Genomic DNA, 55,407 nt, shown 5'->3' with positions numbered 1-55,407 from the left:
CTGCGGATTTCCAATGAATAAAATTCCATGCTGTGTCCTTTCGCCGGAGTAATTTACGAATGATTTTTATGTAGTGGTGACTCGAACATCGCACAAGCCCCTTTCCCTTCCGGCCAACGATTGGGGGACTGCCGTCCGGATGGATGCCTTCCCCTCAGCCGGCTATGCAGGGATCCTTACAGGGGACACTTTCGTTCGGATAAACACGCAGCGGTACTAAGGCCGCAAAATACGCGGCCTAAGGACCGGCGAGTTTATACGCCCCTTACAGGAAAACCTGCATAGCCGGCTGAAGGGAAGGCATCCATCCGGACAGCAGTCCCCCAATCGTTGGCCGGAAGGGACAGGGGCTTGTGCGATGTTTGAGTTGGCAAAAAAAGAATACCTATATAAGCATTCCCTGAAAGAGGTTATTTATTACGGTAAAAATTAAAAATAAACTATAGTATTAAAATAATGGTATTGTTTATTATAATATACAAAACGGCAGGTTACAATAGGTTTAACAACACACTGAAGATCGCAGGGAGGCTGGCCTTTGTGACCATTGATAATAAGAAAATCGGAAAAAGAATCAGAGAAGCAAGGGTTAAAAGGCATCTTACGCAGGAAGAGCTTGCGGAAGGGGCCGGCGTAACCGTCTCTTATGTGGCAAATGCGGAATCCGGAAATTCCTGTCCGTCCCTGGATAAACTGTTTGAGATAGCGGATGCTTTATCTATATGGATAGGAGAGCTTTTGTGTGACAATGTCAGGGAATCGGACTGGGTATTCCGTAAAGAGATCATGGAAACCATAAAAGACTGCAGTGAAGGGGAAAGAACAGCCCTTCTGTATCATCTGAAGTTTTTCAAGCGGATTCTGCGTGAGGATGAAGAACTGAAGGAAACCATCAGACAGTGGGATCGGAAAAAGGGGAAGCAGCCGAATGAATGAGAAGCCCGGAATGGATAATGTATCTGTGTCAAGTGATAAAAAGAAGATGGGAAAACGGATAAAGGCCGCAAGGAACCGGGCTGGGCTTTCCCAGGAGGCTCTCGGGGCCGCGGTGGGGAAAAGTTCGGTTTACATGAGCAATGTGGAAACCGGAAAGGCGAATGCCAGCCTGGAAACTGTGGTAAGTATTGCGAATGCGCTCCGGGTATCCGTGGATGAATTCCTGTATGATGAGGTGGAACGGACGGAACCGGCGCTTCCCCGGGAATTTATGGAAGAACTGAAGGATTGCGAGCCCTATGAAATCCGGGCAATTTCCGAATACCTGAAAGAAACGAAAAAGATTCTGCGGGAATGCAGAGAGCAGAAACAAAATCAGGAACCGATTATCCCGATAGATGGAAAATAATTGTTTTACAGAGAAAATACGCCCCCGACATCCCTGAATGGGATTTTCCGGAGGCGTATTTTTAAACTATTGTACCTGCAGGCTAAACTTTACGGAGCGTCCACCGGCGGGAACGCCATCGGAAGAAGAAGGTGATTCCGCGGAAGAGCTCATCCATCATGAACGCGATCCAGCAGCCTGTCAGGCCTAAGCCCAGACGGATTCCCAGAATATAGGAAAAGAGGATGCTCATTGTCCAGCAGGAAATGATGGATACCACCATGGAAAAAATCACATCTCCGGCGCCCCTCAGGGAATTATCCTCGATATGGTTAAAGGCACGGCCGATTTCTACAAAAATATCAATCAGAAGGATGGGCCGGGCCAGTGTGAGAATTTCCGGGTTTTCGGTGAAAAGCCCCAGAAGAGGGCTGCCGAAAAGGCAGATCAGGGTGGAACCCGCCGCATTCAGAAGCACTGCGATCCGCAGGTTCTGCAGGTTCAGCCGATAGGCCTTATCGTACTCTCCGGCGCCTGTCATCCAGCCGATGATAAGGGAGGTGGCCATCCCCAGGGACATACCGATGACATACACATAGAAAAAGATGGTGGAGAGGTATATTTTTGTGGATATGGCTGTCGTTCCCAAAACAGCCAGGATGGAAGTGGATACCACCTGGGAGGTGGAATAGGAGAGCGAGCTGATCCCGCCCGGAAGGCCGATATGCAGGATATTGCCGATACATTTCAGCGTTTTCAGGCTTTTTTTACGGAAATTCAGCTCCAGTGAACTTTTCAGCAGACAGATAACAATCAGGATAAATGCCGCCGCGTGGCTGATCACGTTGGTGACTGCGATCCCATGCACACCATGCAGAGGTGTTTCAAAGGGACGGAAAATAACAATAATGTTCAGCACCGCGTTCAGAAAGTTCATGAATAAAGATACCCATACCGCTATTTTAGGCAGGCCATAGCTGCGGAAGACAGCGGAAATTGCGGATATCAGAGCCTGAAAGAAGGAAAAAGAAATACAGATCCGGAAATATACCGCGGCATCCTCAAGCACCTGTCCGCTAAGCTGCATCATTTCCATAAATCTGTGGGCGAACAGGGAAAGGATGCCGCCGGCCACAAGACTGAGCGCCAGGCTGCAGAAAATAGAAGTAAACGCGGCATCGGAGGCCGCTTCCTTCTGTCTGGCGCCGAGACGGTGGCTGATGAAAATACTGGCTCCCGTACTGATTACGGTATAAAAGGTGAAGATCATTCCCATCAGCTGGTTGGCGGCCCCTACAGAGGCCACCGCTTCATCGGAATAATGACTTAACACCAGTGTATTCACCGTACCCATGGAATTGGTAAGCAGCATTTCCACCAGAAAGGGGAGGAAAACCGATACCAGCGTAAGGGTACCCTGGGGTGTTTCGATATGACTTAAGGTTTTGTCATAGAACTTAAATTTTTTCAGTTCCCGGGTGCGAATGTTCATAAGATGTCAATTCCTCGATTTCCGTATATTCAGTCAGGGATTTCCAGGCTCAGCTGCGCTTCGGGAAGTCCTTCTGAAGAAACCTTCACCGTGACGGTCCCGCTGCCTGTGCGCTGTATGTAGGCAATAAGCCGTCCTTCCAGCATGCTCCGGGAACAGGAGGTATACGGGGTATTGTCACCCAAATTCCCATTTTCCAATCCCTTAAGAACGCCTGGGCCGGAAACCTGTACGGTAACAGGGAAGGCGGCATCCATAATCCGTCGTCCGCAGGAATCCTCCGCAAGGATTTCCACCTGATGAGTAAAAAGGGTTCCGGCTTTCTCAACACTGTTCCTGCCGACAGGGGCCTTCCACTCGCAAAGCTGCAGCACATCAACAGCTCCCGTTGTCTGCAGGGAAGAAGAAATACATCCCTTATCCTGCGGGGAGATCAATTCTCCGGCGGCTGCACGGAGTTCACCCGGTTCAAAGTCCACGATCCAGTCCATACAGCCCTCTTCGGACAGGCCTTTTTTCTTTCCCAAAGACCGGCCATTCAGGAAAAGCTCCGCCTCAGGCTGGTTGGTGAACAGCCGCACCAGGACGGTTTCTCCCACTTCATAGTTCCAGGTTTCCGTCACAGGAAGCCATTCATCGTGACTGTCTTCATATTTAACAGTGGCCAGATGGAGCACCGGTTTGTCCGCCCAGTAGGACTGCCGCTGATAGAAGCGTGCCTTCGGGAATCCTGCCAGGGTCAGAAGGCCTGCAGAAGAACCATGAATGGGCCATCCATGGGCTTCTCCCAGATAATCGATACCCGTCCACAGGAACTGTCCGCTGATATAATCGTTATCTCTTACCGCTTTCCAGGCTTTATAGCTGTGACTGTTTTCACTTCCCAGAAAAGGCAGTTCCGGAAACCGTTTATGATCCTCTTCATACAAATGTTCTTTGTAGTTATAGCCCACCACATCCAGCGCATCGAAATAATGCAGCCGGGATGAGAGCTCCGGAAATGCCGCCGCAAGGGTCACCGGCCTTGTGGAATCATATCGCTTTACAATAGAGGAAAGCTCTTTTGCAACAGGCGCAAGCCGTTCCATATTCGGCTTATCCGGATTATACATCCGTTCGGAAGCCGGTTTGTTCGCATCGTTGTTTCCTGTCATTTCACCGAATAAAGGATGGCAGTAGGGATCATTGGGATAATCGATTTCATTTCCGATACTCCACATGATAACCGACGGATGATTCCGATCCCGCAGGACCATGGCTGCGAGATCCTTCTCGTGCCATTCCGGGAAATCCTCAAAATATCCCTGATGCCTGGGCGGATATACATTGTGGCCCGTAGACCATTTATTTTTCGGATTTTCCCACTCATCAAATGCTTCATCCATAACCAGAAAGCCCATTTCGTCGCAAAGCTCATAAAGTTCCGGCATGTGCGGGTTATGGCTGGTACGGATCGCATTGCAGCCCATTTCCTTCAGTGCCGCCAGGCGTCTTTCCCAGACCTCCCGGGTCATGGCGGCTCCCAGGCAGCCTCCGTCATGGTGTACGCAGACCCCTTTTATTTTTCTGTTTTCCCCATTCAGGAAAAAACCTTTGTCCGCATCGAAACGGAAGGTGCGGATTCCTGTTTTTTCTGAGAAAACCTTATATTCCTTACCGCCATTTACTGAAAAGCAGGTGGATAACACATAAAGCTCCGGATTTTCGGGGGACCACAGCTTCGGCCTGTTCACACATCCATTCAGGGAAATGGTTTTGCATTCTCCCGGTGCGAATTGTGCGTCGGCCTTAACCTCAAGCACCTGTTTCCCGTTCCCGTCACACAGACGGCTTACCAGCGAAACCTCCGCTTTTTTATCGCTTTCATTCAGCAGTTCATGGGAAATTTCCACCTGGGCCGTTTTTCCGTCATCCCCGTAAAGCGTGAAAAAAAAGATGCCGTGGAGAGAAGGATGCACAGGCTCCTCCACCAGCACCGTCACCTTTCTTGTGATGCCGGAACCCGTAAACCAACGGGAATCTGCGATATCCGTATGAGTCACCTTCACGCTGATCTCATTATCCATTTCCCCGAAAAATACCTTTTCACTGATGTCATAATCAAAAGGAACATATCCGTTCGGACGTTTTCCCAGATAATAACTGTTGCACCATACCTGACTGTTTTTATAAACCCCGTCAAACAGCAGCCGTATCTTTTTCCCCCGATATTCCTCGGGCAGCGAAAATCTTACCCGGTACCAGCCGATTCCGCCCGACAGATATCCCGTACCGCTGGAATTGCTTTCTGAAAAAGGCAGCCCCACCGACCAGTCATGGGGCAGCGCAACCTCTTCCCAGCCGCTGTCATCAAAGCCTTTATACCAGGCCTCTTCCTTTTCCCCCAGATGAAATTTCCAATGTTCACATAAATCAATTTTTACAGAATCCATATAATCCATATGCCAATCCCTCCTTGTTTTGCGGAGCAAAATGCGAGTCCTCTGACGAGCAGAGGGATTTCCCTCCTTGTTTTGCGGAGCAAAATGTAATTTCTTTAGAAATTTGTCCTCTGACGAGCAGAGGGATTTCCCTCCTTGTTTTGCTCCAACTCTTCCCCAGTATAATAAATCTGCAGAAGAAAACAATGGAAAAGAGAGTCCTGCTTTTATCTTTTAGCGACTTTTTCTTACCGGTCAGTTTCCTGGCTGGCTGGTACAGCGTTGCATCAATATCACAGTAATGAGCACTCGCTATTCCCGCCAGCACCGCGTTGTCGACAGTCAACGATGCAACCGCATCGCCTCCCTCCTCCGCCTTATGCTGACAAGAATATCAAGCACTCATAACGCAACGCTGTACCAGGATTTTGTTGCCATTCACAGCCCCCTGACGCCCCATCCGCTGCCCCTGGGTTTCCCCGTCCTGCTTTGCCCGGTTGTCCTCCCTGTGCCGCGCCGGCCTGCAAGGATTCCTGTAAGGGGCGTTATAAGCACGCCGGTCCTTAGGCTGCGTTCTTTGCAGCCTTAGAGTGTGTTTGAAAATTCATTCCCGCCATCTGTACGCCCCACTTTGAGGTATATTTGGTTCCAATTCGGTCAACGTAGCCCGCTACGCCTCCCTCATTGGAACCAAATCTCCCACAAAGTGTGACGCACATCTGACGGAAAGCAATTTTCAAACACACTCTAGTACCGTTGCGTGCTTATCCGAACGGAAGTGTCCCCTGTAAGGAACCTTGCAGGCCGGCGCGGCACAGGGAGGACAACCGGGCTAAAGCAGGACGGGGAAACCCAGGGGCAGCGATGGGGCGTCAGGGGGCTGTGAATGGCAACAAAATCCGTCCTACCCGCCATACCGTCTCCTGTATTCCGCCGGTGAACAACCGGATGCCCTCCGGAATACCTTGCAGAAATAATTTCCGCAGGAAAAACCGCAGGCCCTGGCAATGGCTTCCACAGATAATGAGGTATTTAAAAGAAGGGAAAGAGCATGGGTCAGCCGCAGATCCGTGAGATAGCTTAAGGGTGCCTGCCCGGTTTCCCGGGTAAACAGGCGGGTGAAATAAGCGGACGAAAGTCCCCTCAGCCCTGCCAGCTCTTCAATGGAAAAATGCTCGGAAAAATGTTCCTTCATATAAAGAATACTGTCCTCCACACAGGCGGAGAGGCCCGGCATAGACGGAGATTCCAGAGTGCGCAGCAGAGAAGAGAGGAAACGGTACACCAGTTCCCCTCCCTCATACCGCCGCAGCTGCCGTCCCTTCCCCATATCTTCATGCAGGTTCAGCCACATCTGTACAGGAACGCTGTCCGACGGAAGGGAAAGAAGGTACCCGAAGCTGTCCCTGATTTTCCGGAAAAAAGGCAGGGCGGCAGGACCCTGGAAATGGACATAGAAATACTCCCAGCAATTATCCAGTTCCTCTTCCGGCAGATAATATCTGCTTTTTTCGGGTATCAGCGAGAAGAAAGCGGTGCCGGGCAGCAGAGGGCTGGATATGCCGTCCCTTTCAAAAATACCTCTTCCCTGAAAGGTATACTGAAAAAGATAGCCGTCGTAGTCCCTGTCATTATTGTCGAAATCATAGGGCTCCGCCTGTCTTTTTTCAATCCCGAAATCCAGAAGAAGCAGGGGCTCGTCCGGCAGCTGGCCGGGATTGAGAAAGCCGAATGTTCCGTAATTTTGTATGGTCAAAAAATTACCCTCCTGTATCGTTTTTTTATTCTTGTATCACAGATATGGGAATATTATAATCAAGTTAAACGGGAAATACAATAATTTCCGGCAGAAAACAGGAAGTGTCAAAAAAATACTATTATGGAGGCTCTTACATGGATAAAAACAAATTTGCCCAAACACCGCCCATGGGCTGGAACAGCTATGATTATTATGATACCTCGGTAAATGAGGAACAGGTGAAGGCCAATGCGGATTATATGGCCGCCCATTTGAAGCAGTATGGCTGGGAATATGTGGTGGTGGATATCCAGTGGTATGCGTACGGTGCGGGAAGCATGCGGGATAAGCACCAGTATATTCCTTTCAGCAAATTGGAAATGGACGAATACGGAAGACTGCTCCCCTGTCCTGAGCGTTTTCCCTCGGCAGCGGGCGGAGCGGGCTTCCGGCCTCTGGCGGATTACATACACAGCCTGGGGCTGAAATTCGGCATTCATATTATGAGGGGGATTCCCCGGGCGGCGGCGCAGCAGCATCTTCCGGTGCTGGGAAGCAGCCAGACGGCGGATGAGATTGCTAATCCGTCCTCTATCTGCGGCTGGAATCCGGACATGTACGGCCTGCGCAGGGAGGAAGAAGGCAGTCAGGCTTACTATGATTCCCTTTTTGCCCTTTATGCACAGTGGGGGGTGGATTATGTCAAATGCGATGATATATGCAACACTAACCTGTATAAAGAAAATCCGTATTCCGCGGCCCACGAAATTGAAATGCTTCATAAGGCCATTGAAAAAAGCGGCAGGCCCGTTGTGCTGAGCCTTTCCCCGGGACCGGCCCTCATCGAAAAGGCCTGGCATTATGAAAAATATGCCAATATGTGGCGGATAACCGATGATTTCTGGGATAAATGGGAGCTGCTCCTGAATATGTTTGAACGCTGTGAACTGTGGCAGAACCATGTGAAGGAAGGCTGTTTCCCGGATTGTGATATGCTTCCTCTCGGATTCCTGGGAAAAGGCTTCGGAGAAGAGAGGCAGACAAACTTTACAAAAGATGAACAGGTTACCATGATGACGCTTTGGTGCATCTTCCGTTCCCCTCTGATGCTGGGCGCTGAGATGACAAAGCTGGATGACTGGACGCTTTCTCTTCTTACCAATCAAAGGGTGCTGGATCTTCTGAAGGAAGGCCATCACGGCGTACAGGTGGAACGGGATAAAACACATGCGGTATGGGCCGGCAGGGAAGAAAAGGAAGGCAGGGTATATGCGGCCCTGTTCAACTTCTGCGAGGAAGAAACGGAGGTTTCGGTATCTCTGGAGGATCTGTATGCATCGGTATCCGCTGCCAACGAAGAAGGAGCAAAACTGACTGCAGAAGAACTCTGGACAGGCGAAACTGCGGAATGTAAGGATGGAAAAGTAACCGGAAGCGTGAAGGCCCACGGCGCGAAGCTGTACCTTCTGAAAAAAAGATAAGGAAAGGGGTTTCTTATGAGTTTTAAAATTGCAATTATTGGGGCGGGAAGTCTGGTTTTTGCCAGGACATTATTTACGGACATCATGTCCGTTCCGGAGTTTCACGACATTGAGGTAGCCTTTACGGATATTAATCCGGATAACCTGGAGAAGGTGACGCACTTGTGCCAGCGTGATCTGGACAGCAACGGCATACCCATTGCCATTCAGGCAACCACGGACAGGAGAGAAGCTTTCCGCAATGCCAGATACATCATTAACTGTGTGCGTATAGGAGGACTTCCTGCATTTGAAATGGATGTGGATATCCCCTTAAAATACGGGGTGGATCAGTGCGTGGGGGATACCCTGTGCACCGGCGGCATCATGTACGGACAGCGTGTCATTGCCGAAATGCTGAATTTCTGTAAGGATATCAGAGAAGTGGCTGAGCCGGGAGCCATCATGCTGAACTATTCCAATCCCAATGCCATGGCTACCTGGGCCTGCAATAAGTACGGCAGGGTAAAAACCATCGGCCTGTGCCATGGGGAAATCCACGGGGAGACACAGATTGGCGAGGTGCTGGGAATCCCCAGGGAAGAGCTGGATATCACCTGTGCGGGAATCAACCACCAGACCTGGTATGTGAGCGTGAAGCATAAGGGCGTAGAATTAAAGGATAAGCTGCTCGCCGGTTTTGAGGCTCATGAGAAATTCAGGGAAGAAGAAAAGGTCAGAATCGATATCCTGAAGCGTTTCGGCTATTATTCCACCGAATCCAACGGCCACTTGTCCGAGTATGTGGCATGGTATCGGAAACGTCCGGATGAAATCCAGGACTGGATCAATACCGACAGCTGGATTAACGGGGAAACAGGCGGATATCTGCGTGTGACAAGGGAAGAACGCAACTGGTTTGAAACAGAATATCCCAAAATCGTGGCGGAGCCTCCTAAGAAATACGACGGCAGCCAGCGCGGAAAGGAGCATTGCTCCTATATTATGGAATCTCTGGAAACGGGGAGAAAATACAGAGGCCATTTCAATGTGATGAATGAAGGCTGTATCACCAACCTTCCTTATGAATCCGTTGTAGAGGTGCCCTGTTATGTGGACGGAAACGGCATATCCGTTCCGAAGCTGGGAGATCTTCCCCTTGGCTGTGCGGCTGTCTGTTCCCAGTCCATCTGGGTACAGCGTCTGGCTGTAGAGGCTGCCGTTGCCGGTGATGTGAATCTGCTGAAGCAGGCGGCGCTCATGGATCCTCTCACGGGAGCCGTGTGCAACCCTCCTGAAATCTGGCAGATGATAGATGAAATGCTCATTGCCCAGGAAGAGTGGCTTCCGCAGTATAAAGAAGCAATTGCCGATGCTAAAAAACGCTTTGCCGAAGGCCCTCTCCTTCCCACCAGGGAGGGATATCAGGGCGCTGTGAGAATCCGCGATAAAACAGTGGAAGAGATCACCGCAGAGCGGGAAAACAGAACCATTACGGCATAAATTGCAGGCAGGAATAATGAAAAAACAGGGGACAGGGTACGTGTATTATGCGGATCCTGTCCCTGATGTGCATTTGGTTTCTTTCTTTTAAGACATCTTGTTTTTTCTTTTCCATCCATTTTTATCTGATTTTTATTATAAAACTCTTGTCCTCGGGAAGGATTTCTGCTATAGTGTCATTACAAACGTAATTTCATTGATCATTCTGAATTCATTGAGGAATCCCTCATAAATTCCAAGCAGAAATTAAATTTTAGAACTAAATAACAATTGATTTTTTACGTATGAGAGTATTATAATAATCAGGAGAGAAAGATGGGGAAAAAGGATATTACCCTGCAGGATTTTCTTGGGGATCCGTATATATTTGCGGATCTTTTCAATGGCTGCTGTTTCGGCGGAGAGCAGGTCATTCATGCGGAGGAGCTCAGCCCGCTTGACAGCGTCCAGTGTACAAAAGATAACCGGGGAACACCGGGAAAAAGGGCAAGGGATATAAAAAAGCTCTTATACTGCCAGTCACCGGCAGCCGTATTGGCGGTGGAGAACCAGGAGTATACGGATTACCGTATGGCGGTCAGATGCATGCGTTACGATGCGGACGAATATGAACGCCAGATAAAAGAGATCATGTCCAGGCATAAAGAGCAGGATGGGATTTCCTATTTTGATGAGGAGGACAGAATTCTTCCGGTTCTGACACTTGTTTTATATTATGGCAGGGATGAATGGAAGCGGCCGCGCACTCTTTTTGATGTGCTGGACTTCAGGAACGCACAGGCGTTCCGGGGGCGTATTCCGGATTATCCGGTACAGATTCTGTCGGTCAGGACGGATATTGATATAGAACTTTTCCGCACGGAGCTGAGGGAGGTTATGGGAATATTACAGCGTGCGGATGATAAAGAAGCAATGAGAAGGTTTTTTGATGAGAACAGGCAGGCTTTTTCGCGGATGACGGAAAGAGGCTTCGAGGTGATTATCTGCAGTACCAATTCCCGGAAGCTGCGGAAATATATTCTGAAAAATACGGAAGGAGGAAACGTAGATATGTGCAGAGCTTTTGATGAGTGGATGGAGGACTGCAGAAAAGAAGGGGAAGCACGGGGAATTAAGATCGGAGAAGAGCGCGGACGGCTACGCGGAGAAAAAAGAGGAGAAAAAAGAGGAGAAAAAAGAGGAATCAAGGAGGGCGAAAAACGTCTTTCACAGCTTATTTTAACTCTTGGGGCCGAAGGCAGAACCGCAGATATTCTCCGGGTGGCGGAGGATGCGTCACTCAGGAACCGTTTATACAGGAAGTATGGTTTATAGAAGAAAAGAATGGAAAGAAGGAAGATGAGAATGGAAAGCTGCACTGGATATTTATTTGTACATTTTACAGGGGAAGAGAAGCTGGGAGAGCAGATTTATTTTGCGCTGAGCAGAGACGGTCTGCATTGGATGGATCTGAATAACGGGAATCCCGTACTGCTGTCGGATATCGGTGAAAAGGGGGTCAGGGATCCCTTTATTCTGCGTAATCCGCTGAACGGGAGATATGTCATTATTGCCACGGACTTGCGGATTGAGGCCGGAAAGGGCTGGAAGGCGGCAGAGGAAGCCGGCAGCAGGAATCTCATCGTATGGGAGTCGGAGGATCTGATTCATTGGGACGGCCCCTTCAGCCACGAGGTTGGAATCCCCGGGGCGGGGTGTGTATGGGCACCGGAAGCAATTTGGGATGAAGTAAGGCAGGAATTTCTTGTATTCTGGGCATCCAAAGTAAGGGAAGAAGGGGAGGCGGAAGCCAGGCAGCGTATTTACGCTTCCCATACAAGGGATTTTCATACATATACAAAGGCTGAAAAGTACCAGGAAGGAATGAATCATATTATTGATACCACGATCCTGAAGGCGGGAGAGTATTATTTCCGGTTTTCCAAAGATGAAACGGTTAAGAACATCAGGCTGGAGAAGAGCAAAAGTCTGGATAAGGAGAGCTTTACTGAGGTACAGGCGCCGGTGCTGAATGAATTGATCGGAGTGGAAGGCCCGGCTTCTTTTCCGTTTAATGACCGGCAGGAATGGTGTCTGATGGTGGATCGATTTGCGGAAGGAAAAGGATATCTGCCCTTGTTAAGCGATGATTTCGGGAGCGGATGCTTCCGTATTCCGGAGGAGCAGGAATATGATCTGGGAAGGACAAAGAAAAGGCATGGAAGTGTGCTGAATCTGACGGAAGAGGAATATTGTGCGCTTTATGAGAAATGGGGAAAGCAGCAGTGATTTTCAGATGACCCTGCCGCAGTGCAGGGTATCCGGCCGGCCCCTGAAGAAGACCCGGGGAATAAGGGGCGGCCGGATGCCGGAAGGTGAGAGCGGACGGAAAATGTCTGATGCCTTTTTGACCTGATAACAAATGATTCGGAGTACTCAGGCATCCAGCATTTTGAGAACGTCTTTTTTGGAACGAAGGCCTATACTGGAGGCTTTCTTCCTGCCGTCCTGGACAAGAACAAGGGTGGGAATGCTGGCGACTCCGAACTGATTGGCGAGGTCAATATTTTCGTCAATATTTATTTTCCCTACTTTGATGTCATTCCTTTCTTCTGCCACGGAATCAACAGTGGAGGAGAACATGCGGCAGGGGCCGCACCAGGGAGCCCAGAAATCCAGAAGAACGGGTTTTTCTGATTCTAATACCTCTGTGTTGAAGTTTTCTGCTGTAATGTTTGTTACTGACATAATGTTCACTCCTTTTTTCATATTTTGTTTTTCTGGTTTCATTGTAACTTTTATATGCGGCAGCTTCCGTGACGATGTCACAAAACTTATTGTCTTTCTGTGATTATTACATGGACGGTATCTCCGGGCTGTTTGTTTATGCGGCTGCGGATGTCTTTCCGCAGGCCGATGATGTGGCCCGGAGTCTGCATCCGGACCAGGCTTCCGTCATAGGGAACACCGTCAAAAAGGGCGTGAACCTTAACACGGCCTTTACCGAATTCTTTCCTGACATCATAAGGGAATTCTACATAGGCTCCGTCGATATCAGGGACTTTCAGAATAAGGGCATCGAATTCGTACTTTTTTTCATTCATAATCTAATTCTCCTTTTTATCGAAAATGAAAGACTGTCGGTTTAAAATTCTGTCTTTCCCATAATTAGGAAAGGCTGTATACTGTTAAGTATACTTGAAATTACATAAGGCTTAAAGCAAAGGAGTGTACGGGCAATGAAAATGTTATGGAAACTGACTAAGGAAGCATCCAGGTATAAGGTACTGTATATATTTGCCATTATATCCACTCTCTGCCTGACGGCAGTAAATCTGGCGGCGCCCAAGGTACTGTCAACCATGACGGGAGTTGTGGAAAAAGGAATGGTGGAAGAGTCTTTAAAGGTTATTATCAGGCTCACGCTGCTGCTGCTGGCGCTGTATCTTTTCCGGGTGGTTTTCCGGTTCCTCAGCAATTATCTGGCACATAAGGCAGCCTGGTATCTTGTGGGGGATCTCAGAAGCAGGATGTATGATAAACTGCAGAGTCTGGATTTGGGATTTTTCCATGACAAGCAGACCGGCGATTTGATGAGCCGTGTGGTAAATGATACCAGGGATTTTGAACTGCTTTATGCCCATATGATTCCTGAAATGATTACAAATCTTGTGACCTTTGCAGGGGTGCTTATTATTCTGCTGGTGATTAACTGGCGTCTGGCATTGATTACCTGCTGCCCTATTCCTCTGATTTTGTTCTCCGGAGTGATTTTTGCTAAAAAGGTAAGACCTTTTTTTAAAGCTTCCCAGAAGTGTATGGGAGAACTGAATGCCAAGCTGCAGGATAACCTGTCGGGGCTTCATGAAATACAGTCCTTCGGGCAGGAGGAATTGGAAAGCGGGCAGGTGAAGGAGAAGAATTTTGAGCAGGTAAGGGCTATGCTCCGGGCCTTGCGGGCCAGCGCTGTGTTCCATCCCTGTGTGGAATTCCTTTCTTCGGTGGGAACGGTTCTGGTGGTATTTTTCGGCGGTCTGCTTGCGTACAGAGGGCAGTTGTCGGTAGAGGATATAGTGGCTTTCGTTCTGTACTTATCTTTATTTTATGCGCCGGTATCCGGTCTGGCAAATCTGTTGGAGAATCTGCAGCAGTCCCTGGCAGGGGCGGAACGTGTCACACTGATTCTGGATACGCCTTCGGCAATACAGGATGCAGAAGATGCTGTGGAGCTGAAAGATGTGAAGGGCAGTATTGCATTTGAGCATGTAAGCTTCCACTATGGCAATAAAATACCTGTGCTGAAGGATATCTCCTTTTCCTGTAAGCCGGGGATGATGGTTGCCCTGGTAGGGCCTACCGGTGTGGGAAAGACGACAATGACTCAGCTGCTGTCCCGGTTCTATGATCCCGTGGAGGGGACTATACGGATTGACGGAACGGATATCAGAAAGGCTACCCTGCAGAGCCTGCGCCGGAATATATCCCCCGTTCTTCAGGATACCTTTTTGTTTAATGGGACAATTGCCGAGAATATCGGTTATGCAAAACCGGATGCCACGCAGGAAGAAATTGAAGCGGCGGCCAGGGCGGCGAATATTCATGATGATATTATGCACATGCCGGAGCAGTATGATACGAAGGTGGGGGAAAGAGGGCTTCGTCTATCCGGCGGGCAGAAGCAGCGTGTGGCAATTGCAAGGGCGATACTGCGGCAGTCGCCTATCATTATTCTGGATGAAGCGACGGCCTCTGTGGATGTGGAGACAGAGAGGCAGATACAGAAGGCTATCAGCAGTCTGACGGGGAACAGAACTATTATAGCTATCGCCCACCGTCTTTCCACAATACAGAATGCGGATTTGATATTGGTCATTCATGAAGGGGAAATTGTGGAGCGGGGAACCCATAAGGAATTGATGGGGGAAAAAGGGTTTTATTACCGTCTTCAGCAGGCGCAGCTGTCGCAGTGAGGCGGCGCTCCCCGGATGAGAAAAATGCTCTTGCTGGTCAGAAGGGATCCACCCTCGGGAACTTCTCGCCTGACGGCAAGAGCATTTTTTTATCCAGGGGCTGGGGGAATGGGGAACTGCAGAAAAGCATAAGGAGGGGATGGGGAGTGTATTTGTTTAATGAGGATATCGGCAGTTGGGAGGATTGGGGAAGGGTTTTTCAGTCAATTGCTGTTTTTGAACCTTTGGTTGGGGCTATTATGAAAGAGGAGAAGCTGGCTTTTGATAGAATTTATAATCTTACACCAGGGACAAATGCGGTTTTCAGGGTGGGGGAGTATGTGTTAAAAATCTTTGCGCCTGAAGAGTGTGGGAGAGGGCAGAACAGGGATTTTGAGACGGAAGTATTTGCTTTAAAATTTGCAGTTGAGCATGGAGTTACGGCTCCGAGATTGGTGGGAAGCGGGGCGTATAAGGATAAGTATGTGTTCCATTATATTGTTTCGGATTATGTAGAGGGAAGGGAGTTTAATGATGAGGTAAAAAGGATGTCCGGGGTGCAGAAAGTGGAAGCTGGGAGGGAACTGCGCAGGCTTGCGGACGGTATGAATGTGCCTTGCGATGATTTTAATGGTATAGATATTTTGGATGGGAATTACGTAAAGAGCAGGTTTGAAAGGTTTGGGGAGAGGTTCAGGGAAGAGCGTTTGGAATATATTCGGACGTTTGAATACGGTGAGAAGGTTTTTGTTCATGGTGATTTATTTGGGGAAAATTGTATTCTGGGTCGTGATGGCAGGTTTTATATCATTGATTTTGCAGATGCGGTGCGGGCTCCGGTTTGTTATGAGTATGCCCTCGTGGCTATTGATTTTTTCAGATTCGATAAGTATCTGTTAAAGGGTTTTTTCGGGGATCTGGATTCTGATGAACTGGCTGAAATTTGTTTGAGCGGGATTTTGATTCATAATTTTGGTGCGGAGGTCATTGAAATGGATATCGGGAAATCATATGAGTTTGAAACGATAGGCGATTTGCGTAAAAGGATAAAAGAACTTATAGATAATTAATGGGGGAAATTATGAAGAAGGTTTTATTTTGGGATTTCGATGGTACGATCATTTATCCGAATGAGTCTTTTTTAGATGCTTTGGACAGTACGGTCAGAGAGTTTGGGGTTGAAATTGAGAGGGAAAAGATTAGACAGTTTCTGCATACGGCTTGTACATGGTACGTACCTGAGGTATCTTACCCGAATGAGATTGGAGAACGATGGTGGGAAAGCCTGTTTGGCAAGTTTATGAGTTTTTTTAGGGAGTGTGGAATACCGGAATCGAATTGGACTCAGATGAATGGATATTTTAAGGGGCGTATTTTGGATTTTGGGGGATATCATTTATATGAAGATGCGGAAGAGGTTTTGGAAAAATGCAGGGAGATGGGATATGAGAATTTTATGATATCAAATAATTTTCCGGAACTAGCGGATATTGTGAAAGCTTTGGGACTGGGAAATTATTTTAAGGATTATATTGTTTCTTCTGAGATTGGGTATGAAAAGCCCAGGTCGGAGATATTTCAGCAAGCGTTGAAAATGGCAGGTTTTCCTGAAGTCAGTTATATGATTGGGGATAATCCGATAGCAGATATACAGGGAGGAAGGGACGCTGGTATGGGAACCATTTTGGTACATGCAGCTGTTGATTCCGAAGCGGATTGGATTTGTGAAAAGCTGATTGATATACCGGCGCTGCTACAGTGAAAGATTTGGTCGGAATCAGCGCCGGGAGTTTTGAAATTCAGCTTGCGGAGCATTGAGCGTATTTTTTGGGAGAAATCCCTACAGCCTTGGTGAAGGCTTTAAGGAAATTGCTGTAGTCGTTGAAGCCGCATAATTCGCAGGTTTCTGTTACGGAATAGCCGGTGCTCAGGAGAGACTTGGCTACAGTGATGCGTTTGGCAGTGATGTATTTGTTTATGGTGGTGCCTGTGGCGGCTTTGAAAATGCGGCACAGGTATGAACTGCTCAGATAAAAATGGCCGGACAGGTCGTCGATGCTCAGCTGGGAATCGATATTCTGGTTGATAAAGGTGAGGATGTCATCAACCTGGGTGTGGTAGGCAGCGCTGTCTGTTATCAGGAGATCGGCAGAGCTTTTGTTGTAAAAGATGCGGTTCAGGAAAACCATGAGTTCGGTGAAGACAGCCTTTTCCTCCAAATCGGCCCCGAAGCCGGTAAAACCAGTGAGTTTATGGACGAAATAGCGGAAACGGTTTTGATCTTCTTCGGTCAGATGGAGTTTATGAGAGATATCGCTGCCTCTGTGGTGGAAACAGTTATTCAGGTCTGTAACGTCGGAGGAGAGACTTTTTAAAAAGTCGGGATAGATGGACAGGACGATCCGTTCATGCACAGCCTGATCGATTTGGGACAGGTAGTGGCTCTCGTATTGATTGATAAAGAAAATATCCCCGGGCTGGATGTCATAAAAACGGTTGTCTATGAGAAATTGTTTGCCGCCGGAGATGGAATAATAAATTTCATAACAGTCATGGATATGCATATCCATGGGTTTCTCGTCATTGTATAAATGAGCTACCGCAAAACTTTTATTTTCTATACAGGATTGAATTGCTGATTTGCAGGAACTGTATTCTTTCATAATTCCCTTACTTTTTCCTTTCTTCTGATTAGTAAAAGATCCCTCTGTTTTGCGGACTTTTTACAGAGAATATGGTAATTATGCGGCCTGTGGAGACAGCATAATCCCCCTTTTTGTACAGTATACGACATAAGTTCAGAATAAGCAAGATTTTAGAGAAAATAACACAAGAACCGGAATATAAAGAATGCTATGATTATTGCAGTAACGTAGTATTCCCGGAATGGCCAGGAAGAGGTTCCGGGAATAAAAGAGACATCAACGGGTTATAAAGGTCAGGAGGTATGGAAGGAATGGAATTAAGAACGGCATCATCGCCAAAGGATGTGAAGCATTATACGACGGAAAGACTGCGTGAGGAATTTCTGATTCAGGGGCTTTTTGCAGCGGATGAAATCAAACTTGTGTACAGTCATATCGACCGTATTATTACAGGAACGGCAACCCCGGTTGGAAAGAAGCTGGAGCTTACGGCAGGGGAGGAGCTTCGTGCGGAGTATTTCCTTCAGAGAAGAGAACTGGGAGTTATCAACATCGGCGGCGCAGGTAAAATCACAATTGACGGAAAAGTGTATGAGGTGGCGCCCAGAGAAGGAATGTATGTCGGAATGGGAGCCAGGGATATCAGCTTTGAAAGCGTGGATGGTACAAATCCTGCTAAGTTTTATCTGAACAGCGCTCCTGCACATACCACATATCCCACGGTACTGATCAAGAGAGAAGGGACGCCGGAGGATGGAGTAGTTATTATTAAGGATGAAAATAAGGTGGAGCTGGGAAGCCTGGAGGAATCCAATCACAGGGTTATATGTAAATATATTCTTCCCGGACAGGTGGAAAGCTGTCAGCTGGTTATGGGAATGACTTCCCTTAAGCCGGGCAGTGTATGGAATACGATGCCCTGCCATACTCACGACAGAAGAATGGAGGTTTATCTGTATTTTGATCTCCCTGAGGACGCTTTCGTCATGCATTATATGGGAGAACCTACAGAGACGAGACATATTGTTGTAAGAAATGAAGAAGCGGTGATTTCACCCAGCTGGTCCATTCATTCAGGAAGCGGTTCCAGGGCATATACCTTTATCTGGGGCATGGTTGGTGAAAACCAGGATTTTGACGACATGGACGGCGTTAAAATGACGGATCTGATGTAAGGAAACTGATGTGGTATATAAGGAGGAATAGAAAATGGGAATTTTGAATGATTTTTCACTGGAAGGCAAAGTGGCACTGGTAACGGGGGCATCCTATGGCATCGGCTTCGCTATTGCGACGGCTTACGCACAGGCAGGAGCTACCATCGTTTTCAATGACATTAAGCAGGAACTGGTGGATAAGGGAATTGCTTCCTATAAGGAAGAAGGGATTGAGGCCCACGGCTATGTGTGCGACGTTACCGACGAAGCGGCGGTATGCGACATGGTTAAGAAGATTGAGGAAGAGGTTGGCGTTATTGATATCCTGGTAAACAATGCCGGTATTATCAAGCGTATTCCGATGCTGGAGATGAGCGCGGATCAGTTCCGTCAGGTAATTGATGTGGATTTGAATGCACCCTTTATCGTTTCCAAAGCTGTTATTCCCGGAATGATCAAAAAGGGACACGGCAAGATAATTAATATCTGTTCTATGATGAGTGAGCTGGGACGTGAAACGGTTTCCGCTTATGCAGCAGCCAAGGGCGGTCTGAAAATGCTTACCAGAAATATCGCATCCGAGTATGGGGAATTCAATATTCAGTGCAACGGTATCGGCCCCGGCTATATTGCTACTCCTCAGACAGCTCCTCTGCGTGAGCTTCAGGCTGACGGAAGCAGACATCCCTTTGACCAGTTTATTATTGCAAAGACTCCTGCGGCCCGTTGGGGAGATACGGAAGATCTGAAGGGGCCCGCTGTTTTCCTGGCATCCGACGCTTCCAATTTTGTAAACGGACATGTGCTTTATGTGGATGGCGGTATTCTGGCTTATATCGGAAAGCAGCCGCAGTAATCATCGGGGAAATCGGATTTGTAAGAATCCAATTTAAAAGAATCAGAAAAGCCGGGATTCCGGCAATAAAAGGTAGTTTGAAGGGCCTTCCTGCGCTCGCAGCGGGGAAGGCCCCTGTTGCTATAGTGGAAATTTCAGAACAGACGGGAGGAAAGAAAGGTGCTGATTTTAAAAGTAATAGATAAGGACAATCAGGTAAAAGCCATGAGCAGCGGAGAGGCGGAAACGAATCTGGCAGTATCCTGCGCCTATCTGGAGGGGGATAAAATCCTTGTGGAAACTACGGAAAGCCCCTGTTGGCTATGGCTTCAGCTGGATGATGCCCTGGGGAAATCGCTGGTGTACCTTACCGGTAATTATGAATATACCATTCCCTTCGGTGAAAAAAGAGTCTGTTATTCTCCGAAGGTATTTTCCGGGGAAAGGCATCTGCTGTCGGCTAAAAAAGCAAAGGATTTTGAAATTCACGCATACCGTAACTTGGCGGTGAATGTAAACGATCAGCATGGAAATAAGGTGTGTTATCCGAGGGCATCCGCTAATGTGGAAACCAGGGGAGAGTCTGTTTTTGCGGCAATGAATGCCATTGACGGCGTAACGGAAAACCGTTCCCACGGGGAGTGGCCCTATGCTTCCTGGGGAATAAACAGGCAGGATGATGCCAAAATCCGGCTGGATTTCGGTCGCCCGGTGGAGGTGGACACCATCATGCTGTATACACGGGCTGATTTCCCTCACGATAACTGGTGGGTGGACGGCAGGATAACTTTTTCAGATGGCAGCCAGATGCAGCTTCCCATGGAAAAATCGGTCCTTCCTCATACGTTTACCTTTGATAAGAAAACAATTACCTGGCTGGAAATGGGAGATTTGATAAAGGCAGATGACCCGTCCCCGTTCCCGGCGCTTACCCAGATCGAGGTATACGGAAAAGAGCAGGGAGTGGAGGAACGCTGAGTTGTACGCGTGCGGAAGCCCGCAGATAGGAGTAAATCAATGAAGCAGATTAGTACAAGAGAAATAGAGAGTTATCTGCAGAAATATATTGCCTGTATGCAGGCCCATGGGGAAGAGTTGATGGATAAACCCATGCCTGCAGCGGATGAAGAGCTGTTTGCCCTGTATGAGACAACAGGGAATCGGCTGAAATATGAGTCGGTATACTTTGCAAGACGTAAGATGCTGGCGGTCTATGGGTGCCTTTCGCTTCTGGAGGGAAAGCCTGAATATCTGAAGAAACTGGAAGAAGTCCTGGACGGTATCTGTGAGGAAGAATGCTGGGCGCTTCCTGCCCATATCAACCGAAAAGAGGATCCGCAGTGGCGTATTTGTGTGGATTTATTTGCTTCGGAAACGGCCCACGCGCTGTCTGAAATCATAAGCGGGCTTAAGGGCCGCCTGCCTTCGGCACTTTGTGAGAAGGTGAGAGAAAATGTATTCCGGAGAGTTTTAACCCCGTTTATGAATGCAGCGGCACCTTATGCAAAGTGGGAAGGCGGAGACAATAACTGGAATGCGGTATGCTGTGGAAGCATCGGCTGTGCGGCGATCTATCTGATGCAGGACGAGCCGGAGCTCCTGAAACCTCTTCTGGATCGTATTGTCTGTTCACTGGATTCTTATATCGCCGGATTTTCCGAGGATGGAGCCTGCATGGAAGGGCTGGGGTATTTCACATATGGGATGACCTATTATACCGGCTTTGCCGATATGCTGTACCGGTATACGGACGGAGCGATCGATCTGATGGAAGATGAAAAATGCAGGCGGATAGCCATGTTCCAGCAGAAGTGCTATTTCCCTTCCGGCAGGACGCTCAGCTTTTCGGACGGGGACAGCAGGGATACCTATAAGATGGGATTGACATGCTTTCTGGCCATGCGGTATGCTGGAGTGGAAATACCTCCCATATCCTGTGCCGGCGGTTTTGATGAGGACAGCTGCTATCGGTTTATGGCTAATTACAGGGATGTGGTTTGGACCCGGAAATATCTGGAGCAGGCGGAAAAAGGGTTGCTTCCCGCTGAGGAAGACGATGGAGCAGCGGACTGTCTTGTGCTGCCCGGAGCCCAGTGGAGTATCTGCAGAGGTCTATCCGGCGGAGGCATGGCGGCAAAGGGCGGAAATAACGGGGAATCCCATAATCACAATGATGTGGGAAGCTTCCTGTATCTGGCGGGGGATGAAATGCTCTTAACGGATTTGGGAGCTGGGGAATATACCCGGGACTATTTCGGCGAAAAGAGGTATGATATCCTGTGCAACCATTCCTTTGGTCACTCAGTTCCTGTTATTGATGGGAAAGGACAGAAGGAAGGAACGGAATATGCATGCAGTCATTTTGAAGCGGACGGCAGCGGCAGAACCGGTATTTCCTTTGGGCAGGCTTATGGAACAGAACGTGTGAAGTCGCTGACGAGAAGCCTGTGCTATGATCCGGCGAAGGAAAGCCTTCAGGCGGAAGATGTGCTGGAGGACAGGGAGACGGGAGAAAATCCTGTTTCCATGAAGGAAAATCTGGTGACACAATATAAGCCTGTAATCGTGGGAAATGCCATACATATAGCGGGAAGAAAATATGGCTGCCGGATAACCGTGGAGGATTTGGAAGGAAGCATTGGCTTTGAGACGAAAAAGCATTCCAATCACAGGGGGGCAGAGGAAGAGGTATATTGTATAACCTGGGAGGTGCCGGCGGACAAAGAAAAGCCGGGGACAAGAAAATGCCGGTTCCGGGTGGAAATGGAGGAAATATGATTAAGGGATTCAAAATGAAGCTGTTTGAAGGGCAGGAAGCGGAATATGAAAGGCGCCATAATCTGCTCTGGCCGGAAATGAAGGATATGATCCATGAGCATGGCGGGAAAAATTACACCATCTTTCTGGACAGAGAGACCCTGACGCTTTTTGGCTGCATTGAGATCGAGGACGAGGAGCTTTGGGCGAAAGGCGCGGACACGGCAATCAACCGGAAATGGTGGGACTATATGGCTGATATCATGGAAACCAATCCGGATAACAGCCCGATAAGCATTGATTTGCAGACTGTTTTCCATCTGGACTGAGGAAGATCGGGGAAAGAAGGAAATGGAAAATCTGATATTCAGTCTGAATGCCACCATTCCTATTTTCCTGATGATGCTGGCAGGGCTGCTTTTTCGGAAGATGGGATTGTTTAATGACAATTTCGTGGAAAAGATGAATCAATTTGTATTCAAAGCCGCCCTGCCGGTGCTGCTGTTTCAGGATCTGTCCCAGGAGGACTTTGCGACCGCATGGGACGGCAGTTTTGTGGGTTTTTGTTTTCTGGCCACTACGGGATGCATCCTGCTGTCCGTGGCTTTATCCTTTTTTATGAAAAAAAGAGAGCTGCAGGGAGAATTCGTCCAGGCATCTTACCGGAGCAGCGCCGCGATTCTGGGAATCGCCTTTATCCAGAATATATACGGAAATTCAGGAATGGCCCCGCTGATGATAATAGGCACCGTGCCGCTTTATAATGTGATGGCGGTGGTGGTATTATCCCTGATGAAGCCGGAAAGAGAAAAGCTGAGCCGGGAAACGCTGCAGAAAACCGGGAAAGGGATTGTAACGAACCCTATTATTCTGGGAATTGCGGCGGGGCTTCTGTGGGCGCTGCTTAAGCTGCCCCAGCCCGTGATAATGGAAAAGACGGTCAAAAATATTGCCGTTCTTGCCACACCTTTGGGGCTGATGGCCATGGGAGCGTCCTTTGAATGGAAAAAGGCCTTTGCCATGGTTAAGCCTGCTTTGGCCTGCAGCGCCCTGAAGCTGGTGGGCTTTGCCGCCGTACTTCTGCCTGCAGCTGTCGGCCTGGGCTTTCGGAATGAGGCGCTGGTGGCTATTCTGGTAATGGCGGGTTCCGCCACTACGGTGAGCTGCTTCGTGATGGCCAGAAATATGGGCCATGAAGGGGTTCTGACCTCCAGCGTTGTTATGATGACCACATTCTTAAGCGCATTTACTCTGACAGGGTGGCTGTTTATACTGAAAACGCTGGCATTGATATAACCATAAGGAGTCCACGCTGCGCGGGCCATTCTTATATACAGGAAAACGCCTGCATCTCATGCTGCCGGGAGGTTTCAATACCCCGGCAGGGGATGCAGGCGTTTTCCTGTATTTTAAGGTATGGGATGAATATCGATCATCTTGTAGTAATAGTCAAACTGGGTGCCGTACAGGCCGATGCCGTCAATTTCGCATTCGCCTACCTGGTTATCATAAGGATCCGCCCGAAGTCCCTGTTTGACAGGGCTGAGAGGCGCCTGGAATTCGGTGTTTGCCACCATCCGGAAGGGATCCAGGTTGCAGAAATAAAATCGGCGGCGTTCTTCATCCCCGGCGCGGAAAGCGCTGCCTCCGAAGGAGAGGTCGGCATGAAGCCAGCCGAAGGGGGCTATATAGAACTGCGCCCAGTCATGAGGGCCGATGGAATCCGGTGTGGCCGAGAGGCCGGACTGCCAGCGTGCAGGAATACCTGCGATACGGCATAAGGTAATGAAAAGCAGGGCCTGTACACCGCAGTCACCCTTCCGGTTGACAGCACAATATTCAGGAATACACTGCAGCATAAAGTATTCCTTCATATAGGAATATTTTATGGTTGTGGTTATGTAATCATAGATCCTTCTGGCTTTTTCCAGAGGATTGGTTTCCTCTCCGATAATATCCGCAGCGAGTGAACGCAGGAAGGGAGTGAATTGAATATGGGGGAGAAGCTCCTGTATTTCAAAATCCGGCTGTTCGGAAGATACGAGAGCGGGATCCGGCTGCTGATAACGGATCGTGCTGTCATATTCATATTCCACCCAGAACCCTTCATTTTCCATCAGTTTTTCCCGGAAGGAAACAGTCCTGGCAGGCGCATGGACAGGCTCCAGGGAAGAAGGAATATGGCTGGTGCGCAGGATACGCACATTGGAAGAAGGATATTCCTCCTTGGGAACCGGCAGATGGACGACCATTTCCCTGCCGGGCCGGAAGTAACCATCTTTGACTTCAAGTCCCGCCTGTATGTGGATGTGATACTGCAGGATTCCCTTTTGCTTGATCTGGCGGATGGTTTCACGCCGGAATTCGGCTGTCCGGGCGGACTCCGCGGCAAGGGCCGGATTGGAACGGGCCGCAATATCCGGGTGTGTGGCAGTCAGTGTTTCAAAAAAACGGCGGAAATATCTTTTTTCTCCATTAACAAAAATAAAATCTATCCTGCCAGCCATTTCCAGTGTCCGGAATTCTTCCTCCGTAAAAGAGGGGATAGTATCCCGGATAAGGGCCAGCGCCTGGGGATAAGAATAGGGAAAATCCTCCGGAAGGTGGATAAGTCTGATTTTTTCCAGTTCAAGCCTGCCCTGAAGCGCTTCCGGGCAGCCGGAGGCAAGGCGGCTGTCGATGAGGGAAATGGCCTGGTCAAAAAAACCGCTTTGGATGCAGCTTTGAATATCTTCCGGAAGCGGCGTGGATAGATATTTTATTTTATCGTTTAAGGTCATAACATGTCCTTTCTTTTGGCGTGCGGCAATATACCGCAGGAGCAAAATAGTATTAACAGCCCCATTTTATCATAGTTTTAAGGAAAGAGACAGTGTAAAAGGTGCTGCAGCCAGTTTTTCACGGTCTGACAGCACCTTTTTCGCTGCCAAAATTTATGCGTTTTCCTCGGGATTATCCGGATCGGGAACAACCGGCGTACTTGTCGGAGGATTGCAGCAGGGATCACAGGGGACGTCACAGGCATCCTTAAGGGTCTCTTCGTATTTGGGCGGCCCAAGCTCCAGGGGCTTGATTGCAAGATCGAGCAGGTCTCCGCAGACAAAGTCAAGGCAGATGGTATCATCGGTAGGACGGGTACAGGCTTTAGGAACAATAGCCTTTCCGTGGTGCGGGATTTTATACTGTGAGAAATAAACGGATTTGAGAATAACACTCAATCCTACGGTTACTGTGCTGTCTTGTGGATCAAAATTCAGGACTTTGGGTATTGCCAGCAGGTTCAGGCCCTGTGACAGGGCGGTATTATCTTCACCAAAGCCGATAACATGGATAATGGCCGGAAGGCCGGTGGCATCTGAATGGGCTACCCCATAGGGGGCAAATATTTCCAGTTCCACAGAGGTGGGATTGGTGTCTTCATCCATATAATCGTAATCTGCAGAGGTATCATCAGCAGGAAGGTAATTGGCGGTAACTGTCTGTGTTCCCAGCACCCTTTTTGCGCAGTCGTATAAGGTCACATAAAAAGTAACCGACAGATTTGTCAGAGTTATGAGATAGCAGTTTGGACGGCCATTGATGGGGACTGCGGTAACAGCCGTATCACCTGTGGTATCAAAAGTAATATCCATAACCTGTACGGAAATGCTGTCTACATTGGTTACAGGCAGCTCCAGAGGAATGTTCCGGCAGAGATTGATGCCAAGCTCATCATATACTACTGGGGTAAGGATTGTAAGACAATCGGGATCACCGCAGATGGGATCCGTGCAGACGTCCAGACATTTGCCTTTTTTGTCAATGCCGCAGCTCACATATCTCTTTGAGCAGCATTTACAGCTTTTGGATTTGCAGTTAGGCATATAGAATGCTCCTTATAAAAATACTTACTATATCCTATGCACTCTGCTTCTTTTTGTTCGGGAATGGAAATATATTTATGATAGGGTATCAGGAGATTGGAAACCTGAGAGTAGCAGTTCCGACAGATCCGGGCTGTTATACCTGAGCAGAGGAAAAGGAGGACGATGCATGGCTTACCAGATTTTGGAGATGGCGGACGGACAAAGAATGGCGTTATATGCACAGGGAAATTCCGTATTATATTGTTTTATGCCTTTTGCAAGGGGCATGATACCTACGGAGGTGAGGAGGGATTATCTGGCTCATTTTGAGGCAGGTGTCTTCCGTGATACGGTATGCTATGTATATGAGGATTTGGAGCATAATGTTATTTTGGATACGCTGGGTGCCGGGCCTGCAAAAATTATTCTTACGGCAGGACCGTTGGGATACGGCTTCTGCAACCTGCGGCTGGCAGTCAGGGAAGGGGAGCTTTATCTGTTCTACCAGGCCTATTCAGGAAGAGACAAGGGCTATGGTCTGTACGTGTGTATGCCCTATCAGGAAAACCGGCGCGGGGTTATTTTTGAAAAAGAAAGCGCCGGGGATGAAGGGATAAAGGCGGAAGACGGCGGTAATGGGGAAAATGTCAAGACCACATCTGCGGGGAAAGCGGTTTTTGTGCCTGTGGATTACCGGATTGTACAGACGGATACCGGCGCCGTACTGACCTGTGTGGACAGAAACAGCGGAGAGGTCAGGGTATTTGAATGGAAAGCGGAGCTTGTCTTTGAAGAACGCAGGCAGATGGGAGAAGAAGAGCATGGGCGCAGACTGAGCAGCCTTCAGGCGGCCTGGCAGGAAGAGCGTGAAGGCTGGGAGATGCAGAAGGAAGAAATACAGGCGGAAGCCCTGGCCAAACTGGGAGAGCTCCAGCAGGAAAGAGAAGAACGTCTCATCCAATGCAGGAAAGAATACGAAGGAAAGGTAAACCGGCTGCGGGGCGAGTACGAAGAAAAGCTCTCCAAATGCAAAGAAGGTTATGAGAAACAGCTTCTCCAGGCAAAACGCCAGTATGACGAGCTGGCGCAGACAGCCATCCGTCTCCAGCAAATCGGCAGGAAGTGGAGGGATAAGTATTTTGAAAAAGAGAGTGATGAAAAATAGCGGCCTCCTATTTGGGAGTGTAGGCAGCAGGTGTCGTACCGTAATATTTTTTGAAAACGGATATAAAATGCTTGGAGCTGACAAAACCGGTCCGCTCGGCGATTTTGTAGATTTTTTCTCCCGGGTTTTCCCTCAGAAGCCGGGCTGCCTGTTCCATTCGTATGCGTAGGAGATAACGGGAATAAGGCTCTCCCATATGCTTATGGAAAATATCGCTCAGATAGCAGCTGTTAACGCCGATTTCTTCAGCGATCTGGGAAAGGCTGATCTGTTCCTGGTAATGGGACAGGATATATTTGCGAGCATTCTCCGCTATCTGCCGGGATTCGGAGAGCTGCAGGGGCTTGTTCGGGCTGAGCAGGGAACAGACAGAAGCATGGAGGGCTTCCGTTACCTTCTCTTCGGAAAAGCTGCCGGTGGAAAGAAAGCTGTCAACGGAGGTAAAGAGCTTTTCATAAGCGGCTTTGCGATAGTGGATTTTGATATGGGAGCGGCTGCACAGGTAGTGCAGCAGGTAGGTCCCGTACCGCAGAAGAGACGCCGCATTGAGGGAATCTTTAAAAAATGCGGCATAGGAAGCCGAATCCACATAAAGCTTTTCCCGGTCGGAAGAAAGGTAATCCCGATAGATGCCGCTGCAGATATCCTGCAGCTGTGTGATTAAATACTGGTTCTGCAGATAGCCTTCATAAAAGTAAGGCGGATATTCTCCAAGAAGAGAAAGAGCACTTGCCAGCGACGCATTGGAAGCGGAGGAGGTCAGCTCAGGAATATCGCTGACCGGTTGGCCGCAGGAAATAAGAATCCGGGGAAAACGATGGGGGAGGACTGTTCCGGTAAGCTCCCGGAAGATCCGGAGTGCCAGCTCATGCAGTTCCTGTGTACCGTCGGCTGTCAAAAGAAAATAAATATCCCCGTTATTGTTTTTGGAGGCCAGGATATGGTTGGTGCGGCAATAATCCTGACACAGCTTCCAAAGCCGGAACTGGCAGACGGTTATATCCAGGGCTGTGCCGTCAGATAAAAGCAGGCCTGGCCCGTCAAGGGAGAGCAGCATGACGCAGCTGTATTTTCCTTCCAGAGTAAAAGAGGCCTTCTCAAGTTCTTCATATAAGGCATAGAATTGTCCCGGATTTTCCTCAATGACAGCAGACAGAAAGAGCCCTCCCAAATCATGGAAATCCATTTCCCGTCCCGTAACGGAGGAACCCGGATGGTCTTGACGTTCTCCGTCCAGCTGCTCCCGGACATTCATCAGTACATCGGACAGATCATTATCATTCAGGGGCTTGAGAAGATAGTCGGTAACCTGGTATTTCAGAGCATTGCGCGCATATTCGAATTCATTATAGCCGGAAAGAATGATAACCTTTGTCCGGGGAAAGGCTTCATAAATATATTTGGAAAGCCCCAGGCCATCCATTTCAGGCATCCGGATGTCCGTGATAACGAGATCAAAGCGCTGCTTCTGCAGCCAGTCCATGGCCTCCTTTCCATCGCTGGCAATGCCTGTAACAGAGAAAAAAGGGCAGATTGCAGTGAGGTTATTGGCCAGATAGGTTCTCATAAGAGGTTCGTCATCTACAATAAGTGTTCTGTACATAAAATACCTTCTTCCTTTGAAATAAGCAGGGGAATAACGAGAGTAACGGAGGTCCCTTCGGCGCAGGAGGTTATCTGCAGGCCGGAGGCGGGACCGAAGCGCAGCCGCAGCCGTCTGTGTACATTGATCAGGCCGATGCTGGCCTCCAGATTATTTTCCTCCCCCTCCTTGTCAAGGCCGGTTATCAGTCGCTGAAGGATAGCTTCAGGGATACCGGGACCGTTATCCGCAACACGGATAAGCAGCTGGTCTTTTTGGATGACGGATGTAATCGTAATCGCGACAGGAGTCCGGCTCGCCTCACAGCAATGCTTGATCGTATTCTCAACGAGGGGCTGAAGGGAAAGAGCCGGAATCAACACTGGCTCCGTATTTTTTTCTATCTTCAGATCATAGGAGAGCCGGTCTCCGTAACGGATTTTCTGAAGGTTCAGATAAGAGGAAACAAGAGAAAGCTCTTCCTTTAAAGGGATTTCTTTATCCGTATTCATGATGCCACGGAGAAAACGGGACAAGTCCTCGATACACAGGATGGCATCCCTGGATTCCCCGCATTTTATGAGCAGGCTGATGGTATTCAGCGTATTATACAGAAAATGCGGCTTTATCTGGCTGCACAGGGCGTCATATTGAGACACTTTGTGCAGGTAACGGGCCTCATACACTTTTTTTATCAATTCGGAGTTGCGGTCTATTACATTTTTCAGATTGCTGGTCATCGTATTGAAGGAACTGGCAAGATAACCGATCTCATCATTCTGCTCAATGGGCACCTGCACAGTCAGGTCGCCGGTCTGTACGATTTTCATGGAGTCAATGATATGGTATAACGGATGTAGAAACCGTCGGATAAACAAAATGAATATACCAATTGAGGCCACGATACAGATGAAGGCAAGAAAAACGGTCCGGCTCAGGTTGGCCTTCGCCCGGCTTGTCAGGTTATTGTAAGAATGAATCGCTATGATCCGCAGGCCCGATTCCTGAAGCGTGGTTACGTTCACGATATATTTTTCTCTATTGATATAGCAGGAAAAATCACCGTTTCTTGTCTGCAGAGACAGTTCATATAAAAGACTGCTGTCCGCCAGATCATTCTTGGCATATACCACTTCTTCATTTTCATTGATTACAAAAAGAGCTCCCTGATTTTCCAGCTTCACCTTGTCACAGATACTTTTAATACCCGTATAGTTGGCATCAACCTTTATCACTCCAAGTATATAATTGTTATTCTCCTTACTCCGCAGACGCCGCGCCACAGAAAAAATCTGAGTGCGCCTCTCCCCGAATGCCTTTTCAGAATGGATGGGTATATAAATCGGATTATTCGTGGAAAGAGCCTCCTTATACCACGCAGCCTCTTTATAGCTGTCATAATCCTCCATCTGATAAGGCGTCCGCGTATACGAATAAATATCATCATCAGTCAGTATATAAACCCGCAGCACTTCATCCCTGGGAAGAGTCATTACCGAAGAAAGAAAAGTCTCAATCGTCCTTTTCTTAGTAAGGATTTCCTCCGGCGTACGGGGAGAAGAGGCGATTTCCTCCATGATTTCATCATTATAGTACGGAGAAAGAGTAAGCCGGTATAACTCATCAATATAGTTATCGATATTAACCCCTGTCTGCTCAATGATCTGCTGTGTCTGATTGATAGTCTGCCTGGTAAGCTGCTGGGAATGCCACAGATAATTAAAAAAGGAAACACACAATACCAGACTTATATTAAACAGAGATATCATCAATACAAGCTTCGTCTTAAAATTAAGATGCAGTTTTGTTCTATGCTTCCCTTTCATACGAAATCCTTTCCGGACTATAATCCTTTTCCTGCTGATTATGTTACACTGATACTGTCTGGAATTCCTCACCGTCCCCTGCGGCTGTGGTGCCTGCCCGGTCCTGGCTCCTCTTCTCCCGGCCGTTCCCGGCGGTAAAGAGGTCCTTAAAGGGGACGCTTCCGCTCGGATAAACACGCAGCGGTACTAAGGCTGCAAAGGACGCAGCCTAAGGACCGGCGAGTTTATGACGCCCCTTACAGGATCCTCTTTACCGCCGGGAACGGCCGGGAGAAGAGGAGCCAGGACCGGGCAGGCACCACAGCCGCAGGGGACGGTGAGGAATTCCAGGTCTTTATGTTACACTAATTATAATGAACTGGAAATATAGAAGCAAGGGTTTCACAAAACAGCCAAAAATGAGGAACCCATTTCCAAAAACCCCGGTATTTTAAACAAAAACAGGTCGTGCTATGCTGGAATTACAAAGGAGGCAGCACTTATGAAAATGAAAAAATGGTTGGCAGTACTGATGACATTGGCGGTGACAACAGCGGGGCTTGCCGGATGCGGCGCATCGGATAAGCCGGCAGCACAACAGGAATCCGCCGGGAAAACGGAGGCGGCGGAAACCGTATCCGGGGAAACAGGCAGCAGTGAACAGGCCGGAGGGGAGAAAGTCAGAATAAAGCTTTTTACCGGCAAAATCGAAACGATTGATGTGATGGATGATATTATTGCAGATTTTAACGCATCCCAGGATCGGATTGAGGTGGAACAGGAATACCAGAAGGATGCCAGTAATATCATTAAAATCAAATTTGCTTCAGGAGAGGTGCCGGATATCATGACCACCTATGAACAGGGGTTTGTGGATGAAGGCAAGTACCTGGATCTTTCCGGGCAGTCGGAGTGGTGGGATCGTCTTTCCCCATCCATGAAGGAAGCCTGTACGGATGTGAAAACAGGAAACCAGTACAGAGTATGTACCAATATGACCATGGCCGGCTTTTTCTACAATAAGGAAATGCTGGATGAAATGGGACTGGAAATACCCCGGCAGTGGGATGATTTTGTAACTGTCCTGGAAACGATAAAAAAGGAGAAACCGGATGTCACTCCCTGGTTTATTTTCGGGAGCGAGGCATGGCATTTGGGACATTTGATTGAATTTATTCCTCATGGTTATGTGAAATCAACTTTAGGTACAATCGATGCGAAAAAAGCGATGCTGAATAATGATCAGTCCAGTCTGCGTTTCGGCGAACCGGACGGCCCGATGGCGGTTTTTGCATCCAAAATGCTGGAGCTTCAGGATAAGGGGCTGATCAATGAGGATGTGCTGACGGCTACAAGCGATAACTGTGTCCAGGATTTTGTAAATGGAAAGGCAGCGATGTTCAGCAATGGCATGTGGGTGATTTCCAGCCTTTTGGAAGCCAATCCTGATATGGCGGATAAAATCGGTTTTGCCCCCTACCCGGCGTATATGCCTGATTCAAAGCCTGTGGTACTGAGCGCGGAGGATTCCGGATATTCTATTTCAGCCACAACAGAGCATAAGGAAGAGGCCATTGAATTCCTGAATTTCCTTTTCCTTCCGGAAAACCAGAAGAAGTACAGTGAAGCGGCCAAGGCTCCCAGTGCCTTTACGGATGTAACCGCAGACTGGGCTCCGGAAACAATTGTGAAAGAAGTGTCTGCAGCGGTTGACAGTGCTGTAAATATTGGATACACAAATGAAAAGCCGGCAGGATTTTCAGGAGATGACGCAGGAAGAATGCTTCAGGAACTGTTTGCCGGGCAGTATACGGCGGAAGAATTTGCAGAAGCCTATGAGCAGGCATGGCAGGACGGAATGAATACAGGCGGCGAATAAAAGAAACGGGGAGGTACCCTTAAGGCAGCTTAGGGTACCTTTTCTTTAAGAGGAGACAAAACATGAAGAAAAAAACCTGGGGAATACATACCTTTATGGCAATACCGGCCTTCCTGCTGTTCGCTGTTTTCTTCCTGTATCCATTAGGAAGAGGGCTGCAGATGAGCCTCACAAACTGGGATGGGATCGGTAAAGCTGAGTTTATAGGTCTGGGTAATTTCCGTTCCTTTTTTACGGATAAAAGAGCTATGGGAGATATCCGCAATACGCTTCTGTTCGCGCTGGGAAGCGCCCCGCTGCTGAATATTGTGGGACTGGGTTATGCCCTTTTGATGAACGGAAGATTCCGCGGCAAATCGCTGGCAAGAATGTTTATTTATATGCCGGCGATAATCAGCCCGCTGATCATGGGCTATATCTGGTATCTGCTGCTGCAGCCGGGAAGAGGCTTCCTGTTTCATCTGCTTGATAAAATGGGAAAAGGTGCCTGGTTCGGAAACTGGCTGGGAAGCTTCGGCAGCGCGATGCTTGTGCTGATTCTGGTCAATGTATGGCAGTATGCGGGCATGACTATGGTGATCTACCTGGCAGGTCTGCAGTCCATTCCCACGGAGCTGTATGAAGCGGGAAAGATGGACGGCGCTTCCGGTATATCGGCTTTCCGGTATATTACCATACCGCTCTTAGGGCCTTCTATCCGGATCAATGTCATTACCAACATTATCGGTTCTCTGTCCGTCTTTGACATTGTCATGTCTCTGACCGGAGGCGGCCCGGGATATCAGACGGAGACCTTGAGCATCTATATTATGAGGATGTGTTATGGAAGCAAGACCGGTTACTCTACCGCGGTGGCGGTTATTATGTTTTTTATTATATTGATACCGGTTCTGGCCGCATTAAGGCTGACCCGGGAAAAAGAATAGAGGGAGGTTTCTATGAAAAAAGTACTGAACAGCTGCAGATATCTGGCTATTATTTTAATCTGCCTGCTTTGCCTCACTCCCTTTCTCATCCTTTTGATTTTGTCCCTGAATACGCCCCAGAGAAATTTTTATGAAGGACATATGCTGATTCCGGATTTTTATTTTGCTAATTTTGCTATGGGCTGGGAGAAATCAAACATTGGAAGGGCTATGGTTAATTCCGGGATCATCACGCTGGAAGCGGTTCTGCTGATTGTACTTCTCGGATCCATGGCAGGCTTTGCCATAGCGCGGTTCCCAATAAAAATGAATAAAGGTATTTTTTCGGTGCTGCTGTGCTGTATGATGGTTCCGGGAATTATCAATACGGTCCCTCTCTATACGCTGATGATAAAAATAAATGCAGTGAATACCCTGTGGGGCATGGCCTGTGTATGTGCAACAACGGCTCTGCCGCAGGCGGTTTTCGTATTTACCGGATTTATCAAAGCCCTTCCCAAAGAGGTGGAGGAGGCGGCTGTCATAGATGGCTGTTCCTGGACGAGAGTTTTCTGGAATATTGATTTCCCGTTATTAAAGCCCTCTATTTCAGCGGTAGTGATTCTGAATGCCTTCGGGATCTGGAATAACTATTCCCAGGCGGTGTTTTTTCTGCAGGACAGCAGGAAGCATAATGTACCGCAGGCGCTTTCCGTATATTTCCAGCAGTTTGCTGGAGCAAAATGGAATCTGATGGCGGCTACTGCAGTAATAGCCGTTATACCGGTAGTGGCAGCCTTTTTACTCTTTCAGAAAAATCTGATGCGCGGATTGACTGACGGCGCATTGAAAGGATAGGAAATCGTGTATGAAAATGGATTTATACCCTGAAAAAGCGCAGTACCTGACTGGTGAAGAGGTATTGCTTATCGCGGAGAAGACAGATGTTATGCCTTTTGACGGTCAGCCTGCAGGAATGAACGAATTGCTGGAGCTTCGCATATTTTTCCTGGAAAAGCAGATAAGGACAGTAGCAGTACAGATGTACGATGACTGTATACCGATTCAGGCAGGATGTTTTCAATCGGAGTTTGCCGGATATGGAGCAGAGCTGTGGAAGAAGGGAACGGGGGATGCCCGGCTCACTGAGGAGTTTTGTATTGCATCAACTTCGTTTGATGTGGTTGATAAGCCGTCCCGTTCCATCAGATATGGCTTCCTCAGTGATTTTGATTCCCGGGACGGGGACGACGGCGGAGATTTGGATTTTCTAAGGAAGTATCATATAAATATGATACAGTTTTATGACTGGTCCTTCCGGCATGATTCCCTCGTTCCCAAAGAAGATATTTATGAAGATATGATGGGCAAAAGGAAGGATTTTGGGGTAATACGGAAAAAGATGGAAGAAGCCCGCCGTATGGGAATGAAGACGCTTGGATACGGGGCTGTGTATGCCGCCGGTGAAAGCTATTACAGGGAACATCCGGAGCAGGCTTTGTATACCTCCTGTGGGGAGCCTTTCCGTTTTATAGATATCTTTTACATTATGAATATTAAGAATGACAACCCATGGCATTATCATATTATTGAAGAATATGCGGAAGCAGTGAAGAAAGCAGGCTTTGACGGGATCCATATGGATACCTATGGCTTCCCCAAGACTGCATTTTCCATGGATAGGGAGAGAATAGAGCTGCAGAAGGAATTCCCCGGGCTGATACAGGATACGAAGGAACGATTGTCTCAGGAACCGGGTGAGCATTATCTGATTTTCAATAATGTCGGGAACTGGCCTGTAGGAGCCGCGGCTGCCGCGCCTGTGGATGCGGTATATATAGAAGTATGGCCTCCTTATGAAAGGTATCACCATATCCGGGAAATTATCAGAGAAGCAAAATCCGCCTGCGGGAAAGCAAAACCGGTAATTCTGGCCGCATATCTGGAACCCTTCCGGACAAGCGGAGGGAAAGAGCCTCCGGTGGAAGAGAAGGCCGGTTACAGTGCGAGGATACTGACGGCGGCAATCATTTCGCTGGGAGCATCCCATCTTCTTATGGGGGAAGACGGCTGTGTTCTGACACAGGGCTATTATCCCGATTATACAAAAATGTCTGAAACACTGAAGGCTCAGATGAGAAGCTATTATGACTTCCTGATCCGCTATATGAATCTGTTTTACTGTGAGGAAATGCAGGAGGTTACCATGACCCATATGGGCTGGGATAATTATGAATACCAGTGCGGCTTTCCCTGCAGCGGTGACGGAATGGCAGACAGAATATGGATGATAGCCAGAGAAGGCGGAAAAGAAAAGAGCATCAGTCTTATTAACCTGTGCGGGTGCGGGGATGACTGCTGGAATAAAGGAAAATACAGACCTGAAGTACAGAAAGAATTGGAACTTACGGTACTTACAGATGGGGAAACAGAAGGCGTATATATAGCAAGCCCTGACGGAGAAACGGCAGGAGACGGATCGGGGATTGGTGCAGCCATGAAGCCTTTGGCATATACCTGTTTCGAAACAGACAGGGGGAAATTTATTCGTTTTACGGTTCCGGTGCTTTATGTATGGGCGCTGGTTTATATAAAAGGCAAATGAGGAACTATAACGGGCTACAGTCCATATTTTTTATAAAGTCTTTTACGCAGGGCAGCATTTTCAGCTGCCCGCAGAATTTCAGACATCCTGTTTTCTTCGGCCAGCTTTTGGATGAGAAGAGCAAACCTGGTTTCCCCCTTTTTAATACCGATAGACTGTCCTTCTGCCCTGCAGTCGTCCATCCATTCATCAAACGCTTTACACATATCCACAATACCTCCTTCTAAATTATCTGACATGTATTTTCTCAGCTTACGGGAATTGGTACATGTGATAATCACTTCAAATCCCGCTTCTGTCATTTTTGAAAAGGCATCCCTGTTTTCATAAAAAAACTGCTTCATTGCATTTTTATCATCAACTCGCTGCAGGATACCCATAACCTCTCTCAATTCGGTGCAAAACAAATCAATATCGATATCTTTTCTTACTGAATATATACGAATGGGGTAGTCGGGAATCTCATGGCGCAGCGATTCGGGGATCCTGGAAAAATCAAGCATATCATGAATATTTTCCGGATGTGTCCATTCTTCTTTCCCATAATAGATAACAAGAGAAAGAACCGGCAGCAGGAAATCCGTCTCTGCGAAACAGGACATTCCTTTTTCCGCCTTATGCTCTGCCATGATTGCTTTAATCTGCCGGCCATATTCATCCGCATCGTAGCGCATACAGCGTACCGGCATACGAAAATCCCTGTGTTCCTGGTTCTCCACGGCTAATATGGCGGCAGGCGCCCGGCAAAAGAGCAGCTTCTTAATATCCCGGAGCTGTTTGCTGTAAACGCCCTGATTGCTTTTTGTGGGCTGAACACTGTCCAGGGGCAGCAGCTCTTCCGGACGTATCATACGTTTCCCATGAAAGCAGCATCCGTTTATCAGGTCAGCGAAAATATGCGGATTTGACATAAAATCATTCAGGAGGATATCTTTTTTCCCCATATAATTCTCCTATCATTATAATACTTTTGGACGTAGAAAATCAATCATAATTTGGTTTTTAATAAAAGGATTTGCCGAGAGAGGTAATTGTTCATTCCCCATTTCCACCTCGCGTATCCCGTCCCTTTCTTCTGTCCCCTCCTGCCATTCCCTGGATTTTATCCGGCGGCGTACTCCATGGTCCGGCTGCTACAGACAACAAAAGCGGCTGTTTCTAACTATTTTGTACCCATACTCCCCTGCCAATGCAGCTGAACTCCTCCCTGCGGTCGTCAAACAAACGCTGCTAAGGACAGGCAGTGGAGCATTGGAACAAAATAGTAAGAAACAGCTCCCTTTTTTGAGATGCAGCAGCCGGACCATGGAGTACGCCGCCGGATAAAATCCAGGGAATGGCAGGAGGGGACAGAAGAAAGGGACGGGATACGCGAGGTGGAAATGGGGAATGAACAATTACAGAGAGATTTCTCAAAGATTCAAAAGACATTTTGAAATTATCGTAATACGAGAATACCAGATATTCCGATAAAAAACAAGATTAATTTACAGCATTTCGTGTTCCGACAGTTACAGTTCAAAAAAACCCATATTTCCGAAAAAAAGAAACAAGACCTGGAAGAAAGAAGATGTTATAGTAAATAGTATGAAGTACATGATATAATGGGATAGAAAAACATAGGATGACCTGAATAAGGGAGGGAATCAGAATGAATGAAGTTTTGGAGCAAATCAGAAAAATCGGTATTGTGCCTGTTGTGAAGCTTGACAGGGTGGAGGATGCGGTTCCGCTGGCGGAAAGCTTATGTAAGGGCGGACTTCCCTGTGCGGAGGTGACCTTCCGTACGGCAGCGGCGGCAGGGGCTATTGCAGCTATCCGCAAGGCTTTTCCGGACATGCTGCTGGGAGCCGGAACGGTTCTCACCACAAAGCAGGTGGATGAGGCGATGGAAGCAGGAGCAACCTTCATTGTCAGCCCGGGGCTGAATCCTGAGGTTGTGAAGTATTGTGTGGATAATAAAATTCCGGTAACGCCCGGCTGTTCCAATCCCAGCGATATTGAACAGGCTATTTCCCTGGGACTGGATGTGGTGAAGTTTTTCCCGGCGGAAGCGGCAGGAGGGCTTGCCATGATCAAGGCGATGTCCGCTCCTTATGTGAATATGAAATTTATGCCTACCGGAGGCATCAGCGCCAAGAATCTGAATGAATATCTGAGTTTTAATAAGATCATTGCCTGCGGCGGCAGCTGGATGGTAAAGGATGATTTGATTAAGGCCGGTGAATTTGATAAGATTGAGGCTTTGACAAGGGAAGCGGTTGAGCAGATGCTGGGCTTTGAACTGGCTCATGTGGGAATTAATGAGACGGATGAGGAAGCGGCGGACAAGACCGCAGGACGCTTCGAATCCATTTTCGGGTTAGAGAAGAAAACAGGATCCGGCTCTGTATTCGCAGGAACGGCGGTAGAGGTGATGAAGACACCCGGACTGGGAGCGAAGGGCCATATCGGAATCCGTACCAACTATATTGACAGAGCGGTGAACTATCTGGAAAATCAGGGCGTGGAATTTAACCCTTCCAGCGCGAAGTATGATGACAAAGGAAATCTGAAGGCTATTTACCTGAAGGAAGAGATTGGCGGCTTTGCCGTACATCTGGTACAGAAATAAAACAGGATAACGGAAGTGAAGGCTGAAAAAGAAAGGTGAGGAAATCATGAGCAAAGTAGTAACATTTGGAGAGATTATGCTGAGGCTGGCGCCGGAAGGCTATTACCGTATTGTGCAGGCGGAAAAATATGTTGCCACTTATGGCGGCGGCGAGGCAAACGTGTCTGTTTCCCTGGCAAATTACGGTCTGGATTCCAAGTTCGTAAGCAAGCTTCCCAAAAACGAAATCGGACAGGCAGGCGTAAATTCCTTACGTAAATTCGGTGTGGACACCTCGGATATTGTGAGGGGCGGAAACCGTGTGGGTATTTATTACCTGGAAAAAGGAGCGAGCCAGCGTCCTTCCAAGGTTATTTATGACCGTGCGGGATCCTCCATCGCAGAGGCGGTTAAGGAGGACTTTGACTGGGATAAGATTTTTGAAGGCGCGGACTGGTTCCATTTTACAGGAATTACTCCCGCCCTTGGAGATAATATTGCAGAGATCTGTATGGAAGCGGTGAAGAAGGCAAAAGAAAAAGGCATTACCGTAAGCTGCGACCTGAACTACAGAAATAAGCTCTGGAGCAAGGAAAAAGCAGGCCAGGTAATGGGTGAGCTTTGTAAATATGTGGATGTATGTATTGCCAATGAAGAGGATGCCGGTGATGTGTTCGGCATCAAAGCTGCCAATACGGATGTAACGAGCGGACAGGTGAATCATGAAGGCTATAAGGATGTGGCGAAGCAGCTGGCCGACCGTTTCGGTTTCAGCAAGGTTGCCATTACCCTGAGAAGCTCCATATCCGCGAATGACAATAAATGGGCGGCAATGCTGTATGATGAAGGAAATTATTATTTCAGCAAGAATTATCTCATGCATATCGTGGATCGCGTAGGCGGAGGGGATTCATTTGGAGCAGGTCTGATCTACAGCTGTCTGCAGAATATGGAGCCTCAGCAGATTATTGAATTCGCGGTGGCGGCAAGCTGTCTGAAGCACAGCATTGAAGGGGACTTCAATATGGTTACTGTAGATGAAGTGATGAAGCTGGCAGGCGGAGATGCATCAGGAAGAGTTCAGCGCTGATGCGGCATTAAGAATATAAATACGGTTAACATAGGAAAGCCGCAGGTGAACGTGATTGATAAGATACCAACGTTCCCTGCGGTTTTTACACAGGTATTTATATAAAAAAGAACAGGAGAGGGTATGAAAATTGACAGAATGCTGGAAATCATAATCTACTTAGTCAATCATGACAACGTTTCCGCCCGTTATCTGGCGGAACGTTTCGGCGTATCCGTCCGGACGATCCAAAGGGATATAGTCAGCATTTCTTCTATCGGAATACCGGTATACGCTGCCGGGGGAAAATACGGGGGCTATTCCATTCTGCCGACTTATAAGATGAAAAACCTGAATATCCGGGAGGATGAACAGCAGATGATCCGGAAGGCGCTGGAAAGCCTTGCCACATCTTATACCAGTGATACGCTGGACGGGCTGATAGAGAAATATAACGCTATCGTGGAAAAAGAAGGCGGACAGAAGGTTTTCTGGGATTTTGGCGTATCCAGGGAGAATAAAAAGGTTCAGGATTCCAATCGGCTTCTGGAAAAAGCGATTCATAACAAAAACGTTGTATCGTTTTCTTATCAAAAGGCGGACGGAACACAGTCACAGCAAAGTGTGGAACCGCTGGCTATCCATTATAAATGGTATGCCTGGTATCTGTTTGCTTATTCGAAAAAAAGGCAGGCATACCGGACTTACAAAATAGCCAGGATGCGGGATATTACAATAGAAGAACGGAAAGCGGTAAGAGATCATGGAGATATCCGGGAACGGATGAAAGAATCGGAAAAGGAATATTACCGGACCTGCATTGCCATAGAGATACATTTTCATGAAAAAGAAGCCGATCTTATGGAAGAATTCTTTCCGGATTGTGCTGTAGAAAGGCTGCCGGATGGGCAGTGCAGGACGTTTATTTATGTACCGCCCGGTGAACGGCTGTGGAAGGCGCTGCTTCTCAGTTTTGGCGACAGGGTACGGGTAGTGGGGCCGGAGGAGTATAAGGCGGATCTGATTCTTACCGCACAGAAATTTCTCTCTAATTACGACATATAGCTGTCGCATGTGCTTGTTATTATGAAGAAAAGGCTTTCAAAGTAAAGCCGGCGCATAATGACAAGGAGGACTTTTTTATGGAGATAACAAAAAAGGAAATAAAAGAAAGGTTATATGAGCTGGGAGCAGATTTGTGCGGTATAGCGGGTGTTGATCGGTTCGGTGAAGCGCCGGAGGGGTATCACCCGCTGGATGTGCTGCCTTCCTGCCAATCGGTAATTGTCTTCGCCTGCCGGTTCCCGGCCGGGACTCTGGCCTGTAAAACAGGGGTACCCTATACGGTAGTGCGGAATATTTTGTCGGACAAAATGGATAAAATGGCAGTCCAATTCTGCGCCGAAATGGAAAAGTTCCATGTTCTGGCGGTGCCTCTGAGGACGAACGGATCGGAGATGGATGAAAAAACGGGGAGATGGAGGAGCATTGTTTCCGCCAAGCATGCCGCCCAGGCGGCAGGACTGGGTACGATTGGAAGGAATACACTGCTGCTTACCCTGGAATATGGGAGTATGGTATGGCTCAGCGTGATTTTGACGGAGCTTGCGCTGGAGGCTGATGAGCTGAAGGCGGATATCTGCAATAACTGTAACCTCTGTGTTGAGATCTGTCCGGTCAATGCGTTGGAAAGTCCGGAAATGAATCAAAATGCATGCTGGGATTATGCTTTCGGTGAAGTGAAGGGAGACTGGCGGATCAGCTGTCATCGGTGCAGGGATATCTGTCCTTTCCTTCTGGGAACGGAAAACAAGGCTATGAACAGGGAAAACAGGAGCAACTGCGAAACAGATGGCAAAAGAATACCTGTGCCTTCCATATAAAATGAAAAAACATAAAAAAAAAATTCTTCCGGCAATGATTCCGGCCGGAAGAATTTTGCCTGTACTTTTTCTATTTATAATGCCGCTGAAAAAATCTGCTCTTTATTTCCCCAGATATCTTCTCTCTCTTCTAATTTGGTAAATCCATATTTTTCATACAATCCTTTTTCCCCGCTGACAAGATAGACCCTTGAGAAACCCAGTTCCCCGGCATAGGCCATGGCGCATTGGATGAGCTTCTGGCTCAGGCGTCTGCCGCGGTATTTTTCGTCCACAAACATATAGCCAATATAGGGAGAATAAGGGACATCAGGGATACAATCCTTACGGGCCAGAGTACAGTAACCCGCAATTTCCTCATTGATATAGGCGGCAAAGACTCTTTCCCAGCCGGTAAATAAATGCTCTGTCATATCCTTTGCAAGAAAAGGCCCGGCTTTCCAGGAGCAGGCAACCGCATACGCACAAACCTGTTCCCACTGAGGATCCGTTTCCTGCAAAGCTTTTATCTGAAGCATATATAGCCTCCTTATCAGTTTCCTTGTTTTATTCTGTAATTCTGATTTTAGTGCCTGCAGATGAAATTGTCAAATAATCCGAAAAATAGTGTTGACAACATTATCTGTAAATGATATAGTTACAGTATCAAATGTAAAGAAAATAATTACAGTTAAAAAGTCAGAAAGGAGAGCGGATTTGAACAGTGATTTTTGTGTGGCTGTGCATGGGCTGGTATATTTGAAGCATAAGAACGATATGGTTCCCAGTGAGGAGCTGGCGAAGAATATCTGTACCAATCCTGCCCGCGTGAGAAAGGTGATGGCCAGACTGAAAAAGGCCGGACTTGTACAGACGAAGGAAGGAAAGGTAGGCGGTTATTCCTCTGTGGAAAAGGCCGGCGATATTACTCTGTACCGGATTACCGAAGCTCTTTCCATCCGGTTTGTGGATGCATCCTGGCGCAGCGGGGACAGCGATATGAGCTGTCTTATCGCCTCCGGAATGGCAGAGGTAATGAACGGCATCTACCTGGAACTGAATGGCTTATGTCTGGATAATCTGAAACAGATTACAGTGGGAGAGGTAGAGAAGCAATTATTTTCAAGAAAAAGAAAAGGGGAAGCGAAATGAAGGAATTTGATAATATCATTATAGGGTTTGGAAAGGGCGGAAAAACATTGGCCGGTGCCCTGGCTGCAAAAGGCGAGAAGACAGCGCTTATCGAGCGTTCCGATAAAATGTATGGCGGCACCTGCATCAATGTAGCCTGCATTCCCAGCAAATTTCTGGAAAACAGTGCGAGACTTTCCGCGGAGGCCGGCGGCAGCTTTCAGGAAAAAGCAGCGCGTTATCGGCGGACAATAGAAGAAAAAAGACAGATCATTTCAGATCTGCGTCAGAAGAATCTGGCAAAGGCCGTGGGAGCAGGCGTTGAAGTGATCACAGGGACAGCATCTTTTCTGGATGACCATAAAATTCAGGTGTCTTATCCCGATGGAACCGGGGAAGAATTATATGGAAAGAGAATTTTTATCAATACAGGTGCAAAACCCTTTATTCCCCCTATTGCAGGATTGAAGGAAAGCCGTTATGCTTATACAAGCGAAGGAATGATGGAATTGGAAGAGCTGCCGGAGAGGCTTCTCATTATCGGCGGCGGTTATATCGGTCTTGAGTTTGCATCCTATTATACGAATTTTGGCTCGAAAGTAACTGTTATCCAGGATGGAGAACGCTTTATACCCAGAGAGGATGAGGAAGTGGCCGCATCGGTGCTCGCCCATATGACGGAAACAGGAATCCGTATTCTGCGCAGTTCGGAAGTCACTGAGGTAAAGGATGGTACCGACGGGGCAGAGGTAACGGTGAAAACCGGAGACGGGGAAGAGACGCTTCACGTGCAGGCGATATTGGTCGCCACCGGACGAAGGCCCAACGTGGAAGGCCTTCATCCCGAAAACGCAGGAATCCAGCTGACGAAACGGGGGGCCATCCAAACCGACGAAGGGCTGCGTACCTCGGTACCCCACATCTGGGCTATGGGAGATGTGGCAGGCGGCCTCCAGTTTACCTATATTTCCCTGGATGACAGCCGTATTGTAAAATCCCAGATTCTGGGAGACGGAAGCCGTACCACACAGAACAGAGGGGCAGTACCCTACAGTGTATTTCTCGATCCCCCGCTGTCAAGGGCCGGCATGACGGAGAAAGAGGCCCGCGAAGCAGGTTTCGAGGTGAAGGTTGCCCGTATGATGACCGCAGCGGCTCCCAGGGCACGTGTGCTGAAAGCCACGACAGGTATGCTGAAGGCAGTGATCGATGCCGGTACGGGTCAGATTCTGGGAGCACATTTTTACTGTGCCGAATCCCATGAACTGATTAATCTGATTAAGCTTGCCATGGATGCAAAGATTCCGTATACAGTTCTTCGGGATAATATATATAACCATCCTACCATGAGTGAAACATTCAATGATTTCTTTGCAGCAGTTAACTAATATTTATTTTATAGGAGATGATTATGGGTCTGTCAGTTGAAACCGGAATTCCGGTAATTACCGTATTTATACAGGGGCTTCTCAGCTTTTTCTCCCCCTGTGTGCTGCCGCTTGTTCCTTTGTATGTCAGTTATCTGGCCGGGGGAACCAAGACGGTGGACGAAAATGGAAACGTACATTACCCTCGTAAAAAGGTGATGGTGAATACGCTGTTTTTTGTACTGGGCGTCAGCTTTACCTTTTTCCTGTTGGGATTCGGCTTTACCGCCATGGGCCGTTTCTTTACCAGCAACCGTGCCTGGTTCGCGCGGGTCAGCGGCATCATCATGATACTGTTCGGTTTGTATCAGCTGGGGCTGTTCGGCCGCTCGGAAACCATTGAAAAAGAGCACAGGCTGCCTTTCCGGCTGGATCGTTTTTCCATGAATCCGCTGGTGGCGCTGATTCTCGGCTTTACCTTCAGCTTTGCCTGGACTCCCTGCGTAGGGCCTACTCTGGGCAGCGTGCTGCTGATGGCATCTTCCTCCGCATCTTCAGCCAAAGGATTCCTTCTTGTAGGTGTTTATACACTTGGATTTGTCATTCCCTTCCTTCTTGTAGGTATTTTCACCGGCTCTGTCCTTGATTTCTTTAAGAAAAAGAGGAATGTGGTCAAATATACGGTCAAGATCGGAGCAGTCCTGCTGATTCTTATGGGTGTTATGACCCTGACCGGCTTTATGAACGGAATTACCAGCTATCTGTCCAAGGTTCAGCTGGGAGGCGAAACACAGCAGATACAGGAAACGCAGTCCGCAGATAACGGGACGGAGGCTTCGGGAGAAAATGGTGCAGCAGCCGGAACGGATGGAAATACGGAAAATGCTTCTGCTGCAGAAACGGCAGCCGAGGAGACTTCCAAAGAAGAGAAAATAGGGGCCCCTGATTTTACCCTGGTGGATCAATATGGGGAGACGCATACGCTTTCCGATTATAAAGGAAAAACCGTATTCCTGAATTTCTGGGCTACCTGGTGTCCGCCCTGTAAGGGAGAAATGCCGGATATCCAGAAGCTGTATGAAAAGTATGGAAACAACGGAGAGGATCTGGTGGTGCTTGGGGTAGCCAATCCGAAAACGGACGGATATCCTTATAACCAGGACGGCACACAGGAAGAGGTGGAAAAATTCCTCACTGATAATGGCTATACCTTCCCGGTAGTAATGGATACCACCGGCGAAATATTCAACCAGTACGGTATCCGTTCCTTCCCCACTACCTTTATGATTGACAAGGACGGGAATGTGTTCGGTTATGTATCCGGCGCTCTGAGTGCCGATATGATGGAAAGTGTGGTTTCCCAGACAATGTCGGGGAAAAGAACACAGTAGATTTGAAAATATGAAAAACGTCCGGGGCTGATTGCTCCGGGCGTTTTTTGCAGACAGATAAAGTATGATATTATAATTGCTGAGTATAAATGCAAAGCCCCGAAGGAAGATCCGGAAAATGCAGGACTTCCTGCAGAGAAAACCTGTGCTTTTCCAGAACCCTGCAGGAACCGGTATTATCCTGGACCACATAGGCTTTTAGGCATTTTATGCCTTCCCGGACAGCAGTTTCTTTTAAATGCAGGATTACTTCCGTGCTGTAGCCCCGGTTCCAGAAACGGGGATAAAGATAGACAGACATGGAACGGGTGTACTCCTCGTTTTCCTCTTTTTTCAGAGCGGCAACCCCTACGGGGGTCAGATCGTCCTTCAGGCAGATCATATATCCGTAATTACCGGGAGACGTATATTCCCGGTATAAATCTTCCGCCTCCTGTATGCTTTTGTGTGTAGAGAAGCGCATAAACCTGGCAACTTCGGGATCGGATGTGAGAGAAAAAATGGTAGGAATGTCATCCTCCGTCAGAGGACGGAGAAGCAGTTGACTGGCTGTCATTTGTTACCTCCTGAAATGATGGTTATTCCCGCAGGCTGCGGGTCTTTTGCTTACTATAGCTGTTTATAATATATCCGGCTGTCTTCCCCGCCTGTATCCGGACGGTTTTCTTTATAGACAAATCCGTATTTTTCGTAGAAGCCAATATGATCTGTTGCCAGATATACGGTGTGGCTGCCGGCCTTTCCCGCCTCACCGCAGGCATGTTCGATAAGCAGTTCGCTGTACCGGCGGCCGCGGTATTCCGGCGCTGTAAAGACAAAGCCAAGCCATGGGAAAAGGGATTCATCTGCGATACAGTCCTGATGGGTAAGGGTGACAAAGGAAACTATTTTTTCTCCGTCGATCAGGAGAAAGAGCTTTCCATTTTTTCCAAGTGTGTCTTCAAAGCTGTTTTCTCTTAATAATTTCGCCAGATACTTAGCGGCGCCCCAGCTGAAGCCTTCTATTTCCTTTATCCAGTGTTCTTTTTGTCCATCTTCAAAATATTCAATTATCTGCATGCGATATGCTCCTGTTCATGAAATAGGTGGCTGTTTGTAAAGAGAGGGGGGTAGAGATTTTATTCCAGCTTTTTATGTATGACAAAAATTTCAGAGTCAATCCTTTTACAAAGTCAGAACTCCGGCATTTCAATAAATACCACCTTTTCCCCATCCGCAATTCCGCCATATACTTTATCATTCAGTCTTCCGGTTTCAAGATAATGCCTGATCACATACTGAGCGGTAAAAGGCATTTCCAATGAATTTAATTCGTCATAATCAAACCATTTACAGATTCCTTCGTTGGATATAATATCTGTATCCACATGCTCCTTTAATTCGGCAAAAAAGTAATAATTCTGCCTCAGTTCCCCTTTTGTTCTCTTTAAAGTGACATATCTTAAGGAAAGCTCGGAAATTTCACTTGCTGTAAGTCCCGTTTCCTCTTCCAATTCCCTTAAAACACATGCACCTGCATCATTCAGCTCATCTTTCTCGAAATGGCCTCCCGCAGAACCAATCCATAAATTATTTACAACACTGCTTCCCTGACGGTAAAGCAAAAGCATTTTATTGCTTTTTGACAGATAAACGGAAGTCATGCATCTTAATTTTCCATCCATATATTCTGCATCCTTTTATTCCCGCAGGAAACGGGCCAAACGGGCACGATGGCATAGAACCAAAGGTTCTCCTGCCTGCTGAGACATTTGCCGTATTTCCGCGAATCCATATTGTTCAAGACTTATTAATCATATTATGCTATTGCCTGAAAGTCAATCGATCGGTATCATTTACGGGAGGCATTCAGCATTTAACAATGGTATTCGTAAATAAAAAAGCTCATTTTTGCGGTTTGTCCGTTAATATTGAAAATATGTTCTTTTTCGCAGTGCCGTCTCATCCCCTGATGTTCATAGAAACCATAATTACAGCTTGTATCGGTAAATAAGTAAAATTCATCAAGTTTTTGTTCCTTCAGATAATCCAGAACAGCCTGAAACAGCATCTTCCCTATTCCTTTTCCCCTGCAGGAGGGATCGACGGCAAACAGTGCGAGTTCAGCCGGATAAGATTTCCCGGCATCGGTTAAAAGCTGTTTATCAATACCGTTTACATTCCCGAAAATTTTTGATACGTTTCGGCCCTCTTTGGATAAATACAGAGACAGAATGGATTTTATTTGTGCTGCCCTGTATTTCAGGGGGCATTTATAGCCGGCTGTAATTTTACACAAAATAATTCCCACTGGTTTGCCATTCCATACCGCAACACGGGAGAAGGTGTGATTGGTTAAGCAGCTGTTTAAAAAGACACGGGCTAATCGGGCAGCCGTCTCGGAACTGCTGAATTCATCGTAATGCCATGTCTCCCGAATCATATTCTCCAATTCCTGAAAATCCTCTTTTTGATATTCTCGTAAGGTAATCTTCATATTTATTTCTCCTTGTCATTTTTTTCTGACGAAAACTCCCCAGGTGCCGAATGACCTCCAGCCGCTGTAAAGTTTTAGTTTACAATTCGAATGATAATGTTTACAGTAACTGTAAAGTCAATAAGGAGATCTGAAAAAATGAAAAAAAGTAAAATCCAATTAACCACTGCTCAATTTGCCAAATTACATGAGGTGAATAAACGGACTCTGCATTACTATGATACGATCGGCCTTTTTTCACCCGATACAAAAGGAGATAACGGTTATAGATATTATAATTTTTCTCAAAGTATAGATTTTGAGTATATACGGATGCTGAAAGATCTGAATATGAGTATTGAAGAAATACAGAAGTATTTACATACCCCTGATTCTGACAGCTTTATAAAAATCGCTGAAATAAAGGAAAAAGAAATAGATGCTCAGATACAAAATTTAAAGAGGGTAAGAAAGATACTGCATGCTAAAAAGGAACAGGTAAAATTTTGCGATACGTTGCAGGAGCAGGAAATCAGAATAACAGAATGTGAGGAAGAAGAATATTTGATTCTTCCGTATGATTTTTCAGATGATGATTTCTCTGATTTATTTACCTATATAAAAGATGTATGGAGCATCGAACAAATCCGTATGGGAATCGGCGGTTTTATTTCTGTTGATAAGGTTTTGAATGAGGAATTTGATGATTATGACGGTATCTATACCCCTGCTCTGAGCGGTTCTTCATCAGCGCAGAGGGCAATAAAACCCAGGGGAAAGTATTTATGCGGTTACCAAAAAGGAGCATGGGACAAATTACCTCTGATGTATGCCAGGATGGTATCATTTGCGGAAGAAAATGGCTTTAAGCTCGTTGGGTATGCTTATGAACTGGGATTGAACGAATTTGTGATCGCGGACAAGAATGATTATATCACGCAGATTATGATCAGGATTGAGGAAAAAAAGGAATAGCAGGGAGGAAGGAACGCGTTTCCCTGTAGAAAACATCCTGCCGTAAAAACGGCAGGATGCAGGTAAACTTTTCTGTTTATTTAAGGCAGGTATTCTTCCTGTCCTTCGAAGCCTGGCATTTACAGAAGATGGACGCCATGGCTTTCCGCTTCCGCTGTAATATCATCCGGCCAGAGGGAACACTGTACCTCGCCGATATGGGCTTTCCGAAGGAAGAACATACATATACGGGACTGTCCGATACCTCCACCAATGGTAAAAGGAAGTTTTTCTTCAATAATGGCTTTCTGGAAGGGGAGGCTGGCTCTGTCCATACATCCGGCTTTCTGAAGCTGGGAAAGAAGAGCGTCCTTATCCACACGGATACCCATGGAGGAAAGCTCCAGTGCGATATCCAGTACCGGATAATAGACCACGATATCCGCATTCAGCGACCAGTCATCATAGTCCGGCGCACGGCCGTCATGGCGTTCTCCGGATTCCATGACATCACCGATCTGCATGATGCAGACAGCGCCTTTGGCCTTGGCTATATAATATTCCCTTTCCTTGGGAGTGTTGTCAGGGAACATATCCTCCAGCTCCTGTGTGGTTACGAAGAAGATATCATGAGGAAGGATTTCCTCTATGTAATCGTACTGGATGGACATAAACTTTTCTGTTTTCCGAAGCACCTTGTATACAATACGCACCACATCCTTCAGCGTGTCCAGAGTGCGTTCTTCTTTGGTAATAATCTTTTCCCAATCCCACTGATCCACATAAATGGAATGGATGTTATCCGTAACCTCATCTCTGCGGATAGCGCTCATATCGGTGTACAGGCCCTCGCCGGGCATAAATCCGTATTTTTTTAATGCATAACGCTTCCATTTAGCCAGAGACTGCACGATCTCCGCTTCATAATCATTCTGTTCCTTGATCCCGAAAGCGACGGGACGTTCCACACCATTTAAGTTATCGTTCAGCCCGGAAGCCGGATCCACAAAAAGAGGAGCGGATACACGCAGCAGGTTCAGCCGTTCTGCAAGAAGGGTCTGAAAGAAATCTTTTACCGTCTTAATACCGATCTGGGTATCATGAAGGGATAAGGCAGACTGGTAGTTTTTAGGAATATTCAAATTTTCCATGTTTTTTTCTCCGGTTCCACTGGCCGGATATACCTCCCACTTTTGATTCATGCAAAGGCAGCAGACCAAGTGATTATGTATGGTCATCAATAAGCTGCCAGCAAGGTCAAATATACCCGGAATTACGGATGGCATTTGACCTGACAATAGTCCTTTCCTATCATAATCCAGCAGAATGAGGATGTCAATTATATCTGTCTGTATGAAGATAAAAAGTTCTGTCCGTATGAAGATAAAAAGTTGTTACCCTTCACAGCCCCCTGGCTCCCAATCCACTGTCCTTGTGCTGCCCCGTCCTGTTTTTAAACGGTCCCACCGTCCTGCTTTCTGCCCTGGGCCGCGCCGGCCTGTAAGAGAGATGAAATAATTGGTTTAGGCTCTTTTTCTACTTCGGACTCAGAATTCAACTCAGTAATTGGTCGAAAGTTTTGATATTCTTTTTCAGTCATATATTTATCTGTACCCCCAAAAAATTTTTTTTGCTTGGTATCATATGAATAGATAGTATCAACAAACACAAGAAGAACCTGATTCAATTCTTCATCATTAAAAAAATAAATGCCCATCTTTATCATAGATGTGAACGTTGTCATAGTCTTATGTAACTTTATTAAACATATCAATGAACGCAGTAAAAATAATTCAACCTTTAAAGGTGCCACTCCATTTTTAAATGACACCTTGCATTATCCAAGTATTTCCTCTGAAGAAATTTTCCAACTGGTACTTTTCATCTCATAAAAAATTATAGAATACTATATTCTATAATTAAAATAAGAAACAGTTACCTGTTTACTCAGGATTTTTACATAACTTATGGCCAAAGCTATAAGTTGAAAAAACTACACATATAGTGTATAAATAATTTGTTTGCAAACTAAATGACACATATTTGACACTTTATTCCAAGTCATATTAGTGATATAATGATAAAAATAGAATAATATAATCTATATATTTGGAGGAAATATGAAAATAGTAAAAAAAATAAAACTACCTATATTCTTTATACTATATTTAATAATATGCTGGCATTATGGATCTGCATATATACTTAGAGATATAAGGCTCCTCCCAACTGATAATACAAGTATATTAATTATTGTGGTCTATTTTGGACTAATCATCGCTACCACGCTTCTATCTGTAACAAAGCTGGAAAGAATGATATTATTCATCTTCTCCCTTATTATGCTTTGCTGGAATATCGGTTCTGCTTTACAGATTAGTGGTCTAAATCCATTAAGCACAAGACTTATAGAACTTTTAGCATTTCTAAATGCACCAAATCCCTACATTGCAATTAATTACCCTACTGATTTACATTACTTCTCGTATTTTCGTATAGCTAATTTGCTTTTAGCATTGATCCCTTTCATTGTTTATCTTTTCACTACTTTATTCTTAGCCACAAGATTAATTGGCTCTGAAAAGGTCAGAAGTAATAAAATGCTAATGATTTTAACAATTGTAACTTGCTGCACATTGAAACTATCAACCCTGTCAGCAGGTTTTGTCGTTTATGCTGTATTGTCAGCAGTCGAATTCTTCTGCTGGATTTATACTATGTATCAGTACCGAAATAACCAGATAATAACAAAAATATTTTTTCTTTTCCTATGCACAGTTACCGTTTTCTATTCCATAGAAATAATTTTATTTCAACTGTCAGGATTTGGACACTTAGGGAATGACTATATAGGATTTTATTATAACGAATTGGTGTTAGGTCCTATTATCTTTCATTATATAAACCTATTTCCAATTTTTTATGATTATTCAATCAATTTACCTGAATTTATATGTATTTTAATCTTGTTTTCCTTTTCCTGTTTCTTTTTTATCCATCTTGGGGGTAAAAAAAGAGTTACCACAAAGAACTGGCCGGAGAAATAAAACTCCGGCCAGTCGGCTTTTTACATTTCCTATTATGATGCTATGCATTATAATAATCGCATGCTATCCCTTTTACTTTCAGTGAGTTTTTGTCGAATACTACTTTGCATGCTTTTATTCCAGGATATGTACATGCTGTAAATTCGACTATATAATCCCCCATGTTGATTTTAGAGTTAATATTACCATCATCTTCTAGGTCAATTCCGATTGTCAGTAAATCTAAAATGACATTTAAAGCCTCCATTTCAGCGGTTCCCGCAATTTGTTTGAATATGAATGATATACCATCTTCGGAGAATTTGTTCGGATGCATAATTACTTCACTGACTTCTTCCAATGCAAAAAATGGAGCCAACTCCGGAAAAGCAAAACATGCAAGTATTTCCCCAATTCCCGCTGCAAACTCAGCAAATAGCCCATCAACTATCGCCTGTTTAATATCGAGAATATTCCCTGATTGTGGAATATATGGCATTCCAGATGTCTCTGGAACAATAAGAGTTTCTTCAAGGCACCGTCCATCACCATCACAATATTCATATCTGTTCTGGTAAGGTAAACGGATCAGCTGCATTCCAAGTGTTAATGACTTAATCACATTGACATTACTATACCAAACACCTTTCTTCGTTAAATCGCTGAAATACGTAAGAAGGAGATATCCTGCCTGGATACACATGTACTCTTTATCCGTGAGTATTTCCTTATCCTGCTGATATGGTGCCTTAACTTTGTATCCGCAGATCGGGCATTTATAGTACAGCAGTTTTTTTGAATTATGCTGCCCCAACTCATAGACAGCACGCATTTTATGCTTTGTACAATCCTTGTATTTATCATGCCCGCATTTTGTATTTGCATTAAAGCCTTCATATCTGCCAGATGCCATATCCTTATCCAACGGGAACTGTAAATTCGAACCAAGAATTCCATACTCATGGAATTGGTCAAAAGCCCAGTTTGCAGGCATTTTAAATCCTAAATTCCCGCTATATCCTGTTGACATGTCAGCTACGAAACTGCTGCAGGCCAGATTTTTATTGGAAACAGTGGTGCAGATGTTCCGGGAGCCGTAAATGCCGACCCTGTAATCAGCCCCTGTCTCAGCCATATATTTTGCAATACCTTCAAAATGAGGAATGATTTGATCTCGGCACTGTATTTCATTAAAGTCGTAGTCTACGGCAAAATATATGATTTCCCCATATGGAATTCTAAGTGCCTTTGCTGCTATAACAGCCTTCTTTGCATCTGAATAGCCCTGATCATACTTAAAATATGTTGAAGCGGCACCTCCATCCTGATAGATGGGAAAAATTTTCAGTCCAGCATCCGATGTAATTTGAATCTCCTCGATCGTCAATGCCTTGCTTACACGGACACCATTTGTTGTTACTGTACCTGTAAGATATCTGCCAACAATTTTATATCCATGTTCTACCAGTAATGCCGCTTTGGGCGCATCCAATATTGTTGCGCAATCACAGGCATTGGCATCACGTTCTGGATCTCCCTTGCTGTGGAGCAGAGCAGACCATGTCCTTCTGTTTACACTCCCCATTGTCACCATGGAATCAAGGTTTAAGCACATAAACTTCTGGAAATTTGTCACTGCAGTAACTACTTCATCTGAATAGTTACCATTTACACTGACTTCATATCCATTGCAAGTTAAGGCACACTGTAAAATGCTCACTAGCCTTGAATTCGATACCCCCTTGCCAATACTCGGCATAGCCCGGTATGTATTATTACCAATCGAACCATCTGCTGCGGTTCCAATTGCATCCTGAAATGCGAAAATAAGGGCTTTACTTGTTTTCCTGTCATTAATACCTCCTGTTGGCAGATAACCAAGGCTTTTTTTAAATACACTGTAATAGTTTCTGTTCAGATATTGCTGAACAGCCCTTACCGCATCGCTGCCACCAGATACTTTTACCGTAGGATCCGTAGTCAATAAAGATTTAAAGACATCCGGTTCCATTTTGTTATTTTCCGGAATTCCCAGGTCAGTTTTGTATTGATTGATTGCAGACTGGAGAGCCGGTCCAAAAACTCCATCAAATCCGCCAGCGTTATACCCTTTGCAAATAAATCCGCCTTGCACTATACGCAGCAGTATTTCATCCGATGTATTGATACTAATGACAGGGCATGCACTATCTGTAGCACCTCCCCAAATTCCATCAGCTCCAAGATTAAAATGAAGCTGCAGCGCCATGACAAGCGCTTTGACAGTGGTATTTCCTGTCATACCATCCGGTTTGACAGGAAATTCTCCAGAAGTAACGCCCGTTTCATCATACTTAAATTTTTTCGGCCATGTGTCGTTTAACCATTGCTGTACATCCTGTACCATCTTGTCCATAGTAGACCTCCTTCGTTGCATATCTTTTAGTTACAGTTATTAGTAGTACTTGCTTTTCTTAAATGGAAACAAAATTACAAACATTTAGAAAAATAAGTAACACTGGGGGACTGATGGAAAAAAATAAAAATTATCTGGAGGATAATGGAGTAGAATACTAGATAAATAACTATGGAAATCCGTATTATTATGACGACGGATTTAGTGTGCAGGGGATACCAGTCACATTTGATTATGAACTTTCTTCTGAATGGAATGAAATGAAGAGAAAAGAAAATTCTTTTCTTGCCTTCATTAAGTTTACAGCACCCATAGATATAATGGTTCCATTTAAAGTAGAAGATCGGATTATTCTACCTGTGAACAAGCACCAATAATGGGGGAAATTACATTGTACAAAAATATCCTCAATTTTTTAATGCATAAAAGTACGCGGGAGCAGTCCGGAGAGTATTATGGTTTGACTTGCGCTAGGGATATTAAGAAAAGATGTAATTTGGTAAATATGTAATTGCTAGACGTGTATACATATACATAGTAGATTCAGATGTTGAATTGGAAGTAAACATGAGATACCGGTTGCAATCAATAATTTTTGGAAAAAAGAGAGGATAGCACTTACAAAGGGGGTATTTTATATGGTGACACAAGCGCAGAAGAGTAATGAAGTATATGTATTTTATCGAGCAAGTAGCGGAAAAAAGGATTTATAGTGCAGAAGAAGGATGGAATCGAAACGAACTGCATGAAAAATGAAGAAACAGATTGTGAACCAATTTCTGTAGAGAGCAATGATGATTATGGTGATGATATGATCTTGATTCTTAATAATTACAGGAATCCCTTTGGATGTAATAAAAACGATGCATCACTCATGATTCAGTGGGATTGTTCTGGATGATATGGCGTATCTTACAGCCGTCCATGTCAGGCATCAAAACATCCAGGCTCCAGACAAAGACCTTTGCTGCAGCAACTAAACGACCTTCTGGCTGAAGGAGCGAGACTGTCTATATAACTGTGTATTGTCGTAAATTGGTATGTACCCGGTTCCCTTTTTCGGCACTCCGCGATTTGGTTTTACCTATGTTTGCATGACGGTTTTTTCCAAAATACGAC

General features: G+C 46.5%; 51 protein-coding genes. 31 read left to right on the top strand and 20 right to left on the bottom strand.

The genetic code is table 11. The features are described 5' to 3' along the window. Window positions 1–540: 540 nt before the first annotated feature. Together BLA28_RS00570 and BLA28_RS00565 are read left to right on the top strand one after the other, a co-directional pair. Window positions 541–936, top strand: coding sequence for a helix-turn-helix domain-containing protein (locus tag BLA28_RS00570; protein WP_025485393.1), 396 nt, complete (start codon window positions 541–543; stop codon window positions 934–936). Then, window positions 929–1,345, top strand: coding sequence for a helix-turn-helix domain-containing protein (locus BLA28_RS00565; RefSeq protein ID WP_081329778.1), 417 nt, complete (start codon window positions 929–931; stop codon window positions 1,343–1,345). Before BLA28_RS00570 ends, BLA28_RS00565 begins: the two co-directional genes overlap by 8 nt. 82 nt (window positions 1,346–1,427) lie before the next feature. On the opposite strand, the gene BLA28_RS00560 is transcribed toward BLA28_RS00565, so the two are convergent. The 3 genes from BLA28_RS00560 to BLA28_RS34625 form a co-directional block, all read right to left on the bottom strand. Continuing rightward, window positions 1,428–2,816, bottom strand: a complete 1,389-nt coding sequence (locus tag BLA28_RS00560) for an MATE family efflux transporter (protein ID WP_069155590.1) — start codon at window positions 2,814–2,816, stop codon at window positions 1,428–1,430. A gap of 29 nt (window positions 2,817–2,845) precedes the next feature. Beyond that, window positions 2,846–5,257 carry a glycoside hydrolase family 2 TIM barrel-domain containing protein gene (locus BLA28_RS00555; RefSeq protein WP_069155589.1) on the bottom strand — a complete coding sequence of 804 codons (2,412 nt, stop codon included), beginning with the start codon at window positions 5,255–5,257 and terminating at the stop codon, window positions 2,846–2,848. 542 nt (window positions 5,258–5,799) lie between these two features. Continuing rightward, window positions 5,800–5,955 (bottom strand): DUF6783 domain-containing protein, encoded by a 156-nt coding sequence (locus BLA28_RS34625; RefSeq protein WP_313752010.1) that lies wholly within the window; start codon window positions 5,953–5,955, stop codon window positions 5,800–5,802. Between BLA28_RS34625 and BLA28_RS34620 the strand changes: the two genes are divergently transcribed. After that, entirely contained in the window at window positions 5,920–6,027 is a 108-nt protein-coding gene (locus tag BLA28_RS34620; RefSeq protein WP_313752011.1) for a DUF6783 domain-containing protein, read from the top strand. The genes BLA28_RS34625 and BLA28_RS34620 overlap by 36 nt on opposite strands. Before the next feature lie 113 nt (window positions 6,028–6,140). On the opposite strand, the gene BLA28_RS00545 is transcribed toward BLA28_RS34620, so the two are convergent. Then, window positions 6,141–6,992, bottom strand: coding sequence for a helix-turn-helix domain-containing protein (locus tag BLA28_RS00545; protein WP_069155588.1), 852 nt, complete (start codon window positions 6,990–6,992; stop codon window positions 6,141–6,143). 137 nt (window positions 6,993–7,129) lie between these two features. Here BLA28_RS00545 and BLA28_RS00540 point away from each other — a divergent pair, with 137 nt between their 5' ends. The 4 genes from BLA28_RS00540 to BLA28_RS00525 all read left to right on the top strand — a co-directional run bounded on the left by BLA28_RS00540 (window position 7,130) and on the right by BLA28_RS00525 (window position 12,205). Continuing rightward, complete coding sequence (locus BLA28_RS00540; protein ID WP_071698857.1) at window positions 7,130–8,455, top strand: glycoside hydrolase family 27 protein; 1,326 nt, start codon at window positions 7,130–7,132, stop codon at window positions 8,453–8,455. A gap of 15 nt (window positions 8,456–8,470) precedes the next feature. Continuing rightward, window positions 8,471–9,937: an alpha-glucosidase/alpha-galactosidase gene (melA, locus tag BLA28_RS00535; RefSeq protein ID WP_071698856.1), complete on the top strand. Its 1,467-nt coding sequence runs from the start codon at window positions 8,471–8,473 to the stop codon at window positions 9,935–9,937. 315 nt (window positions 9,938–10,252) lie between these two features. Further along, window positions 10,253–11,251 (top strand): Rpn family recombination-promoting nuclease/putative transposase, encoded by a 999-nt coding sequence (locus BLA28_RS00530; protein ID WP_071698855.1) that lies wholly within the window; start codon window positions 10,253–10,255, stop codon window positions 11,249–11,251. Window positions 11,252–11,281: 30 nt separating this feature from the next. After that, a complete protein-coding gene (locus BLA28_RS00525) occupies window positions 11,282–12,205 on the top strand; it encodes a glycoside hydrolase family 43 protein (RefSeq protein WP_071698854.1) in 924 nt (307 codons plus the stop codon). A 147-nt stretch (window positions 12,206–12,352) separates the two neighbouring features. Here the strand turns inward: BLA28_RS00525 and trxA are convergent, their stop codons facing one another. Both trxA and BLA28_RS00515 read right to left on the bottom strand, forming a co-directional pair. Continuing rightward, complete coding sequence (gene trxA / locus BLA28_RS00520; protein WP_071698982.1) at window positions 12,353–12,685, bottom strand: thioredoxin; 333 nt, start codon at window positions 12,683–12,685, stop codon at window positions 12,353–12,355. Window positions 12,686–12,750: 65 nt separating this feature from the next. Continuing rightward, complete coding sequence (locus tag BLA28_RS00515) at window positions 12,751–13,020, bottom strand: DUF1905 domain-containing protein (protein ID WP_009254206.1); 270 nt, start codon at window positions 13,018–13,020, stop codon at window positions 12,751–12,753. 135 nt (window positions 13,021–13,155) lie between these two features. On the opposite strand from BLA28_RS00515, the gene BLA28_RS00510 reads away from it, so the two are divergent. The 3 genes from BLA28_RS00510 to BLA28_RS00500 all read left to right on the top strand — a co-directional run bounded on the left by BLA28_RS00510 (window position 13,156) and on the right by BLA28_RS00500 (window position 16,627). Continuing rightward, window positions 13,156–14,886, top strand: coding sequence for an ABC transporter ATP-binding protein (locus BLA28_RS00510; RefSeq protein ID WP_044964544.1), 1,731 nt, complete (start codon window positions 13,156–13,158; stop codon window positions 14,884–14,886). A gap of 146 nt (window positions 14,887–15,032) precedes the next feature. Further along, on the top strand, window positions 15,033–15,935 hold the full coding sequence (locus BLA28_RS00505; protein ID WP_141702846.1) for an aminoglycoside phosphotransferase family protein: 903 nt from the start codon (window positions 15,033–15,035) through the stop codon (window positions 15,933–15,935). A gap of 11 nt (window positions 15,936–15,946) precedes the next feature. After that, the gene (locus tag BLA28_RS00500) at window positions 15,947–16,627 is read left to right on the top strand and encodes an HAD family hydrolase (RefSeq protein WP_169897189.1); all 681 of its coding nucleotides are present in this window, start codon (window positions 15,947–15,949) and stop codon (window positions 16,625–16,627) included. A 37-nt stretch (window positions 16,628–16,664) separates the two neighbouring features. Here the strand turns inward: BLA28_RS00500 and BLA28_RS00495 are convergent, their stop codons facing one another. Beyond that, the gene (locus BLA28_RS00495; protein WP_069152243.1) at window positions 16,665–17,528 is read right to left on the bottom strand and encodes a helix-turn-helix transcriptional regulator; all 864 of its coding nucleotides are present in this window, start codon (window positions 17,526–17,528) and stop codon (window positions 16,665–16,667) included. A 293-nt stretch (window positions 17,529–17,821) separates the two neighbouring features. On the opposite strand from BLA28_RS00495, the gene kduI reads away from it, so the two are divergent. The 6 genes from kduI to BLA28_RS00465 all read left to right on the top strand — a co-directional run bounded on the left by kduI (window position 17,822) and on the right by BLA28_RS00465 (window position 23,555). Then, window positions 17,822–18,685, top strand: coding sequence for a 5-dehydro-4-deoxy-D-glucuronate isomerase (kduI, locus tag BLA28_RS00490; RefSeq protein ID WP_069156539.1), 864 nt, complete (start codon window positions 17,822–17,824; stop codon window positions 18,683–18,685). 34 nt (window positions 18,686–18,719) lie between these two features. Beyond that, entirely contained in the window at window positions 18,720–19,523 is an 804-nt protein-coding gene (locus BLA28_RS00485) for a gluconate 5-dehydrogenase (protein ID WP_009254189.1), read from the top strand. Between the two features lie 159 nt (window positions 19,524–19,682). Further along, window positions 19,683–20,480, top strand: coding sequence for a DUF7402 domain-containing protein (locus tag BLA28_RS00480; protein WP_081329777.1), 798 nt, complete (start codon window positions 19,683–19,685; stop codon window positions 20,478–20,480). Window positions 20,481–20,519: 39 nt separating this feature from the next. Then, window positions 20,520–22,280 (top strand): heparinase II/III family protein, encoded by a 1,761-nt coding sequence (locus tag BLA28_RS00475; protein WP_069155583.1) that lies wholly within the window; start codon window positions 20,520–20,522, stop codon window positions 22,278–22,280. Next, the gene (gene rhaM / locus BLA28_RS00470; protein ID WP_069156537.1) at window positions 22,277–22,588 is read left to right on the top strand and encodes an L-rhamnose mutarotase; all 312 of its coding nucleotides are present in this window, start codon (window positions 22,277–22,279) and stop codon (window positions 22,586–22,588) included. The genes BLA28_RS00475 and rhaM overlap by 4 nt, the downstream gene beginning before the upstream one ends. A 22-nt stretch (window positions 22,589–22,610) precedes the next feature. Beyond that, window positions 22,611–23,555, top strand: coding sequence for an AEC family transporter (locus tag BLA28_RS00465; protein ID WP_069155582.1), 945 nt, complete (start codon window positions 22,611–22,613; stop codon window positions 23,553–23,555). Window positions 23,556–23,668: 113 nt separating this feature from the next. On the opposite strand, the gene BLA28_RS00460 is transcribed toward BLA28_RS00465, so the two are convergent. Both BLA28_RS00460 and BLA28_RS00455 read right to left on the bottom strand, forming a co-directional pair. Continuing rightward, a complete protein-coding gene (locus BLA28_RS00460; protein ID WP_069155581.1) occupies window positions 23,669–25,039 on the bottom strand; it encodes a transglutaminase-like domain-containing protein in 1,371 nt (456 codons plus the stop codon). A gap of 153 nt (window positions 25,040–25,192) precedes the next feature. Continuing rightward, on the bottom strand, window positions 25,193–26,122 hold the full coding sequence (locus tag BLA28_RS00455) for a hypothetical protein (RefSeq protein WP_069155580.1): 930 nt from the start codon (window positions 26,120–26,122) through the stop codon (window positions 25,193–25,195). A 169-nt stretch (window positions 26,123–26,291) separates the two neighbouring features. On the opposite strand from BLA28_RS00455, the gene BLA28_RS00450 reads away from it, so the two are divergent. Then, entirely contained in the window at window positions 26,292–27,269 is a 978-nt protein-coding gene (locus tag BLA28_RS00450) for a hypothetical protein (RefSeq protein WP_069155579.1), read from the top strand. Between the two features lie 7 nt (window positions 27,270–27,276). On the opposite strand, the gene BLA28_RS00445 is transcribed toward BLA28_RS00450, so the two are convergent. Beyond that, on the bottom strand, window positions 27,277–28,872 hold the full coding sequence (locus BLA28_RS00445) for a response regulator (protein ID WP_069155578.1): 1,596 nt from the start codon (window positions 28,870–28,872) through the stop codon (window positions 27,277–27,279). Beyond that, entirely contained in the window at window positions 28,851–30,677 is a 1,827-nt protein-coding gene (locus tag BLA28_RS00440; protein ID WP_069155577.1) for a sensor histidine kinase, read from the bottom strand. The genes BLA28_RS00445 and BLA28_RS00440 overlap by 22 nt, the downstream gene beginning before the upstream one ends. A gap of 481 nt (window positions 30,678–31,158) precedes the next feature. Between BLA28_RS00440 and BLA28_RS00435 the strand changes: the two genes are divergently transcribed. The 4 genes from BLA28_RS00435 (at window position 31,159) to BLA28_RS00420 (ending at window position 36,045) form a co-directional block, all read left to right on the top strand. After that, on the top strand, window positions 31,159–32,535 hold the full coding sequence (locus BLA28_RS00435; RefSeq protein ID WP_044964510.1) for an ABC transporter substrate-binding protein: 1,377 nt from the start codon (window positions 31,159–31,161) through the stop codon (window positions 32,533–32,535). A gap of 62 nt (window positions 32,536–32,597) precedes the next feature. After that, window positions 32,598–33,461 (top strand): carbohydrate ABC transporter permease, encoded by an 864-nt coding sequence (locus tag BLA28_RS00430; RefSeq protein WP_044964509.1) that lies wholly within the window; start codon window positions 32,598–32,600, stop codon window positions 33,459–33,461. A gap of 12 nt (window positions 33,462–33,473) precedes the next feature. Next, the gene (locus BLA28_RS00425; protein WP_009255915.1) at window positions 33,474–34,298 is read left to right on the top strand and encodes a carbohydrate ABC transporter permease; all 825 of its coding nucleotides are present in this window, start codon (window positions 33,474–33,476) and stop codon (window positions 34,296–34,298) included. Between the two features lie 10 nt (window positions 34,299–34,308). Beyond that, complete coding sequence (locus BLA28_RS00420; RefSeq protein WP_081329776.1) at window positions 34,309–36,045, top strand: glycoside hydrolase family 66 protein; 1,737 nt, start codon at window positions 34,309–34,311, stop codon at window positions 36,043–36,045. Between the two features lie 14 nt (window positions 36,046–36,059). On the opposite strand, the gene BLA28_RS00415 is transcribed toward BLA28_RS00420, so the two are convergent. Next, on the bottom strand, window positions 36,060–36,989 hold the full coding sequence (locus tag BLA28_RS00415) for an Rpn family recombination-promoting nuclease/putative transposase (RefSeq protein ID WP_069155576.1): 930 nt from the start codon (window positions 36,987–36,989) through the stop codon (window positions 36,060–36,062). 707 nt (window positions 36,990–37,696) lie between these two features. On the opposite strand from BLA28_RS00415, the gene eda reads away from it, so the two are divergent. From eda to BLA28_RS00395, 4 genes are all read left to right on the top strand, one after another. After that, window positions 37,697–38,659, top strand: a complete 963-nt coding sequence (gene eda / locus BLA28_RS00410; RefSeq protein ID WP_044964499.1) for a bifunctional 4-hydroxy-2-oxoglutarate aldolase/2-dehydro-3-deoxy-phosphogluconate aldolase — start codon at window positions 37,697–37,699, stop codon at window positions 38,657–38,659. A 43-nt stretch (window positions 38,660–38,702) separates the two neighbouring features. Further along, window positions 38,703–39,728 (top strand): PfkB family carbohydrate kinase, encoded by a 1,026-nt coding sequence (locus tag BLA28_RS00405; protein ID WP_171902262.1) that lies wholly within the window; start codon window positions 38,703–38,705, stop codon window positions 39,726–39,728. 123 nt (window positions 39,729–39,851) lie between these two features. Next, a complete protein-coding gene (locus BLA28_RS00400; RefSeq protein ID WP_069155575.1) occupies window positions 39,852–40,772 on the top strand; it encodes a helix-turn-helix transcriptional regulator in 921 nt (306 codons plus the stop codon). A 77-nt stretch (window positions 40,773–40,849) separates the two neighbouring features. Next, entirely contained in the window at window positions 40,850–41,590 is a 741-nt protein-coding gene (locus BLA28_RS00395; protein WP_069155574.1) for a 4Fe-4S binding protein, read from the top strand. A 74-nt stretch (window positions 41,591–41,664) separates the two neighbouring features. Here the strand turns inward: BLA28_RS00395 and BLA28_RS00390 are convergent, their stop codons facing one another. Continuing rightward, window positions 41,665–42,108 carry a GNAT family N-acetyltransferase gene (locus BLA28_RS00390; RefSeq protein WP_069155573.1) on the bottom strand — a complete coding sequence of 148 codons (444 nt, stop codon included), beginning with the start codon at window positions 42,106–42,108 and terminating at the stop codon, window positions 41,665–41,667. 178 nt (window positions 42,109–42,286) lie between these two features. On the opposite strand from BLA28_RS00390, the gene BLA28_RS00385 reads away from it, so the two are divergent. From BLA28_RS00385 to BLA28_RS00375, 3 genes are read left to right on the top strand one after another with little or no spacing between them, the layout of a single operon-like run. Further along, the gene (locus tag BLA28_RS00385; protein WP_069155572.1) at window positions 42,287–42,721 is read left to right on the top strand and encodes an RrF2 family transcriptional regulator; all 435 of its coding nucleotides are present in this window, start codon (window positions 42,287–42,289) and stop codon (window positions 42,719–42,721) included. Beyond that, the gene (locus tag BLA28_RS00380; RefSeq protein ID WP_069155571.1) at window positions 42,718–44,088 is read left to right on the top strand and encodes an FAD-dependent oxidoreductase; all 1,371 of its coding nucleotides are present in this window, start codon (window positions 42,718–42,720) and stop codon (window positions 44,086–44,088) included. The genes BLA28_RS00385 and BLA28_RS00380 overlap by 4 nt, the downstream gene beginning before the upstream one ends. 23 nt (window positions 44,089–44,111) lie before the next feature. Continuing rightward, window positions 44,112–45,458 (top strand): cytochrome c biogenesis protein/redoxin, encoded by a 1,347-nt coding sequence (locus BLA28_RS00375; protein ID WP_069155570.1) that lies wholly within the window; start codon window positions 44,112–44,114, stop codon window positions 45,456–45,458. Window positions 45,459–45,528: 70 nt separating this feature from the next. On the opposite strand, the gene BLA28_RS00370 is transcribed toward BLA28_RS00375, so the two are convergent. From BLA28_RS00370 to BLA28_RS00355, 4 genes are all read right to left on the bottom strand, one after another. Then, window positions 45,529–46,014 carry a GNAT family N-acetyltransferase gene (locus tag BLA28_RS00370; protein ID WP_069155569.1) on the bottom strand — a complete coding sequence of 162 codons (486 nt, stop codon included), beginning with the start codon at window positions 46,012–46,014 and terminating at the stop codon, window positions 45,529–45,531. A gap of 53 nt (window positions 46,015–46,067) precedes the next feature. Further along, on the bottom strand, window positions 46,068–46,517 hold the full coding sequence (locus BLA28_RS00365; RefSeq protein WP_069155568.1) for a GNAT family N-acetyltransferase: 450 nt from the start codon (window positions 46,515–46,517) through the stop codon (window positions 46,068–46,070). Between the two features lie 113 nt (window positions 46,518–46,630). Next, window positions 46,631–47,122 carry an NUDIX domain-containing protein gene (locus BLA28_RS00360; protein WP_009255902.1) on the bottom strand — a complete coding sequence of 164 codons (492 nt, stop codon included), beginning with the start codon at window positions 47,120–47,122 and terminating at the stop codon, window positions 46,631–46,633. A gap of 191 nt (window positions 47,123–47,313) precedes the next feature. Beyond that, the gene (locus BLA28_RS00355) at window positions 47,314–47,934 is read right to left on the bottom strand and encodes a GNAT family N-acetyltransferase (RefSeq protein WP_069155567.1); all 621 of its coding nucleotides are present in this window, start codon (window positions 47,932–47,934) and stop codon (window positions 47,314–47,316) included. A gap of 138 nt (window positions 47,935–48,072) precedes the next feature. Between BLA28_RS00355 and BLA28_RS00350 the strand changes: the two genes are divergently transcribed. Beyond that, a complete protein-coding gene (locus BLA28_RS00350; RefSeq protein WP_069155566.1) occupies window positions 48,073–48,888 on the top strand; it encodes a MerR family transcriptional regulator in 816 nt (271 codons plus the stop codon). A 119-nt stretch (window positions 48,889–49,007) separates the two neighbouring features. Here the strand turns inward: BLA28_RS00350 and asnA are convergent, their stop codons facing one another. Both asnA and BLA28_RS00340 read right to left on the bottom strand, forming a co-directional pair. Beyond that, a complete protein-coding gene (gene asnA, locus BLA28_RS00345; RefSeq protein ID WP_069156535.1) occupies window positions 49,008–50,018 on the bottom strand; it encodes an aspartate--ammonia ligase in 1,011 nt (336 codons plus the stop codon). 302 nt (window positions 50,019–50,320) lie between these two features. Next, entirely contained in the window at window positions 50,321–50,698 is a 378-nt protein-coding gene (locus BLA28_RS00340; RefSeq protein ID WP_044964469.1) for a hypothetical protein, read from the bottom strand. A gap of 289 nt (window positions 50,699–50,987) precedes the next feature. On the opposite strand from BLA28_RS00340, the gene BLA28_RS00335 reads away from it, so the two are divergent. Then, on the top strand, window positions 50,988–51,914 hold the full coding sequence (locus BLA28_RS00335; RefSeq protein WP_016359914.1) for a hypothetical protein: 927 nt from the start codon (window positions 50,988–50,990) through the stop codon (window positions 51,912–51,914). A gap of 40 nt (window positions 51,915–51,954) precedes the next feature. Here the strand turns inward: BLA28_RS00335 and BLA28_RS00330 are convergent, their stop codons facing one another. Continuing rightward, window positions 51,955–54,288 (bottom strand): glycoside hydrolase domain-containing protein, encoded by a 2,334-nt coding sequence (locus tag BLA28_RS00330; protein ID WP_069155565.1) that lies wholly within the window; start codon window positions 54,286–54,288, stop codon window positions 51,955–51,957. A gap of 712 nt (window positions 54,289–55,000) precedes the next feature. Here BLA28_RS00330 and BLA28_RS00325 point away from each other — a divergent pair. After that, complete coding sequence (locus tag BLA28_RS00325; RefSeq protein ID WP_009255896.1) at window positions 55,001–55,189, top strand: hypothetical protein; 189 nt, start codon at window positions 55,001–55,003, stop codon at window positions 55,187–55,189. The last annotated feature ends 218 nt before the right edge of the window (window positions 55,190–55,407 follow it).

It is taken from the genome of Eisenbergiella tayi, from assembly GCF_001881565.1.
GTDB lineage: Bacteria > Bacillota > Clostridia > Lachnospirales > Lachnospiraceae > Eisenbergiella > Eisenbergiella tayi.
Note: the sequence above shows the minus strand (reverse complement) of the source record. Positions and strands in the feature narration are given on the sequence as shown.

Coding starts and splice junctions, on each gene's coding strand:
- BLA28_RS00565 (WP_081329778.1), top strand. CDS start 929: ATGAATGAGAAGCCCGGAATGGATAATGTATCTGTGTCAAGTGATAAA.
- BLA28_RS00560 (WP_069155590.1), bottom strand. CDS start 2,816: ATGAACATTCGCACCCGGGAACTGAAAAAATTTAAGTTCTATGACAAA.
- BLA28_RS00555 (WP_069155589.1), bottom strand. CDS start 5,257: ATGGATTATATGGATTCTGTAAAAATTGATTTATGTGAACATTGGAAA.
- BLA28_RS34625 (WP_313752010.1), bottom strand. CDS start 5,955: ATGTGCGTCACACTTTGTGGGAGATTTGGTTCCAATGAGGGAGGCGTA.
- BLA28_RS00540 (WP_071698857.1), top strand. CDS start 7,130: ATGGATAAAAACAAATTTGCCCAAACACCGCCCATGGGCTGGAACAGC.
- melA (WP_071698856.1), top strand. CDS start 8,471: ATGAGTTTTAAAATTGCAATTATTGGGGCGGGAAGTCTGGTTTTTGCC.
- BLA28_RS00530 (WP_071698855.1), top strand. CDS start 10,253: ATGGGGAAAAAGGATATTACCCTGCAGGATTTTCTTGGGGATCCGTAT.
- BLA28_RS00525 (WP_071698854.1), top strand. CDS start 11,282: ATGGAAAGCTGCACTGGATATTTATTTGTACATTTTACAGGGGAAGAG.
- trxA (WP_071698982.1), bottom strand. CDS start 12,685: ATGAAAAAAGGAGTGAACATTATGTCAGTAACAAACATTACAGCAGAA.
- BLA28_RS00515 (WP_009254206.1), bottom strand. CDS start 13,020: ATGAATGAAAAAAAGTACGAATTCGATGCCCTTATTCTGAAAGTCCCT.
- BLA28_RS00510 (WP_044964544.1), top strand. CDS start 13,156: ATGAAAATGTTATGGAAACTGACTAAGGAAGCATCCAGGTATAAGGTA.
- BLA28_RS00500 (WP_169897189.1), top strand. CDS start 15,947: ATGAAGAAGGTTTTATTTTGGGATTTCGATGGTACGATCATTTATCCG.
- BLA28_RS00495 (WP_069152243.1), bottom strand. CDS start 17,528: ATGAAAGAATACAGTTCCTGCAAATCAGCAATTCAATCCTGTATAGAA.
- kduI (WP_069156539.1), top strand. CDS start 17,822: ATGGAATTAAGAACGGCATCATCGCCAAAGGATGTGAAGCATTATACG.
- BLA28_RS00485 (WP_009254189.1), top strand. CDS start 18,720: ATGGGAATTTTGAATGATTTTTCACTGGAAGGCAAAGTGGCACTGGTA.
- BLA28_RS00475 (WP_069155583.1), top strand. CDS start 20,520: ATGAAGCAGATTAGTACAAGAGAAATAGAGAGTTATCTGCAGAAATAT.
- rhaM (WP_069156537.1), top strand. CDS start 22,277: ATGATTAAGGGATTCAAAATGAAGCTGTTTGAAGGGCAGGAAGCGGAA.
- BLA28_RS00465 (WP_069155582.1), top strand. CDS start 22,611: ATGGAAAATCTGATATTCAGTCTGAATGCCACCATTCCTATTTTCCTG.
- BLA28_RS00460 (WP_069155581.1), bottom strand. CDS start 25,039: ATGACCTTAAACGATAAAATAAAATATCTATCCACGCCGCTTCCGGAA.
- BLA28_RS00455 (WP_069155580.1), bottom strand. CDS start 26,122: ATGCCTAACTGCAAATCCAAAAGCTGTAAATGCTGCTCAAAGAGATAT.
- BLA28_RS00450 (WP_069155579.1), top strand. CDS start 26,292: ATGGCTTACCAGATTTTGGAGATGGCGGACGGACAAAGAATGGCGTTA.
- BLA28_RS00445 (WP_069155578.1), bottom strand. CDS start 28,872: ATGTACAGAACACTTATTGTAGATGACGAACCTCTTATGAGAACCTAT.
- BLA28_RS00440 (WP_069155577.1), bottom strand. CDS start 30,677: ATGAAAGGGAAGCATAGAACAAAACTGCATCTTAATTTTAAGACGAAG.
- BLA28_RS00435 (WP_044964510.1), top strand. CDS start 31,159: ATGAAAATGAAAAAATGGTTGGCAGTACTGATGACATTGGCGGTGACA.
- BLA28_RS00430 (WP_044964509.1), top strand. CDS start 32,598: ATGAAGAAAAAAACCTGGGGAATACATACCTTTATGGCAATACCGGCC.
- BLA28_RS00425 (WP_009255915.1), top strand. CDS start 33,474: ATGAAAAAAGTACTGAACAGCTGCAGATATCTGGCTATTATTTTAATC.
- BLA28_RS00420 (WP_081329776.1), top strand. CDS start 34,309: ATGAAAATGGATTTATACCCTGAAAAAGCGCAGTACCTGACTGGTGAA.
- BLA28_RS00415 (WP_069155576.1), bottom strand. CDS start 36,989: ATGGGGAAAAAAGATATCCTCCTGAATGATTTTATGTCAAATCCGCAT.
- eda (WP_044964499.1), top strand. CDS start 37,697: ATGAATGAAGTTTTGGAGCAAATCAGAAAAATCGGTATTGTGCCTGTT.
- BLA28_RS00400 (WP_069155575.1), top strand. CDS start 39,852: ATGAAAATTGACAGAATGCTGGAAATCATAATCTACTTAGTCAATCAT.
- BLA28_RS00395 (WP_069155574.1), top strand. CDS start 40,850: ATGGAGATAACAAAAAAGGAAATAAAAGAAAGGTTATATGAGCTGGGA.
- BLA28_RS00390 (WP_069155573.1), bottom strand. CDS start 42,108: ATGCTTCAGATAAAAGCTTTGCAGGAAACGGATCCTCAGTGGGAACAG.
- BLA28_RS00380 (WP_069155571.1), top strand. CDS start 42,718: ATGAAGGAATTTGATAATATCATTATAGGGTTTGGAAAGGGCGGAAAA.
- BLA28_RS00375 (WP_069155570.1), top strand. CDS start 44,112: ATGGGTCTGTCAGTTGAAACCGGAATTCCGGTAATTACCGTATTTATA.
- BLA28_RS00370 (WP_069155569.1), bottom strand. CDS start 46,014: ATGACAGCCAGTCAACTGCTTCTCCGTCCTCTGACGGAGGATGACATT.
- BLA28_RS00365 (WP_069155568.1), bottom strand. CDS start 46,517: ATGCAGATAATTGAATATTTTGAAGATGGACAAAAAGAACACTGGATA.
- BLA28_RS00360 (WP_009255902.1), bottom strand. CDS start 47,122: ATGGATGGAAAATTAAGATGCATGACTTCCGTTTATCTGTCAAAAAGC.
- BLA28_RS00355 (WP_069155567.1), bottom strand. CDS start 47,934: ATGAAGATTACCTTACGAGAATATCAAAAAGAGGATTTTCAGGAATTG.
- BLA28_RS00350 (WP_069155566.1), top strand. CDS start 48,073: ATGAAAAAAAGTAAAATCCAATTAACCACTGCTCAATTTGCCAAATTA.
- asnA (WP_069156535.1), bottom strand. CDS start 50,018: ATGGAAAATTTGAATATTCCTAAAAACTACCAGTCTGCCTTATCCCTT.
- BLA28_RS00335 (WP_016359914.1), top strand. CDS start 50,988: ATGAAAATAGTAAAAAAAATAAAACTACCTATATTCTTTATACTATAT.
- BLA28_RS00330 (WP_069155565.1), bottom strand. CDS start 54,288: ATGGACAAGATGGTACAGGATGTACAGCAATGGTTAAACGACACATGG.